Source organism: Ravibacter arvi (assembly GCF_039540405.1).
In the GTDB taxonomy this organism is placed as follows: domain Bacteria; phylum Bacteroidota; class Bacteroidia; order Cytophagales; family Spirosomataceae; genus Ravibacter; species Ravibacter arvi.
Genome location: NZ_BAABEY010000018.1, coordinates 170,896 through 227,867 on the forward strand (window position 1 = coordinate 170,896; position 56,972 = coordinate 227,867).

The window sequence follows — 56,972 nt, forward strand, 5'->3', positions numbered from 1 at the left end:
TGGAAACGATCATCCCCTCGATTAGCAGATGCGGGATTGATTTCATCAGGTAATGGTCCTTGAAAGTCCCCGGCTCCGATTCGTCGGCATTGCAGACCAGGTACCTGGGTACTCCCTCCGGTTTGGCGAGGAAACTCCATTTCATCCCCATCGGGAACCCGGCGCCGCCCCGTCCCCGGACGCCCGATTTTTTGACCTCCTCGACTACTTCATCGGGTGTCATGGTTTTGATAGCCTTTTCAACGGCGGTATAGCCGCCCAGTTTGCGGTAAACATCGAAGGTTTCTATCCCCGGCTCGTTGATATGTTGGGTTAATATTTTCAAGGCTTCCTTGTTAAAAATTCTTGATTCAATTGTACATGGATGTCTCCCGGCGCAGCACGTTGCAAACGTTCCGCAATGCAGGGTTTATTGACCCGACAATTCGTCGATAATCTGATCGACTTTTTCGTTGGTCAGGTTCATGTAATATTTTTCCCGGATCTGGAAAACGGGCCCCCAGCCGCATGCCGCCAGGCACTCTACTTCCTTAAGCGTGAACCGGCCGTCAGCAGTTGTCTGGCCGGTTTCAATGCCGAGCCTCTGCTTCAGGTGATCGTATACTTTTTCACCGCCCATCAGGCAGCAAGGGCCGGTGCGGCAATATTCTATCACATGTTTGCCCACGGGTTCAAGATGGAACATGGTATAGAACGTAGCTACTTCATAGACTTCAATGGGCTGAATGGAAAGCATGGTCGCAATGTAGTCCATCGCTTCCGGGCTCACCCATCCCCATTGCTTCTGTACCACGTGCAAAAGCGGGATCAGCGCCGATTTTTGTTTTCCTTCGGGATACCTGGCGATGATTTCCCGGGCTTTCTCCAGGTTCTCAGGCGAGAATTCAATATCTGTTGCTTGGGTTGCCATATTTGCTTGGCTGTGAATCTTTTTAAAATATTCGCTTATGCGTCCAGTTCACCGGCGATCACATTGAGGCTACTCATGATCATGATTGCATCGGAAATGGTAACACCTTTACACATTTCCGGGAAGGCCTGGTAATAAATAAAACTTGGCCGGCGGAAATGCAGGCGGTAAGGAGCGCGCCCACCGTCACTGATCAGGTAAAAACCCAATTCGCCGTTACCGCCTTCTACCGAGTGATAGACTTCTCCTACGGGGGCGTCTATTTCGCCCATCACGATCTTAAAGTGATAGATAAGGGCTTCCATTTTGGTGTAGACATCCTGCTTGGGCGGCAGGTAGAATTCTGGCGCGTCTGCGTAATAAGGGCCCTCAGGCAGGTTATTGAGGGCTTGCTCAATAATCCTGAGGCTTTGCCACATTTCTTCGCCGCGTACCATAAACCGGTCGTACGTGTCACCGCTTTGACCGACGGGTATATCAAATTCAAAGTCTTCATAAGAAGAGTACGGATTCATCACCCGTACGTCGTAGTCAACACCCGCAGCGCGCAGGTTGGGACCTGTAAACCCGTAAGAAAGTGCTCTTTCGGCGGAGATCGGACCAACGTTGATGGTACGGTCCATAAAGATCCGGTTCCGGTTAAAGAGGTTTTCGAATTCTTTCAGTACAGGCGGAATGGATTTGAGGAGTGCCCTTATTTTTTCGATGGCAGTAGAGGAAAGATCTCTTTCCATTCCACCGAAGCGTCCCATATTGGTGGTAAGCCGGGCGCCGCACATTTCCTCGTATACCTCGTAAATTTCCTCGCGTTTTTCCATCAGGTAGAGGAAGCCGGAGAACGCGCCGCTGTCAACCCCTAAGATACCGTTACAGATGAGGTGGTCCGCAATTCGGGCCAGCTCCATCATAATGACCCTGATGTATTGCGCCCGTTTCGGTACCTCAATTCCCAACAGTTTTTCTACGGTCATGTGCCAGCCAAAATTGTTGATTGGCGACGAACAGTAGTTCATCCGGTCGGTCAGGGTGGTAATCTGGTAAAACGGTCTTCTCTCCGCTATTTTCTCAAATGCGCGGTGAATATAGCCAATGGTTTGTTCGCCGGAAATAATTTTTTCCCCGTCCATCTGCAGGATATTCTGGAAGATTCCGTGCGTGGCGGGGTGGGTAGGACCGAGGTTGAGCGTAGTAAGCTCCTCGACCAGCTCTGGCTGATTGAGTCTGGAAACCTGATTCTGCTCTGAAACAAGATCTATTTCACTCATTTTGCAATTTCTTTATCGGCCAAACAAGGCATCAATTTTGTCACTACGGGTCGCGTCTTCGAGCGGGTATTCTTTCCGCATCGGGTGGTAATCCATCTCTTCGATGTTGAGGATACGCTCCATTTTAGGATGACCGTCGAAGAGAATGCCAAAGAAGTCGAAAGTTTCACGTTCCATCCAGTTGGCGGATTCGAATAAGACGGTGGCTGTCGGAATATGGATGTCGTCTTTGGAGAGGAAAACCTTTACCCTGATCCTGAAGTTGTTTACCAGGCTATGAAGATGATAAACGACTGCGAACTCCCTGCCTGGTGCGTCGGGGTAGTGAATGCCGGTGATGTCCGTCAGAAAGTTCACCTGGTAGTTCGCGTGATCTTTCAGATAGCCAAGCAGCGGGATGATATTTTCGCGGGTAGTAGTAAAGGTGAGCAATCCGAAGGGCTGCTCAAAATCAGAAACCCGGTCTTCAAATTTTTCAGCGATATGCTCCGCTACTTCCTGGTTCGTTAGCATTTGGCGGATTATTGGATGTTATAGGAAGCCATGAGCTCCTGGTACTGTTCATCGTTTCTTCTTCGAAGGGACTCGTTTTGAGCCAGGTGCTGGACTTGCATAAGCCCTTCGAGTATTTGTTCGGGCCGTGGCGGGCATCCGGGGACATACACGTCTACGGGGATGATCCGGTCAATTCCCTGAAGTACGCTGTAAGTGTCGAAAATTCCGCCGCTGGAGGCACAGGCGCCGACTGCCACTACCCAACGGGGTTCGGCCATCTGGATGTACACCTGCTTCAGGACGGGGCCCATTTTTTTTGCGATTGTCCCCATCACGAGGAGCAGGTCGGCCTGCCGGGGTGAAAAGCTCGGGCGTTCGGAACCAAACCTTGAAATGTCGTAGTGCGCTCCCATGGTTGCCATGAATTCAATTCCGCAACATGAGGTAGCGAATGGAAGCGGCCATAGCGAGTAGCTGCGAGCAAGCCCGATAACCTGATCGAAAGAAGTCGCAAAGAACCCGGCTCCACTATGCCCTGCCGGTGCTTCAACCATTTTTACCGGTTTCATGCAATATTTACTGGTTTTAAAATCAACTTTAAATAATGAGGGAGGTCTAGTCCTCCCATTTCAATACGCCCTTTTTGAACTCGTAGTAGAGCCCGAAAAGGAGAATCCCGAGGAAAATAGCCATTGCCGAAAGGCCCGTCGCTCCTATTTCGCGGAAATTTACGGCCCACGGGTACATAAAGATAACCTCTACATCGAAGAGTACAAAAAGAATGGCGACCAGGAAGTACTTGACCGAAATAGGCGTCCTCGCATCCCCCAGACTTTCAACACCGCATTCAAACGGATCGTCCTTAACTTGCCCTTTCCTGCTCGGGCCGATCAGGTGGGTCACCACCAATGTGCCACCCACAAAAGCAACCGCCAATAGAAATTGTACCACGATCGGTAAATAATCCATTGGTAAATAGGTATTGTTCATAATTCCTTACTTTGTACAGGTAATGGGAAACGATATGCAGCGCTGGTTTACAGGCAAAATTACAATAAAGTCAAAATTACTGGCTCCCGCAGAATCTACCAAACGGCATTCTTTATTTAGAACAAGCATAAAATAGCCTTTCGTTTGAAACGAAAGGCTATTTGGGGAACTACTTTTTTATTTCATGACAATCCGCTTGATCAGCTCCTGCTGTTCGGTTGTAACTTTGATAATGTACATCCCGGCAGAGAGCGGAAACCGGACGGGCTCGCGGCGTTTGAGTTCTGCGAAGGTCTTTTGTCCTACATTTTTGCCAAGCATATCGAAAACCGTTATTGTTACATTCTTTACGGGTTCCCTGCTTTCAATATAGATCAACTGGCCGGTAGCCGGGTTGGGGAAGAGAACGATATCTTCCTCGGCCTTCATGACATAGGTGAACGGTTCGGAAACTTCGGAAGGGCAGGTCAGTGTTTTTGAGCCGCCGGTACTGAATTGTGCCAGCGCCTGAACTGTGTAAACCGCGCTTTCACCTGTTTCCTGTGCGGATACTTTGTAAATATTCTGGGTGGCCGATGCCAAAGGCTTTGCGTCTTTCGTCCACTTATAGGTTGCTTTTACAGGGTCACCCTCCATATTCGCAATAATGCTGAAAGGGCCGGCGTAACCGATCACCGGTTTGGCGACTTCAGGCAGAATCGTAAGCTTCCGGGTTTCGGATATGTCTGATACACAGCCTATAGGGTTCTTTGCCTTTACAGTATAAGAACCTGATTTTTCGGCCTTGAACTTGCTTCCTTTTCCCACTTCTTCCGTTCCGAGCATCCAGGTGTAGTCGTTGGTACCGTTGGTGGAAAATTGAAAGCCCGTCGCGGCGCAGGCTGTCGCGTTGTCGGTCGGCAGGATTGACGGGGTCGCCGGCTTCACTGATTCGACACGAACAGGGCTGGTGGTTACCGTCATACCCTGTGCATTTTTCAGCGTGGCAAAATAAGTCCCTCCCGACGTAATCGTGATGTTACGTGAGGTGGCGCCGTTCGACCATTTATAGGACGTATATCCTTCCGGAAGCTCGAGTGTGGCCGACGTATTGTTTGCCGCACATTTGGCAGTGATCGCCGGGATACGGGCAGGGGTGAGCGGTGTTATGTTCTGGAAATAATTTATATCCATTACCGAAAACCACGCGTGGGCGAGGGTGATCATTGACTCGCGACTCGAGAAATGGACGCCGTCGGCCCGTGGGTTTCCCAATTGGTCGGTTTCCGGCCCCCTGGTTACTCCGTTAAAAGCCGTTCCGAGAACATCATTCTGGGCATCTATGACGCTTTGACTGGTGAAACTGCTGCCGGGTGTGTAGTCGGGAGACGTTCGGGAAGTCCGGGCGATCGTCCAGATAATTCTCTTACCCACGTCAGAGGCCAGCTTGTTTAAAAGAAACTGCAGGTGGGTGGCATATTCGGAACGGGAAGTGTGAAGCGGGTAGGTGTCCGTTTCGCCCTGCATCCAAAGGATGCTTCTTACCCCGAGGGTGTTGGCGTAATGCCTGACCGAAATCGAGAGGTTGCCATATGGCATGGAAGGCGGGTACTGAAAGCCGCCGTATGCATTAAAGGTGGGTTCATTCCTGGAGCTTTGTGCCCAGTTTTTTATCGACGTTCCCTCCCAGGAGGCATTGATAAAGAGTACAGGTACATTGAGCTGCTCCACCAGCTTGTCACCCAAAGTGCCCCAGCACCAGGACCCCTGGCCCATAGGAGACAAAAAGGCGTCGGAGGTGTTGAGATGGGCGAATGTTGGCGGATTGGGGTCTGCGAGCGAATTTTGTGTATTCTGATTGTTGTTGATGTAGTTGACGCGTTCATCTTTTGCAGGTGGACCGTAAGGAAGGCTCCGTAGTCCCTGCGCGTTTGATTGTCCTGCAATAATGAATACTTCGCCTACTCCCATGCGGTTCACAGCCGCCTGTTCAACTTCCACTCCTCCCAGCATTCCGCGAACCTGCACAGTATACCAGCCGCCGATCAGCTTGAGTTCGCCGGAGAAAACGCCCCCGCTAGGGACATTCGGCAGGGGAGCCCATTCTGTACCAATTCCCTGGCCGGGGTAGACCGGCACGGCTCTCACTTCAATTTTGTCAACCGGGCTGGAATAGGTACCGGCCACTATAATGGTGCTGTAACCCGTTACATCCCTTTGATAAACAGCCCGTTCGGAAGGATAATCAATCCGGATCGCGGCATTTGCGAATGAGGGTAAAAAGGCAACCAATGCCAGCACAACAAGCTTATTAAAAAGGGAGGAAGAGGTCGTGGGAGATTGAAATTGATCAATCGGATCGTCAGTATATTTTGACATGGTGTTTTTTATAAAACCGATAACTCCGGGACTCGGGAATTTAGCGTGGCAAATTTACAGAATATTCTGTTCAACCGGGTGATAGGACGGAAAAATGGTGGTTCAAAGTGGTTAGTTCGCTACTATTAATTTTTCCGAAGCCTTAAAATCGGGCGCCTGGATACGGATAATATAAATGCCTGATAATCCGGGCGGCAGCGTGAGCTCGATCGGTACCAGTATTTTGTCAAATTGGTAGCGGGCCATCTCGATGCCCTGCATCGAAACAATGGTTACAACCGCCCGGGAAATTTCCTGCGATGTTTCCACTTTTACCGTGCGGCCCCGGTTCGGATTCGGAAAAACATTCACCTGTGGCGCACCCGGAACAAAAACGAATTGAATGGCTTCGGAGTATGCAGACAGGCAGGTCAGCTGATCGGAATATCTGATAAAAGACTGGGCCCGGTACTGGCCGGTTTTGCTGATCCTGATGCTGCCGTCGGTCGTTTCGGGGACAGGTTGACTGTCGATTTGCCAATTGAAGGATGATCCGGGCAGGTTGTTCTGCACAAGAACGGAATAGACGCCGATTTTCTCGATGACGGGCGTCGGCGGCGTCACCTGGGCCGTTACTTTTATCATATTCGAAGGGTTCGAAAAACAGCCGTTTTCAGCTACGGTCCTGGCGGTGTAATTGCCGCTTTGGTTTACTTTTACATTAGCTGTGGTGGCGCTTGTACTCCAGATTACCGGTGCCGTGCCCCCTGCCCGAAGCTCCACGTTTCCATAATCGCAAATCTCGGTAGGACCGCCTGCCGTGATGGTTGGTGGAGAGGGAATGGGCAGGATCCGCGTTTGAACAGCATCGGATTGCGGAGAATAGCAGCCGAATTCATTAATGGTCTGCACATAGAAGCTTCCTGCCGTTGTAATCGTGAGGCTCCTGGCCGAGTTGCCATTGTTCCACAGGTAGCTTTTCGAATCCGGCGCTTCCAGTACTACCTGTGAATTGGCGCAGAAAGTGGCATTTCCTACAGTATTAATCGCAGGTTTTTCTGGCAACGGGTTGACAGTGATGGAAATAATATTCGAGTTTTTTGAAAAACATCCTTTCTCATTCTTGGTCTGCACCCAGTAGTCCCCGTTTTGATTGACATTAATTTGCCTGTTGTTGGAGCCAGTATTCCAGATATAGACGTCCTCGGCGGTAGCGCTTAAGGTCGAATAATCGCCCTGGCAGAACGTGGTGGGGCGAAGCGACGTAATGGTGGGTGTGGCCGGGAGCGCGTTAACGGTGACCCGCAGCGCGTCGGAGGTATTTTTGCAGCCTTTGGCATCGGTAACCGAAACCTTGTACTCACCACTCTTTTTGATTACAACCTGCTGGCCGGTACTGTTGTCAGACCAGGTATTGCCCTGTTCGTAAGAGGATTTTAGCGTTACTTCTTCACCATCACAAAATTCCGGCGTCCGATCGGTCGAAATAGTCGGTTTAGCAGGAAGCGCATTGACCTTTACTGCAATGCTGTTCGAGTTTTCGGAAAAACAGCCCTCACTGTCGCGGGTACGGGCGAAAAACTGCCCATTGCTGCCGACTTTGGTAGCCGACTGGTTGTTGACACCGTTGGACCAGAATGTATTGTTGCCGGTATTTGAACTGAGTGTAATTTCTTCGCCTGCGCAGATTTCCGTAGCCCGGTCAGCAGTTACAACCGGGGGAGCCGGAAGCGTTTTGGCAGATTTTTCCACAGTAAAGTCCGCCGATGTTGTGCGGCATCCGTACATATTTTCAATCGAAACCTGGTAATTCCCGGGGGCCGATATCTGTACCTGTTTGCCGGTCTGTCCGGTGCTCCAAACCGGGTTCCGGTCACTTGAAGAGACAAGGGTCAGTGAGCCGCCCAGGCAAACCTCTGCTTTCCCGACCGACGTTACTGTGGGTTGCTCTATGGATAGTTCCGAGGCGGGCGGGATTCTTACCTTCGGTGAGAACCTGTAATTGCCCTCGGCGTCATACGCGCTGACCTGGTAAACGCCCTCGCCGGCATTAAGCGATGAATTATTACTGCCGGTATTCCATTTGAAATCGCGGTAAGCGCCTTCCGTGTGGATGGTAATCGAATTGTGCTCGCAGGTCGTGAAAACGGAGATCGGCGCTTTGGACAGATAGGGTACCGATCTTGAGAAGAAATCCGCGCTCAGGTAGTTGTTCCATTCCGAGGCTGCAGTGAGCAGCCCGCCGTCGGAAAAGTGATAGCCGTCCGGGCGCGGAACCTGGACTTTGTCCAATTCAGGGCCGGGAAAAATATTGCCCACGTTCTGGATAATCTGGTTCTGCGCATTGACTATCGCCGTACCGATGCCGGCGCCGCCGGTATAGGATTCCCTGGCAATTACCCACGAGATATTCCGGTTAAACTCGTTCCGGGTTTGGTTGATAAGAGCTTCCAGGTCGGCATAATAGCTTCCCTGACTGGTCCGGACGTCATTGTCGGCCTCTCCGTGCACCCATAAAATTGCCCTTATGCCGGTAATAGCAACATAATTCAACATCACCTGCCGGAGGTTGCCGTACGGCATGCCCGCCGGTTCAAACGACAGACTCGGATCGTAGACCGACCAGCCGATCCCGTTGATGCTTTCTTTCCAGGCACGCACCGCACTACCGTCCCAGGCTACGTTATAGAAAAGGATCGGTACATTCAGCCGGCTGCTGAGCGCATCGCCTAGCTTGCCCCAGAACCAGGACGATTTGCCCCGCGGGGAAATCACGTCATCGGCCTGGAGTGTGCTGAAACTGGGGTAGGGAAAAGGCTGGTTAGGCCCGGACGTGCCGTCATAGTCCGCGTGAATAACCCTTTCGTCGCTGGCCGGCTGCGCGCCGTATCCTACGCGGCCCTGCCCGTTGGATTGCCCGGCAATCAGGAAAACTTCGCCGACGCCGACCTTGTTCACAACCGCCGATCCGACTACGTTGCCGCCTGATTTCCCCCGGAGGTCGAGCCGGTACCATCCGCCTGACCAGCCGATATTGCCCGAGAAGTGTCCTTTCTGAAGACCTCCCTGGAGTGGCATCCAATTACTTTCCTGCCCCCAGCCCTGCCGGATGGGGGTGAATTTTACTTCCACCGCGTCAAGCGCCTGCGAAAAGTAACCGGCAACATAGACAGTGGCCTGGTTATTTAAATCTCTTTGAAAAACCGAGTTTTCAATTGGGTACGTGACTGTAAGTTGCCCAAATGCGAGGTGCAGTGTAAAACTGACCAGCAACGCAGTGAGTAAACAGTGGCTGTATTTCATGGCTCATAGAGTGTTTCAATCTAAGCTGAATTCCGGAAGACGGATTCGGCCTGGGGGGCAGAACGATTGCTCAACCGCTGGCAAAGATATACATACGCACAAAAGACCTGTAAAGTTTCAAAGTAATGTTACTTTGCGGTCGAAGGGGCGTTAAGCTTGGCCCAAATTTCGTCTTTTAGCCTTTCTATTCCCTCGTTGGTCATTGAAGAAATAAAAAGGGGTTTCAACGTTTCCGGAAGTTTTGCGGCCAGCTTCTCCCGGTCTTCAGCTGAAATTAAATCTGCTTTGGATACTACAAATAACCTAGGTGTGTCTAGTAATTCAGGATTGTACTCCTTCAGTTCGTTTAAAAGGGTTTGGTAGCTGTCTTCAACCTCTTCGGTATCCGCCGGGACCATGAAAAGGAGTAAAGAATTGCGTTCGATATGGCGGAGGAAGCGTAAGCCGAGGCCTTTGCCTTGCGCTGCTCCCTCAATAATTCCCGGGATATCGGCCATCACAAAGGACTGATATCCCTTGTATCGTACCACACCCAGGTTGGGTACGAGTGTGGTAAACGGGTAATCGGCTACTTCGGGCTTTGCGGCGGAGACCGAGCGCAGCAAAGTCGATTTCCCGGCATTGGGAAAGCCGACCAGCCCGACATCCGCGAGCAGCTTCAATTCAAGCACTACCCATTGTTCAGCTCCCGGTTCGCCGGGTTGGGAATGCTGCGGAGTCTGGTTGGTTGAACTTTTAAAATGGCTGTTGCCCAATCCGCCACGGCCTCCGGAAAGCAAAATAATTTCTTCGCCGGGTTCGGTAATTTCGAGCAATTGCTCACCGGTTTCGGCATCTTTTACTACGGTGCCGAGGGGAACTTCGACATATACGTCCTTCCCCTGGGCGCCGGAGCGTCGTCCACCTTCGCCTTTGTTTCCGCCGTCTGCCTTGATGTGCTTGGTGTACTTCAAATGCAGGAGCGTCCAAAGCTGGGGATTTCCTCTGACAATAATATGACCACCACGTCCTCCGTCGCCGCCATCGGGACCACCTTTGTCGACGAATTTTTCTCTGCGGAAATGTGTGGAACCGGCTCCGCCAGGGCCTGACTTAACGTTGATTTTGACGTAGTCTATAAAGTTTGACGAAGCCATTTTACCTGTTTACTGTTCACTATTGGTTTGCTGTCTTTGACTCCCGGTCCAGGATGTCGCAGATTTTGTCAAATATTTCCTCTATAGCTCCAACGCCGTTGATGCCAAAATATTTGTCCTGATCCTGGTAGAACTTCGCTACAGGAGCTGTTTTTGCATTATACTCTTCGATTCGTTTGGCGATAAGCGCTTCGTTCTGGTCGTCCGGCCTGCCCGAAGATTTTCCTCTTTCCAGCAAACGCTCCAACAAAACGTCGTCGGGAACCTGGAGGGCAATCATCATACTGATTTTCTCCTGGTGTTGCTGAAGCAACGCATCAAGTGCCGATGCCTGGTTAACGGTACGTGGAAAACCATCAAAAATAAATCCGTTTGCACCTTGGTTTGCCGTTAACTTATTTTCAATCATGCCAATTACAACTTCATCCGGTACCAGTATCCCCTGGTCCATCAGGCTTTTAGCCTTTAATCCGAGCGCAGTTCCCGCCGCAATTTCAGATCGGAGAAGATCGCCTGTTGAAAGGTGGACCAACTTGTATTTTTCGATGATGTTGGCGCTTTGGGTACCTTTACCCGCCCCCGGAGGGCCAAAAAGTACTAAATTGATCATTTTTAAACGTTAATGAGCTGGTTTATATTGAATACTGTCTGAATGGTTTAGGAATTTTACCTATGCCAAAATGCAAATGTACTATTTAGAGGTATAAAATTGCCTAATGGTTGGAATGATTGTTTGTCAGGAAGGGTATTCAACCGCAGCGCCGGTGTTTTTTTGTGCTCCTGGTTCAAGTATTCTGCGCCATCCCTCACCAATAAATCCAATTCCGTAGGCAGAAAGCTGTAGCGTGGCCGCCACGACCGAGAGTGCCGCGACATCAAGTTTTTTTGTGGTCCGCCAGGCGTCGGCAAACAACAGGATAAAATACAGCAGGTAAAGTGCCGGAATGATTTTCAGTGCCGGAACCGGTAGCAACAGCGCCAGAGGAATGGAAAGCAGGCCGACCAGGAACAACGCCGGGAAAAAGTGGACGGCCTTTAGCTCTTCGGGATAGAACCGGGCAATATTGATCCTGGCCCGGCCGAAAAATTTAAGCTGCCGGAAAAACTGGCTGAACCGGGTACGGCGTTTGTGGTAAATGAAAGCTTCCGGGATCAGCGCGCTTTTGAAACCCATCCGGATGGCCGAGATACTGAAAATAATGTCTTCTCCCATTCTCGTCACCTTAAAACCGCCGGTCCTTTCCCAAACCTCGCGGGATATCCCCATATTGAAGCTTCTCGGGTGAAACGCTCCACCCAGGTTGTTTTTCCGGCCACGTATTCCGCCGGTAGTGAAAACCGAAGTCATGGAGTAGCTGATGGCTTTTTGTATCGGGGTGAAATTGGGGTGATCGGTGTCCGGCCCGCCGTAGAAGTCGACCCGGTTTTTGTTCAGATATTCATCTACTATGCTCAGGTAGTCAGGCTCCAGCAGTGCATCGGAGTCCAGGATGATAAAAAAATCTCCCTTCGCCCTTTTCATCGCGTAGTTCCGGGTATATCCCTGGCCTTCATTTTCCTTTTCAAAATAGGAAATGTTCAGGCGGCGGCCGAAAGATTCGGCTACCCCTCGGGAAGAAATTGCCGAGCCGTCATCCACGACCACTACCTCAAACGGTGGGAGTGTTTGCGCTGCAAGGCATTCCAGGAGCTCGGCAAGCTCCTCCGGGCGGTTATAGACCGGGATAATGACAGAAAAGCGACGGGACGATGAGAGACTCATACGCTTATTGCCGGCTGATTTTTTTCAGCGCATTTTCATTCGCCTCCAGGATCAGGGCAATGTGCGCATCGGTTAATGCGGTAGAAAAGAACAGGCTTTCGTACTGCGAAGGAGCCAGGTATACACCCTGGTTCAGCATTTCGTGGAAATACCTTCCAAAAAGGGCCGTATCGGAAGTTTTCGCACTTTCGAAATCGAACACGGCCTTGTCCGTAAAGAACAGCGTGAGCATAGATCCGATGTGGTTGAGGGTGTAGGACAGTCCCGTTTTCTGTAAGCTGTTTTTTATGCCGGTCGCCAGTTTTTGTCCTATGTCTTCCAGGGTTTGATAGGTCTCCGGGTGGGTATTGAGGTAGTCGAGCATGGCGTATCCGGCCGCCATCGCGATGGGGTTCCCCGAAAGCGTGCCGGCCTGGTAAACCGGGCCCGCCGGTGATACATAGTCCATAATCTCTTTCCTTCCGCCATATGCGCCTACCGGCATCCCGCCCCCAATGATCTTGCCGAGAGTAGTCAGGTCGGGCATCACGCCGAAGCGCTCCTGTGCGCCGCCCCGCGATAACCTGAACCCGGTCATCACTTCGTCAAAAATGAGCAGAATACCGTTGCGCGTACTTAATTCACGGAGCCCTTTCAGAAACGCGGGATCAGGTACAACACAGCCCATATTGCCGGCAACCGGTTCGAGAATTATTGCGGCAACCTGGTTGGGATTGGCTTCAATTAGTTCTTTTACATGCTCCAGGTCGTTGTATCGGGCGGTAAGGGTATCGTTCGCAACACCTTTTGGCACACCGGGGCTGTCGGGAGTACCGAAGGTTACGGCCCCGCTGCCGGCGGCGATCAGAAAGCTGTCGCCATGCCCGTGGTAACAGCCTTCGAACTTGATCATTTTGTCCCTGCCGGTATATCCGCGGGCCAGGCGAATGGCCGACATCGTTGCTTCCGTACCCGAGTTGACCATCCGTATTTTTTCGACTGAAGGTACCATCAAGACGATCAGTTCGGCGATCTCCACTTCTTTACGGGTTGGCGCCCCGAAAGAAAAAGAGCGTTGGAGTGCATCAGAAACGGCTTTTTCGATAATTTCATGCGCATGTCCCAACACCATCGGCCCCCAGGAATTAATTAATTCGATATAGCGGTTGCCGTCTTCGTCGAAAAGATAGGGGCCCTTTGCCGATTTCATAAAGACCGGCGTTCCACCCACGGCTTTGAAAGCACGGACCGGTGAATTGACGCCGCCCGGAATAAATTGCTGTGCTTTATCGAAAAGTTGCTGGCTGTTTTCTCTCATTTCAATCAATGGAATTGTCTTGCAAAAAATGTACTTCGTTTAGATTAGGGCATTCTTCTTTATATTTGCCCACCTAATTGGTGGGAAATGAATTGGCCGACAATCCGCAAATATAGTTACTGCATACTTCTCCTGGTAGGATTGATCGTTTTCGGAACGCCTTTGGTTGCACAGCGCTTACCCGGCAGAATGCAATTGCCCACAGGCGGTGGCGGCGGGGGAGGAGGCGCTCCTGTCATCGACGACAGCACAAAGAATATTTACGGCCCCAAGACGACGTCCTACTTTTTCGAGGAGGATATTCTTGATAACCGTGATTCTACCCGCTATCACGTAGATACTTCGTTAAACAATTTTCACCGCTGGACGTTCGTCGACCGCGACTGGAACCGTCTGGTAGACCTCGGTAATCTTGGTACCGCCAGCCGGCCTATGTTTTTTACGCCGCGCATGAGCGTAGGCCGCCAATTGGGTTTCCGGGCTTTTGACGCCTATGCCTTTAAACCCGGTGACGTACAATACTATGATACCAAATCGCCCTATACGGACATGTACTATGTTCAGGGCGGGCTTAACCGGGAGATCCTGCGTTTCGGTTTTACGCAAAATGTGAATCCCCAGGTCAACTTCGGCATCCGGATTCAGCGGTTATCCGCTCAGCGGCAGTACGGAAGTTACCAACCCCGTGGAAAGGCGGCGTCACTGGCCAGGGACTGGTCGGTTCTTCTCCATGGCAGCTATTTTTCGAAAAACAAGAAATACGCCTTACTGGCCCATATCCGGACCATGAACCATACACAAATGGAGCAGGGTGGTGTAATATTGGAGGATTCGGTGAATTACGTTATCGGCCGGGATGACTATACCGGGCCGGCGCGGCTGAGCCCGGCGGCTAAATCCTGGTTCCGCCGCAATACGCTCCGGGTTTACCAGCAGTACCGTCTCGTCAGCGGGTTCCAGGTGTTTAATCAGCTGGAACTGGAAAACAGCGCGAACCGCTACACCGACAACCAGCCCGCAGATGGCCTTGCAAATGGTGTTTACAACCTGATTTCCGACCGCGAGATCCCTCCCGATCAGACCATTAACCATACGATTCTCGACAACAAATTCGGGATAAAAGGCGCGCTTTCCGGGTACAATTACCGTGCTTATTTCCAGGTCAGGGCACAAAAGATGCAGGGGGAGCGACACATTCCGGACTCAAACAGCGAGAAATACAGCATGAGCCGCTTTGAGCCGATCCTTGGTCTGTGGATGCAATACCGGATGAAGGACACTACCTGGCGTATTACGTCTCAGATAGAGCACGTTCTGGCCCGTGACCTGCTACTGAAAGGGCAGTTGGATATTCCCTGGGCAAAGCTCGGTTTCCAAACCGCGCTTACATCGCCGGATCTGCTCATGGGCATGTATAAAAACAGCTACCTCTATTGGAATAACCCGGACAACTCTTTCAGGCTGGCAAAGACGGTGAGTTTCACAGGAGCATTGCCGGTCAGGTTGAAACGATTTTCCGTTACCCCCGATTTTCAGTGGCACCAGCTGGTCAATTATTTATATTATGACGAAAATGCGCTCCCCGCCCAGCATGATGGAAGTTTTTCGCTCATGCGGATAGGGGCCGAAACCGAATTGGAACTGAAAAGGTGGCGATTCCGCACTTTTACCTACTATAACGAAGGGTTTGACAACCGGATTTTCCGCGTACCCAGGCTGTTTCTCAGCGGCGAGGTAAGCTTTGCCTTCACCTATGCAAAGGCGCTGGATATTCAGCTTGGTGTCTCGGGCTACTATACCACGAAATACTATGCGGATGCCTACATGCCCATGACGCAGCAGTTCCACGTTCAGAACAAACTTCAGGTAGGTAACTACCCGGTGGCAGATGTTTTTGCCAACCTGAGAATCAAGCGCGTTCTCCTGCTGTTGAAATATTCGCATGTGAACCACCGCTGGGGTTCAAACGGCGAGGGATATTTTGTTACACCCGGCTATATGGGCCTCAAACCCGCTTTTAGCTTCGGGGTGAGATGGCCGCTTTTTGATTAAGGAAATCGGGATTGGGAAATCGGCATTCGGAAATCGGAATTCAGAAATCGGAAATCGGAAGTTGGAATTCAGAAGTTGGTAATTGGAATTCAGAAATCGGAGTTTTGAACATGAGAGAGACAGTGGGACGCGGCTGATTTCTGATCTCTGATTTCCGCCCTCCCTTATCTGATTTCCGACCTCCCTTATAAATAACAGAAATGGAGTCTTTTCTTAAAAAGGTAGTCCGGACCATCCTGGAAAATCATGGCAGTGACCTGTCTGATATACAGGTTGTTGTGCCTACCAGGAGGGCGGTTTTCTTTCTTAAGAGAGAGTTGGGCAAGGCTGTGGAAGCTCCGATGCTCAGCCCCGCGATAGCCGCCGTTGAGGACTTTGTGGAGCAGGTTTCCGGACTGCTCATCACCGACCCTGTCAGCCTTCTGTTTACGCTCTTTGAAGCCTTCAGGGAAGTGGATACCCAGGTTGATTTTAATCGTTTTATGGGTTGGGGTTCCGTTTTGCTGGCTGACTTCGACAGGATCGATATGTCGATGGTCGCATCGGACAAGCTGTTTGAGTACCTGACGGAAGCGAAGGCCCTGGAACGCTGGAATTTTGAATCGGGGGAAAGAAATGTGGTCCTTACGCCCGGCACGAGGCATTTTTTTTCGCTGTTTGAAAATATCCGGAAGGTCTATACCGTTTTTCGCGCCCGGTTGGAGCAATCAGGCGTGGCCTACCCCGGCATGGCTTACCGTTATCTTGCAGAGCATCCATCCATGCTGGACGCCGCCGGGACGAAAAAGTACTATTTTGCCGGTTTCAATGCATTTACGGCGTCCGAATTTAATATAATCGGACATCTGAGCCGTGCCGGGAAAGCCGAGCTGCTGTGGGATTCCGACGCTTATTACATGGAGGCCAATACTTACCTGGAAGCAGGAAGGTACATGCGGCGCATGAAAGAAGGCCGCATATTCGGCCCGGAGTGGAGCTGGATGGGGGATGATTTGCTCCGCGCACCCAAAACAATCAATGTTTACGGAGTAGCGAACGCAACCCTTCAGACGCGGGTGGCCGGGCAGATCTACCGGTCGCTGCGGGAACAGGGAAAGGCGCAGGGCACGACCGCGATTGTACTCGCCGACGAAACGCTTCTTACGCCGATGCTGTATGCACTGGATGCCGAAGTGTCGGAGGTAAATGTGACCATGGGGCTTCCCATGAAAAATTCCATGATGTACACGCTGGTGGATGCACTGTTTGAGTTACAGGAGCATCTGGCAGTTCAGCCGCCAGGCCCGAAACGGATCCACCACCGTTACCTGGTAAAACTGCTTAGCCACCCTTTCCTCAGGCAATACGGCAAGGTTCAGCTGACCGATCCGGATAATGATTTTGTGACCGGGTTGATCTCGCTCATCAGAACAGAAAACAAGGTTTTCCTGTCGGAAGGTGAAATACGCCGCCTGACCGGCAACGATTTTCTGATTGACAGTCTGCTGAAACCCTGGCCACACCGGAACGCTGCAGGCGTTTTGGAGGCTTTGTATGAGGTCATCCGCCTTTTCAGGACGGTGTACCAGGCTCCCGTCAACCCGGTCGAGCTGGAATACCTGTATTCGTTTTATACTTTACTCGGGAAATTTGGCCAGACCATCCGGGCGCAAAATGGAGCGTTCGACCTGCAAACGGTGCGGCAATTGCTTTTTGAACAGATGCGGCAAAGCCGGATTCCCTTTAGCGGAGAACCGGTAAGCAGCCTGCAGATTATAGGGCTGCTGGAAACCAGGGCGCTCGATTTTGAGACGGTCATTATCCTATCGGTCAATGAAGGACTGCTGCCCGCCCGTAAGAAGCAAAACAGTTTGATCCCCTTTGATATCGCCCGCGAGGCCGGGCTGCCGACCCACGAGCATCAGGAAGCACTTTCCGCTTATTATTTCTACCGGTTGCTGCAGCGTTCGGAAGAGGTACACCTGCTGTATGTCAACACGCAGGACGCGATGGGTGGAGGCGAAAAAAGCAGGCTGCTTTTGCAGCTTGAGCACGAGTGGCCGCGCTTCAACCCGGAAGTAACCATTAAAAAGCACGGCGTTGGCTTTAGCGGGACCACACCCGACACGAAGCCGCAAGTCCTGCTGAAGGACGATGTAACCCGGCAGCACCTGCTTGCATATTTGAAAAAGGGGATGTATCCGACCCATATTCATACGCTTTTGAACAGCCCGCTGGATTTTTACCTGAAACACGTACTGCGGTTCGAAGAGGAAAAAGAAACAGAAGAGACCCTGGGCATGGATAAGCTGGGCTCATGGCTGCACGATTCGTTTGAAGCGTTGGATCATGCCTATTTTCTGAAACAAAAGGAGCCGGATTTTATACAGGTACAGCAGGTGCTGGAACAGGCTTACCGCAAGCTGGGCGGTTATGAAACTGCCACCGGCCTGAACAGCCTTTACTTTAAAGTCGGAACCCAGCAGTTCTGGACGTTTATGCAGGAGCAGCACCTGAAAGCCGGACACCGCTGGCCGGTCGCAACCGAACAGAATCTATCCGCAACCTTCGGGTGCCGGGTCGGAGAAACGATTGTTCCCGTAAGGATAGGCGGCAAAATAGACCGGGTGGAACTGGCCGAAGACGGTACGCTTTACGTAATGGATTACAAGACCGGAAGCGTTGATGTGAAAAGCCGGAATGTCTTGAATGCAGACATAGAAAAGTTCCTGACAACCGACACCGACTACAAAATGAACTACGTACGCCAACTTTGGCTTTACCAATACCTCGTTTACCGGGAAATGAGCAAGCCGGAAGGGTGGGAGATCGGCGGGCGAATTTTCCGGACGGAAGATCACCAGGTCAGGTCAGGGTTTTATTCGCTCAGGTCGCCGAAAAAAGTTACTGAAAACCCGCTGGACATTTCGCCTGATCCTGCTACCTATATGGCGGAAACCGAACGGATCCTCGGCCTCATTATAGGCAGAATGCTCGATGAAGAGGTGCCGTTTGGGAGGGGGGAGGTGTGAGGTGTGGGGTTTGAGATGTGAGGGGTGGGGTTTGAGGTGTGAGGGGGAACTTCGGGGAGGGGGCTTCCCGGGAAAATAGTTTTTAGCCAAAATACCTTGGAGGTGAGATGACCATGGGGACGGTCATCCTGAGAAAAAAGTTTTTTGCGAAAACACCTTGTAGCGGAGATGACAAATAAATGTTGTTTTTGGTAGTCAATGGTAGCCGGAGGCTACCATCCGGACGGTCATCCTGTAGCGCAGCGCAGTCGAAGGATCTCCTGTTGTTATAAAAATCCTATTTAAAGGATTGGGTCCGGGGAGCGAGAGATTCCTCGGCTCCGCTCGGAATAACCGTCCGGACGGGGTGCCCATCCATAGTATTGTCAATAATAGCGCATCTGCCGGAGGGTCATCCTGAGCGGAACGCAGTGGAGCCGAAGGATCTCTTCTTGTTAGAAAAATCCTATTTAAAGGATTGAGCCCGGAGAGCGGGAGATTCCTCGGCTCCGCTACCATTGACAATGTTTGTTAATCTGTTAATTACTAACAACTTAACATTTTATTGTCATCTCCACTACAAGGTGTTTTGGTAAAAACTTTTTTCTCAGAATGACCGTCCGGACGGCGTGCCCATCCATAGTATTGTCAATAATAGCGCATCTGCCGGAGGTCATCCTGAAGCGCAGCGGAGTCGAAGGATCTCCTGTTGCTATAAAAAGTCCTCTAAAAGGGATTGGGTACTGGGAGCGGGAGATCCCTCCACTGCGGTCGGGATGACCATCCGGTCAGCGCGGCGCCATACCGTTGTTGGCAAGGGGGGCCGGGCGCAATGGAGACGAAGCATCACCCTCACCCCTCATGCCTCACCCCTCATGCCTCCCTCCAAATGAAACAACCTCCTGATATCATTAATCAGAAATTTCTTCTGCATGGTAAAACTATCCGGGTGTATTTCGGCAAAAAGCGTTGCCCATTCCTGGTATCGGTCGGGTTGTTTTTGCCGGAACTTTTCGGCGTCGATTTTTTTGCCGGACAGGTATTCTTCGAACGTCATGGGGAAATCTGCTTTTTAGCTTTTGTCCAAAAATACAAGATCAAGCGCGAAATGCATACACGCGGCCGCAGGGTCTGGAGAAAAAGTCATATAGCTCTCGGGAGCTCGCGCACATTTGCATTATAGGGGAACAGCCGGTGAAGTGTAAGCAGATAGCCGTTTATTCTGCCCTGGTATTCAAGGAAATAATCTTCATGTACTTTCTCCCTTATGAGAACAATCAGTTTGCCGAGTGTGCGGGCAAGCCCATTTTCATAAACCTGGTAACCTCCCGAAGATTTGGGGATCATTTCAAACTGTATATCCAGCATGCAGAGGGTAAGCTCTGCTTCGAGACGAGGGTCTTTGACCACCTGGCGGAACTGCCTGATCGATTGCGCCGATGCCTTCATCAGCTTTGTCAGTCGTTTGGACGGATGGTTTCCCGTGAAGTTTTTTTCGGCAAGCTTTTCCAGTTCCGCCTTATATACCTCAAATAAGTCCTGGCTGCCGTAGTCGGGATTAAGGAAGTAGACGTTAATGTACTCGTGACTATACCGGTCAGCGCCCGCTAATTTGAGCACTATTTTTTCAAGATCCGCTTTAGATAATGCTTTTACCTGCTTCTTGAAATCTCCCGTTAGTTTAGGCATAATGTGATCTGCTGCAAATGAAAAAGGGGAAAGCCACGAATTCACAAATGGTCTATTCGTGAATTCGTGGCGGCGAATGGGGTTGATCGTACCGCGGGAGATTCTATGGCTCCACTTCGTTCTCTGCTACCATTGACAACAACAGGTTTGGAGCCGCACCAACCGGAGGGTCATCCCGACCGCAGCGGAGGGATCTCCCGCTCCCAGTACCAAGTCCATTTCAGAGGGCTTTTTATAGCAATGGGAGATCCTTCGACTCCGCTGCGCTGCGCTCAGGATGACCGTCCGGGTGGTAGCCTCCGGCTACTATTTACTTCCATTGACAACATCTATTTGTCATCTCCGCTACAAGGTGTTTTCGCAAAAAACTGTTTTCTCGGAATGATGATTTTTGCCATCTTTGTTTACTAATACTGGTCTACTTCAAGGCTCGACAATCCACCCTGGTATTTAATAAATATTTTTCTTTTCGTGTCGCTGTAGTCCGGGGACCGGTAACGGTTACCGGACTGTTTGACAAACCCCGGGAATTCAGTGGAATTGAGCGCACCGTCGGCGACAATTTCCACAGCCGCACTCCTGGGGACCATTATCTTGACGGAGGCAACGCCGGCTTTGATGTCTACCTGTGCGTTTTCTGCTTTTTCTCCCAGTTTTACCTCTACGTCGGCGGCGCCGGTATTCATTTTTAGTTTTTCGACAGTGTTTTGACTCAGGTCAAAACGGCCTTCTCCGGCGCCGAACCTCAGTTCTACGTCCCACTTTACCTGGTCGTTCAACTTGATGTTAACCTGGTTCTCGCCTTTATCCGATTTATCGAGGTCGATATCGCCGTCTTCCATTTTGAAATCAACCGTCGCGAACTGGTCGGCCTTGTTGTGCCGGATATTGGACACATAGTTCACAAAAGTAGAAGAAGTGTTGGCTTCAAACAGCCTTGGCGTGCTGCCTTCTATCCTGAAAACTCCTGCACCCCCTGAAAAATTCAGCTTCGATGTTTTCAGATCGGGCTGCATATCGTATCCAAAGTCGCCGCGCACCACTTCTCCGCTTTTTTTTCTTCGGCTTTCCGGCCTGGAGTTTTCAGAATCATGACGGTCTTTCCATTTCCGGTTACGCCATTCGAAGGGCGTCAAACCCTGAAACTGCCAGTGAGCGCCCTTGGTGACACCGCCAACGACAGCCAGGGTGATGAAAATACCGGCGATACTGCTGGCGACTTTATTGGCGGTCAGGCCTGCTATGACAAGCAGAACACCGGCGGCAATTAAGTACCAATACCAGTACCCCAGCACGTCGGACCAGTAAAATTCAAACATATTGAGGCTTTTGAGCAGCCAGATAACGCCGATGGTCAGCAAAACCCCGCCCAATACAATGTTTCCTGAATTTTTCATAGCTGTTGCCGTTTATTGGTTAATCCGGAAATTGTTTTTTATCAAGAGCAGGCATCCGGCCGAGATAAGGACTGCCGGCCAGAAGTATTGCCCGATTTGGAGGTCGGTAAGGTCCCGGAGCGCAAATAAGGTTCCGGCTACGATCAAAATTACTCCCCAGAAGATATTCTTGAAGTTCATGATAAAAATGACTCGGGTTAGTTGACCTTAAATGATTCATCCGTTTCATCTCCCGGTTGGTCGGGAGCAATGTTTCCGCCGCTTGTTTGGTCCGGTGTTGCAGGTTTCTGGCCCGGCTCGGTATGCCCGGGAGTATCGCCGTTGGCGGCAATTTCCTGGTCACGTTTGCGCAGGAGCAAAAAGGCGCCAAGACCGATCAGTGCCATTGGCCAGAAGAACTTGCCAAGATGGTACCAGGCAATGTATTGGTCCAGGAGCATGTAAGTACCAAAACCTATGAGCGCGATGGCCACAATTTTGATATTCCGGTCGCTGTCATGGTTGGCGTGCGCAGGTTCGGTGTCCTGCCGGGTTGCCGCCTGCTCCCCGAAATGGTAGTGAGGCTCTTCCGGGAGTACTACCCAAAGTATAAGATAGGCAAATAGGGAAATGCCAAAACTGACGAAAAGGGAGACTACCATGAGCAGCCTGACTATTACTACGTCAATACCGAAGTATTTTGCAAAACCTCCTGCCACTCCACCCAGTACGGCGTCTTGTTTTGATCTGCGAAGTTGCTTTTCCATTTCAAATAATAAGGTTGATTGGCACCAAAGGTAGTAGGTATAACAAGCTACTTCAAATCCTTCCTATACAGTCGGTGCTATGTCAGGGTAAAAGGTTGCGGGACTTGATGAAAAATCAGAAACCCGGCACGTCGCGTCTATTCCGTTTCCAGTAATTCAAGTATATCCATCATCCGGCCATAATCTTTGAAGCCGGGCCGGAGTTCTTCGCTGCCCCTGAGCGCGATTCCCGCAACCGGTAGCGTGTCCAGGTACCCGGGAATTTGCTCGTCATCATCCAGCCCGAAACCCAACAGCACGGGGGAGCCGGGCGGAAGCGACTTAAGCGCGCTGATCCAGCTTGCGGTCATTGGTGCATTGCGGGTGCTTTCGAGCAGTAAATAGGAGGTGCTCCCGCCAAACTGCCGGACAAGAGAAGGCAATCCGTCTGCCTCCGTATGATCGACGTCGATCCTAAGGAGCAGAGGAATTTGTATGCTGCTGACCAAAAACGGGATCAGGCCCGGTACGCTTACCTCGAGTGCGTCGACCGGGTATTGTTCAAGCAGGGCCAGGATTTGTTCGGCATCGTCGGATTGAGTTTCCCCGACCAGGGTAACGCCGGAAACCCACGACCTGATTTCTTTAAATTTTTCGGGGGCCACGAACTGTGCATGGTCCTTATCAATTGTAAAGCCCAGCATTTCAACCCCCATACCCGCGCAATAGCGCGCATCCGACAGGTTGGTTACATTGCTTATTTTGACAATAGTAGAAAGCATAATAAATGAATATACGGATAAACTAAAGTAAGAGCCCACCGGGGCATGCTGCCTGCTACTCCTGGCCGCTGGTTTCGCTGATGAGGCGCGTGCCGGGGAGCGATTCCGGGTGATTGTCACGTAACCAGGCGACCAGGTTTTCGCGCACATAGCTTCTCAGCGCAAAAGAATCGGAGGGTGTGGCTACCGACATGGTCGCCCGTACCACAATTTGTTGCATCTGCGTATCGGTAACATGAAGCTCGCAGATTTCTCCGTCCCAGTTGGGATGCCCATGTACGAGTTCGGTAAATTTGGTGCGAAGCGCTTCCATCGGCGTTCTGTAATCGAGGTAAAGCAGCACTACACCAATCAGGCTGCTGTCATTTCTGGTCCAGTTCTGAAAAGGCGTCTCAATAAAATAATTAATGGGAAGAATCAGCCGGCGCCGGTCCCAGAGCTTAACAACCACATAGGTGAGGTTAATTTCTTCTATCTGACCTACCTCATTTTCAACCACTACCGTATCGCCGATCTTGATAGGTTGTGAAAAGGCTACCTGGAGGCTTGCCAGGAGGTTACCCAATGTTTTTTGTGCGGCAAAACCGATAATCACACTGAGAATACCGGCTGAAGTGAGCAGGCCGACACCGAATTCGCGGCCTTTCTCAAAGCTGAGCAACAGCAGCGCTAGGGCAATCAGAGAAATTGCCATGACAAAGAGCCGCTTGATAAACTTGATCCGGGTGTAAAGCTTGCGTTCGGCTACCGACTGGGTGGGATCAATTCGGAGGTGTTGCAGAACAATGCGTTCAATCAGCACCACCGTACGAGACAGCACACCGGCTGACACAACAATGAGAAGTATTTTGGCAATCTGGAAAATCCAGGACAGGTCCGGGTGTGCGTCGGTGTAAACGCCGGTACTGATGGCAAGCGCCAGGATCGGGAAAAACAGGTACAAGGTCTGAGAAGCGCTTTCTTTTATCAGCCTGGCGTAAGATTCTCCCTTAAAAACACCGGCAATAGAAACGAGTGAAAGTACAATTCTGGCAAGTATCAGGCCGCCCACAACGGATGCTGCCAGAACTGCCCACAACGGCGCCTTATTTACGAAATCTAATAACGTCTGCAAATTCATGAAACCCGGGGCAACTATTCCTTATCAACTGGTCTTGCGACGAAAATGCCGCTGTTTTTCTTGTTTAGAGCCACATATTGATGCAGGGGCAACGCGCTTAGCTCCACTGCTTTATTTACTGACGAGGCGTGAAGCAGGTATGCCTGGTTGCCTATTTTGTTAATGATGCCCATGTGGTTACAGTCCAGGCCGTTGACGCTGGACGCGATACCGATAATGTCGCCGTCGTTCAGTTTGGCTTCAATGGTTTTGATTTGCGAAAGGGGGATAAAGAAATACTGCCGGTTGTTAATGGAATCTTCACGGCTGCGAAGTTCTTTCCAGACTTCATCACTATTGGCAGACGGGTAAAAATTGGGGTGCGCCGTCATAAAGTTAATTTCCTTATTCATCCTGGTTCCCCCCAACTCCTGGCCGATATCTTTGAAAATACCACGTTTTTCGTTTTCGTAGAGCCAGTCGGTAAAATAGTGGAGACGGGAAGCATACCCGTCGACTTTACCATTCCGGTAACGAATTTGGGTAAGTTCTTGTTTAAAGCGGTCGAAGTCCCCGCCGGCTTTGTAGGTCAGCGCGAGCGCGAGCACGTTTTCCACTAAAGTGGTGCAGTCGAGGCCATCAAAGCGGCAAACGAGCTGTTCCTGTGAATTCCCCTCCAGGGTATGTGCTACATACGGCGTTTTCAGGAAGGAATGGGTAATCTGTTTAACAATTTCGGGCATGGTCTGACCAAAATCGTTTTTCATCCTGGTTTGAAAATCCTTTTCCGGTTGGTCCGGTTGCGCACCGCACAGCAGGGGATTCACCAGAAGAGCAAGTAATGAACAGAACAAACCAATGTTCCGAAAAAAAGACGTCGTAACTTTCATTTTTCATTTATTTGACCGGCTGCCGCTACCTGTTGTTGCGACGGCCGGATTTACTTACCGGGGCAATTCTATTGGAAAGTTAGAAATATTTTAGTTCAATAAGAAAGAGAGGAGGGCCAGAGGATGCCGCCGCCGCTGATTAAACCCATCTGTTTAGTGACATTCATCGTAAAATAATAGGGTAACCGGTACGATTAACGAAAATCTGGTATAGTATTGCGGACGAGTTTGGCCGTGCTCCTCATCGGTTTGGCCCGCTAGAGACTTTTTATGAAGACCTTTAACAAAAGACAAAATACGATATTGTATTACCTCCTTACCATGGCCATTTTCGGCGGGTTGATGTTCTGGACGATCCGGGAAGGAGGCCGTCTTCCGGCGGGGGGCGGCGTGGCGGTTGCGACCGGTGGGGGAACGGCAGGTTTTTTCGAGACCCTTTATGAAAACAGCCGGCATCCGCTTGCGCTTTTGCTGGGCCAGATCATTACCATTTTGTTAATTGCCCGCCTGACAGGCTGGCTTTTTTCTGCAATGCGACAGCCGAGGGTGATGGGCGAAATGGTGGCTGGTATTCTTTTGGGACCTTCGTTCTTCGGTCTTTTCTTCCCTGATTTTCACCAGGTTCTGTTTCCCCCCGCTTCTTTGGGGAATCTGCAGTTTTTGAGCCAGGTCGGGCTCATCCTTTTTATGTTCGTTATTGGTATGGAGCTGGACCTGGATATCCTGCATTCGCGGGCAAAAGATGCGGTCGTCATCAGTCATGCAAGCATCGTATTCCCTTTCGCGTTAGGAATGATCCTGGCTTTCTACCTGTTTGAGTCATTTGCACCTGCGGGTACCTCATTTGTGTCTTTTGCGCTTTTTATGGGAATAGCCATGAGCATCACTGCCTTTCCCGTGCTCGCGCGGATTGTGCAGGAACGTGGTATTACCAAAACGAAGCTCGGAACTATTGCGCTGACCTGTGCGGCGGCAGACGATATTACCGCCTGGTGCATTCTGGCTGCCGTCATTGCCATTGTGAAAGCCGGTGCACTGGTGAATGCACTTTACACCGTTGCGTTGTCGCTTGGTTATGTGCTGACCATGATCTACCTGGTAAAACCCGGGCTAAGACGTATTGCCGAAGTCAATTTTGTCAGGAAGAAGCCGGGAGGATTGATGGTAGCCGTCGTTTTTATCGTTTTGATAGCGTCGGCTTATGCTACGGAGGTGATCGGCATCCACGCTCTTTTCGGCGCCTTTATGGCCGGCGCCATTATGCCTGAATTACAGGGGGTCAGGGCAAAATTTACTGAAAAAGTAGAAGACCTTTCAGTAGTGCTGCTGTTGCCCTTGTTTTTTGTTTTCACAGGCCTGAGAACGCAGATTACGCTGTTAAATGACGCCGGCCTATGGCTGGTGGCCTTGCTTATTGTGGTAGTGGCGGTTATCGGGAAATTTGCCGGAAGTGCGCTTACGGCCCGTTTTGTAGGCCAAAGCTGGCCGGACAGCCTGTCAATCGGTGCGCTGATGAATACCAGGGGCCTGATGGAATTGATCGTATTGAACATTGGTTACGATCTCGGAGTCTTGTCGCCTGAGGTTTTTGCAATGATGGTAATAATGGCGCTGACGACTACTATGATGACGGGACCTTCACTGGATCTGATAGAAAGGTTTAGAACAAAAAAACTCCCCCGGTAGTGCTGCGCCCGTGGAGACGGGAACACTTCGGGGGAGTTGGTAAGTCGTCCCGGTTATTGCAGGGCAGCTTTCAGGTATTGAACGCATTTGCCTACTTCCTTTACAGCGTCTGAGTCTGTGGGGACAGTATATTCCAGCTCAACATCGCAGAATATCGGCCATTTGTTCTGACTGATCGCTTTGAGAATTTCGGCTACCGGGGTTTCTCCGCTGCCAAATGCCTGGTTTTGGTTGGGGTTTGCAGCTTTCGGCCCGGTTTTATCCTTGATGTGGATACTTACGATGCGATGGTGCAGCCGTTTCAAAACGTTGACGGGGTTGTCGCCGGTCGCGCCGAAATAATGCCCGACATCGAAATTCAGCATGAGCCTGTCGCCGTGAGCCAGGATTTTCTCGAAACTGAAACCGGGCTGACCGGGTTGGCCGTGGTTGTGAAGTATGACATACATCTTGTGCTTGTCGGCAAACGGCGCCATTCTTTTCGCAGTTTCCTCTGAAATTTCCATGGAAATCCCCTTTGCTCCCACTGCTTTTGCCGCGCGGAAAGCGTAGTCAATTTCTTCGTCCGACCATTTCGGGTTACCTAGTTTCAGAATATGGATGTCGACGCCCTTTTTGCTGAACATCCGGGCAGCTTCTTTAAACTTGTCCATACCCGCCTTGATGCGCCACTGCTTCAGTTCGTTCTCGTCTTTTGTCTCCGGGATACCGGCGAACGCTTCAACAGGGCCGCCCATCAGCTCTACGGAGTTGATTCCAGACTTTACGATGTAGTCGAGAATAGCTTCCAGCGATTGGTCCGGCATCGAGCGATAGCTATAGGTGATGGTGCCTACTTGTACCCCTTTGAATTTTGAGTTGGGCTTTTGCTGGGCATAGGCGGAGAAAAAGTTAGCGCCCGCCAGTACCAGGGCCAAAGCCAGCCCGATAAGTGTACGGTGATATGAGGTTCTTATCAATTTGATCTTCGTTTAAAGTGAATATGGTCTTCTGTAATCGTAGTGATTCAGCCGGTGGGCGGCGGCTTCTTTGTCGTCGCCGAAACTGGTCGTTACGGGATCCCATTTAACAGGACGCTGAAGTTCTATGGCGATGTTTACGAGGCAGCAAAGGGTGTTGGTGCTGCATCCGGCTTCAACCGGGGCAATGGTATTTCCCCTTGTCCTGATGGCGTCGATGAAGTTCTGCATGTGCGGAGCCGGCGCTTTGGGGTCAGCCGCGGCAGGTTTGGTAACCAGCGACGGGTCAGAGCACTCAATCGCTCCCCGGGTTACTTTGATCCAGCCTTTGGTTCCGTTGAAGCGTATTCCTTTCCCCCCTTCTTCCCTGAAATCCTGCTCGGTCATCACAATGCCGTTGGCATATTTCATGGTATTATGGGCGGTGCCTTTGTAGCCCTTCGGGATGTACTCAATCGGCCCTATGCCATCCATTCCAATGGCTGCCTGCGCTATGTCGAACATATGAGCTCCCCAATCAGAAGTATAACCGTTCCCGGTTTCGCGGTACCAGCGCCAGGCTCCCCAAATTTTTTCATTTTCCTCCGGCTGAAGCGAAATCGGGGGCGCCAGGTCGGGGTGGTAATGTACTTTCGGATTGCTAAGGGGGCCCAGCCACAGGTTCCAGTTGAGAGAGGCCGGCACGGGTTGCTCCGGTAGATCAAAAGGCTTCGGTGGTTCACCGACTGCCGCGTAAATGGTTTCGATATGTCCGATTGCCCCGCTTCTCACCAGTGCGATTGCCCGTTGGAATTCGGGACTTGAGCGTTGCTGGCTTCCCACCTGCAGCACGCTCTTGTTGTCCCGAATGGTCCGGACCATCTTAATGCCTTCCTGTATGGTGTAGGCCAGGGGCTTCTGCACGTAAACGTCTTTTCCCGCCTGGCTTGCGTGAATGGTGTGTATCGCATGCCAGTGATCGGGGGTAGCGATTGAAACCGCGTCGATGTCTTTCCGGTCGAGGATCTCTTCATACGACTCGTAGACATCGCAGCGTGGGGAGACTTGGGCGGACTTCTGCCAGTTTTCGACCCGCCGCTTAAACCGCTCCCTTTTGAGACTGTCCACATCCGCACCCGCCGCCACCTGAATGCCGGCAGATTTGGTAAAGTTACCGTAGTCGCCGAGCCCCTGGCGGCCGAGCCCGATGAAACCCATTACAACACGGTCGCTGGGCGGAATTCTCACGCCATTCGGCATTCTCCAGCTGGGGAGAATGGTAAAGCTTGTCAATCCAAGCGCCGACAACCCCAGGAAATTGCGGCGGTTGATCGTTTTTGATTTCGATGGATCCATTCAGGTATTATTGGTTTAATAGATTCAGGTGGAGCCGGGTTTTCTCAACTGCCGCTGGTCTCTTCCCCGCACGCCATTCACTTACGGACGCAGGAGCTATTATTCCTCCAGGAAGTCCAGGTCGCGGTCATGCGTTTCGGGAATAGTCAGCGTGCTGTAGAAGCCGATCGCGTAACAAATCAATCCGACAAGCGCGCCGGCCTCGATAACTGAAAAAGACCCTTTAAAAAAACCGTACAGCGTTGTCATTCCTACTACGGTACCGCGCACCATATTGGGGACGGTAGTGGCTGCGGTTGCACGTAGGTTGGTACCGAATTGTTCGGCGCCGATGGTGACAAACATTGCCCAGTAACCAATCCCGACGCCAAGCACCACGCACAACGCATACATGGCCGTCTGGCTTTTAATACCGCCGAAAAGGTAAACCAGGCTAGCGAGGAAGGAGATAAACATTAGCAGGAATACGGCTTTTTTGCGGGAATGCAGCCGATGGCTGATAAAACCGCTGGCCAGATCGCCTACCGACAGTCCCACGTAACACCACATGATGGCGAGGCCGGGTTGAATTCCTCCTTCGACGCCCAGCATCTGACCGAATTCGTTGCCGAATGTTGCCAGGATGCCGATAGCGAACCAGGTAGGCATGCCCATCCCGATACATTTCAGGTATCGGGTAAAACGTTCACGGCTGGTAAAAAACATGAAGAAATTCCCCCTGGAGATATGCTTTTGTTCCTTTATATTTTCGAAAATACCGGATTCAAAAACACCAATCCGAAGGAGCAGGAGGGCAATCCCGAGTCCGCCGCCGATAAAATAGGCCGTGCGCCAGTCGAAAAGCTCTACTGTGAAGTAGGCGACAATAGCGCCAAGAAGGCCGATTCCTGCCACGAGCGAAGTCCCGATAGCCCGAAGGTGTTTGGGCAGGATTTCAGAAACAAGTGTAATTCCGGCGCCCAGCTCTCCGGCAAGACCGACGCCGGCTATAAATCGAAGTATTTTATAGGTGAAAGGGTCCTGGACAAAACCGCAGGCAATGTTGGCGATGGAGTAAGTGAGAATGGAACCGAACAAAACGGAAAGCCTGCCTTTCTTATCGCCCAAAACGCCCCAGAGAATTCCGCCGATCAGCAGTCCGCTCATTTGCCAGTTCAGGATGGACGCGCCGGTTGAAGAAATGTCTTCCGAAGAAAGGCCAAGCGATTCCAGGCTGGGGATCCTGACGATGCCGAAGAGAAGGAGGTCGTAGATATCAACGAAATAGCCAAGGGCTGCCACTATTACCGGAATACTCAAAAGGTGTTCGAGGTCGCTTTTTTGTTTGTGGGTTGTCATTTAGGTTTGAGGTTTTAGGGGTAAGCCGTGAGGTTGGTGGCGTCAGCTTTAAAGCTCACGGCTCATAGCTCACACCTCACCCCTCCGAAGCGGTTTGCAAAAATCTAAAAAAAAGGAATAGAACCAACGTTGTGGCCGGGCGCCTTCGCAAAGAGAAGCCGCTCCCGGGGTATTTTTCTGATCAAAAGGGCCGGGTTTCGTCTATTTTTACAAAAACTTGAACAAAATGAAATAACAAGCCTAATGTATGCTTATTTTTAGCGCATCAATAGTACAAAAGCTAGTAGGAGGAATTTCTTAATGGCTTTCCCGGTACTATTTTTCGGTACATTTAATCACATAAATTTTTATAACCAATGAAAATTACTGTAGTAGGCGCCGGAGCGGTTGGCGCAACCACCGCCGACAACATTATCCGTCGTGAACTTGCAGAAGAAGTGGTGTTGCTTGATATCAAGGAGGGCGTTGCAGAGGGCAAGTCGCTTGACATGTATCAGACAGCGGCGCTTCTGGGTTTTAATACACTACCCGTCGGAAGCACCAACGATTACGAAAAGACAAAAGGGTCTGATGTAGTAGTGATCACTTCCGGGTTGCCGCGTAAACCCGGCATGACCCGCGAAGAGTTGATCGGTGTAAACGCCGACATTGTGAAGTCAGTAACGCAAAACATTCTGAAGTACTCTCCTAAAGCGATACTGGTGATCGTATCCAACCCCATGGATACCATGACCTATCTTGCGTTCCGGGAAGCGGGCGTTCCTAAAAAGCGTATTATCGGTATGGGTGGTGCGTTGGATAGCGCACGTTTCAAGACCTACCTGGCGCTTGAAATGGGCGTAACACCAAATGATATTAACGGGATGGTAATCGGTGGTCATGGTGACACTACAATGATTCCGCTTACACGCCTGGCGACTTACAACGGTATCCCGGTGAGCCGTTTCCTCTCCGAAGACAAGCTCGCTAAAATCGCCGCCGACACTATGGTAGGCGGTGCTACCCTGACTAAACTGATTGGTACTTCCGCATGGTATGCACCGGGCGCTGCTACTGCTTTTATCGTGGAGAGCATCGTACGGAACCAGAAGAGAATCGTGCCTTGCAGCGTTTACCTGAACGGTGAATATGGTCAGAAAGACATCTTTATGGGGGTTCCGGTCGTGATTGGCCGCAACGGCTGGGAGAAAATCATCAACCTTCGCCTGAGCGAAAAAGAGAAAGCTGCATTCGCAAAATCTGCCGAGGCAGTGCGAGCAATGAACGCAGTATTGCCGGCGTAATCCGTCGCGCTCCCGAATGTTTGCCTGTGCGGAACACCCGGTGTACCGCGCAGGCAAATCTTTTTTACGGGTTATTCTTTTCTTCTGCTGCGAACCACCCCGCATATTTGACGTAATTGTGCGCGGTACGAATATTGAATTCCCTTTGCTGCGCTGAAACTTCTTTCAAAAACCGGGCCGGGTTGCCCGCGTAGATAGTCCCGGCCGGCACACGTTTGCCCTGGGTGACAATAGCGCCGGCCGCTACAATGGCGCCTTCTTCGATCACCGCGTCGTCCATTACAATGGCGCCCATGCCGATCAGAACGTTGTCCTCAATCGTGCACCCGTGTACAATCGCATTGTGCCCGATCGATACATAGTTACCGATGGTGGTAGCTGCTTTCAGATAGGTACAATGGATTACCGCGCCGTCCTGGATGTTGGTGTAGTCGCCTATCCTGATGCTGTTCACATCGCCCCTGATGACCGCGTTGAACCACACGGTACAGAATTCTCCCAATTGGACGTCGCCGGTGAGCGTTGCGCTGTCGGCAAACCAGCAGTCATTTTTGTAAACAGGCGTAAAGCCTCTGACGGAGCGAATCAAAGCCATTTCAGGTGGTTTTTGCGTTTCTTGCAAAGGTAGCGCCTAAATCTCTAATAATGCGGGTGGAACCGGTTTACCCCGCCGGGTTGGGTATGTATCGGGCCGGGAAAAGGGAAGATGGTTGTGAAAGTCTTCTACCGGGGCGGCGGTGTAAAAATGATGTCCCGGCTTTCCGGGGTGCTTTCCATCACCTTCCTGGCAAACGGGCAAAGCGGTATGATTTTGATCCCATTCTCCCTGGCGAAATCTACCGCGACCTCCACCAGGCGACTTCCGAGGCCCTGTTCACGGAATTGCGTATATACTTCCGTATGGTCGATAATGATGCGGTCCGGGCCCGACCAGTTATAGTTCAGCCTGCCGGCCTCGGTGTCGCCGTTCAATGCTTTAATAACCCCGCTTACGGTATTGTCTTCTCTGATAAAGTCCATATTGGATGCCTGGGTAATCGGACGGTTGCGCCGCTATTTTTCCGGCAGCGGTACAAAACCGGTTTCGCCCGGTACGCGCGGAAAACCCTGTTCTCGCCAGCGTTGCTTGGCGTCTTCTATCAAACGCTCATCAGAAGCTACGAAGTTCCAGTAAATGTACCTTTCTTCCGGCATAGGGTCGCCTCCGAACAGGTAAACGGTGGAGCCGGCTTCCAATTCGAAAGAACAAAGGGTCGCATCGCGCGCCACGAGCATTTGCCGGGGCGGAAATGAATTACCGTCGGCGTTTACCTGGCCGTCCAGAATATACAGCCCGCTCTCACCATAGAGCTGGCTGCCAATATTTACGGTAGCCTTTTTATCGGCCCTGATTTCGACGAAATACATTGGGCTGAACACCGGAACCGGCGACTCATGGCCTAGCGCGCTACCGGCGATGAGTTTGTAATGAACGTCGCCGACGCTCCAGGCCGGTACATCGGCCGCATCAATATGAGCAAACTCGGGATCACATTGCTCGAATTGTTTGGGGAGCGCCACCCAGATCTGTAGTCCGTGAATAGAGCCGCCCGAACCGATCATCCGCTGCGGTGTTCTTTCGGAGTGTACAATCCCTTTCCCGGCGGTCATCCAATTGATGGCCCCGGGTGAGATTTCAATTGCGGTTCCCAGGCTATCCCGGTGCATGATGCTGCCTTCAAAGAGGAAAGTAAGTGTAGAAAGCCCGATGTGCGGATGCGGCGGTACCTGCAGGCCTTCGTTGTCTTTCAGGGCTGCCGGTCCCATATGATCAATAAAAGCGAACGGCCCTACCATTCTCTTTTCACGGAAGGGGAGAAGGCGGCCAACAAAGAAATCACCGATGGTGGCGGCCCTTTCAGGAATAATAACGCCGATGTTAGACATAATATAAACGTAGTTTAGAGCGTGCTCTTGGCTTTATTCCCAATCCACTACCCTCGCCTCCAACAGCTGGCGATAGGGGTCGACCGGTACAGGCAGCCCTTCTTCTGTGATTTTCAGCTGCATGAAATGGAGATGAGTGGTAGAGCGTGGAGGGTAGGCGTTAAAGCCTGTTCGCCCCATTTTCCCCAAAATTTCGCCAGGCTTTATCCATTGACCCGGCTTCACGTCGATGGTATGGTTATGCGCGTAATAAAACAATGACTCTAGACATGGGTTGTATACCCAAATGCAATTGCCGCCGCGCCATTGGCTGTCCGGGGTCCAGTTTTCGCGGGTGCCCAGTACAAATCCACCGGTGAAGGCCAGCACATCAACGTGTTCACACCTGACGTCATCAATGGCGTCATTGTTCCGGTCCCTGATAAACAGGTCGTGTGCCGGGTGGCTTTTGCGGACCCTTGAGTCGAAAAAGTCGAAGCCGTCAGGGCGGTATCCTTTCCCGCGGCCACCGATTGAACTTTGGGGATAATAGCCGCGAACGGGGAATATAAATCCGCTGTCGACCTCCTGCAGGCAGGCGGGACGGAAGGTGTAAGTTTGCTGGCGCAACTCCCGGAACAGTTCTTTGAACGCGGTAGCGGCTGAATCCGGCGTAATTGTGCTGTCACCTATACTCTGGTAGAGCGTTGCGAATTTCTGACAACTGAGCATCAGCGGATCCGTCTCTTTTTCAGGGGTTGTGAGCAGGCAGGAACTTTTCCAGCCCATTAATAGCAGGACAATAATAAAAAGAGAGATGCCTTTCAGTGAGATCATGTGGTTACGGACGAGCGTGTTGGGCGATGAAGTTATCAGAGTTCTTTGATTTTGTCAAGTGGGAGGGGGATTACACCCTTTTCAGGGCTGTTTTTTTATTATGTGGTCGGCGGCAAAACAAAAGCCCGATCGCAGACCGGGCTTTTGAAACAGATTCGGAATGAATCCTTTATACTGTCTTGGTTTTTCCGGGAACAGCAACGGGATACTCACCGTTAGCGCCGGGCACTACTTTTGGTTGTGCATCCCAAGCGAGCTTCTCGGGGAAAAGATTAATCTCAGACTTCAGGGCATCATCAAATTTAACCACGTTACCGGAGTAGGTAGCCATACGGCCCATGATTCCGACCATCGTGCTGAGCGCTCCGTTTTCACCGTCGTTGAATTTATGTTCCCCTTTGGCTACGGCTTCAAAAAGAACGTCATGCTCAAGCTGGTAGGGATTGCCGTCATTCTTTCCGTCGTGGCGGTAGATGACATTCCCGCCGTAACCTTTCAGAACGGTATTGTTGTTCATGAAGCTGTCGATCCGGCCTTTGGTACCTACGAAGGCTTCGTCAACGCGGTTCCAGCAACCTTCGAACTGGCGGCACTGGCTTGAAATAACCGTTCCGTCTGCATACACCAGATCAAGGATGTGGTGGTCATATATTTCGCCGTGTTTGGCCCCGGTTCTCACCTGGCGCCCGCCGGTTCCCTGGATTTCCACCGGGTAACCTCTTTTCACCCAGTTCGCCACGTCAATATTGTGAACGTGCTGTTCTACGATATGGTCGCCGCACAACCAGTTGAAGTAATACCAGTTACGCATCTGGAACTCCATTTCCGACTGACCGGGTTTTCTTTCACGAACCCAGGGACTGCCGCCTACCCAGTAAACCTGGCCTCCGACGATATCGCCTATGGCGCCGTCGTGGATGCGCTTGATCGCCTCCAGGTAGTTGGGCTGATAGTGCCTTTGCAAACCGACCACTACATTGAGCTTTTTCTTTTTTGCCTCTTCTGCAGCAGCAAGCACTTTCCTGATTCCGGGGGCGTCTGTACCCAGCGGTTTTTCAGCGAAGATATGCTTGTTTTGCTTCACCGCCTCAACGAAATGTTGCGGCCGGAAGCCCGGAGAAGCGGTAAGAATTACCACGTCCGCCAGCGGAATTGCTTTCAGGTACGCGTCGAACCCGACAAAGCGCCGGGATTCAGGAACGTCAATTTTGGCTGAAGCAGGTATGTCCTCACCTTTTGCATTCTTATATTTCTTGCTGGTAAGGCTCTTGTAGGCCTGGTCCAGCCGATCCTGGAATGCATCTGCCATGGCAACGAGCTTTACATTCTGCGTAGTGCTGAGGGCCTGGGCAACCGCACCGGTTCCGCGGCCGCCGCAACCGACCACCGCTATCTTGATGGTATCGTCAACGGAACTATTGTAACCATACCCGGCTAAAGGGCTCAGGGCAATGCCACCGGCAATCAGGCCACTGGTTTTAAGAAAATCTCGGCGAGAGTTCTCCATATTAAAAACTTTTCGGTTGTTTTTATGAATTTGCAAAGCTGATCTTACATCTACTGCTAATCAAAGAAGTAAACCAGGCTGATTATTTACTCTAAACAGACAGGATTATCAATAGTCCTCGATCAACGTAGGAGAATAGTACGCTTTAATCTCTTCGGGAGACGGCGTTTTGGCCGGGCGCACAATCCTGAACCCGATAAAGGAGGCATTGGTCAGCCACCATTCGCTTTTAGGCAATTGCGGATCGAGGATTTTCCATTCAGCAATGGACTGCGTGCGTGCTGCCGAGCGGAGATTCGGCGCTTCGTCTACCCATGAACCTCCGCGAACCGAATTGGGATAAAGTTCGGTAACCGGTGCAAACGCCTCTTTTACCTCGCCTTTTGCCTTTTTTGCATAATAATCCGCATGGTATTGGTCAAGCGTCCACTCCATTACGTTGCCGTGCATGTCATGCAGGCCCCAGGGGTTGGGCTTTTTGGTACCTATTTTTTTGTAAGAACCTTCGCTGTTGTCCGTGTACCAGGCATAGTCCTTGAGCATTTTGGGATCGTTGCCGAAAGAATACGCCGTGGTGGTACCCGCACGCGCTGCATATTCCCACTCCGCTTCGGTAGGTAGCCGGTAGAAGACGCCTGTTTTTTCATATAGCCATTTGCAGAACAGAATGGCAGCGTATTGTGTTACGTTAATTGCAGGATAGCCGGTACGTCCCATCCCGAACGACATATCGACATACGGCGGGCTGGGCCTGGTGCTGCCGTCGGTCTTGGCTATGCTGTTCGATTCATCCGGAAAACGCTGGGCAAATTCTACCTCCATCGTTTTAAAGGAATAGAGGTCGTAGATATCCCAGGTAATTTCATATTTGCCCATCCAGAAAGGCTCAATTTTCTCCTTGTGCTGGGGACCTTCATCATCGCGGCGGCCTTTTTCCGTTTTCGGGCTACCCATCAGATATTCTCCGCCCTTGATCGCCACCATGTCGTACTTTTGGTCGCTACCCGGGATTTTTTGTGTGTAATTGGAAAAATCTGATTGTGAAAAGGCATGCAGGGAACACAAGCTTAAAGAGAACGCAATAGCTGTGATTTTAAACATTTGATCACTTCTTTTAAGTAAGTTAAAATAATATGCAGCAAATTTGGGGAATTTTGCGGTTTCGTTACCAGGCATCAGCAAATAATTTGTGTTAAAAGTGCTATAAAGCGAACTGGCCTGTAGCGGTCCGGACAGTCCAAAGACCGTTTTTTCAGGCGGGGGTTTAATGCTCCGGGGAATTATTCCGGTGCGGAATATATTGAAGTTTCTTTTTTAAGTGGTTTGTACCCGTTGCCCATGAATTTATTATCAGCAGAAAACCTGTCGCACTCTTTTGGTGACAAGTGGCTATTTAAGGATATATCAATTGGTCTGAACGTGGGCGATAAAGTGGCATTGATCGGTACCAATGGAACCGGGAAGACCACGTTGCTTTCATTCCTGGCCGGTAAAGAGCGGCCCGATGCCGGCTCGGTGAGCGTGAGGAAAGGCATCCGGATCGGCTATCTGGAGCAGAGTCCGGTGTTTGAGGGGGGACTGTCGGTGATGGATGTGGTATTTGCCCATGAAAACCCGGTTGCACAAGCGGTAAAAGCCTATGAGCAGGCACTTTTGCATGGCGACGAGGCGCAGCTTACGGCTACGCTTGACGCTATGCACCGGCACAAAGCCTGGGATTTCGAGGCGCGGGTAAAGGAGATACTCGGAAGATTGGGGATCCAGAATACCGAAAAGCAATTCGAGCAGCTTTCGGGTGGTCAGAAAAAAAGAGTAGCGCTGGCTAAAATTTTGTTGGAGGAGCCCGACTTGCTGATTCTGGACGAACCTACCAACCACCTCGACCTGGATACGATCGAATGGCTGGAAGGATATCTCAACGGCAGCAATGTGACTTTTATTACCGTAACCCACGACCGCTATTTCCTGGATAAGGTATGTAACCTGACGGTGGAATTGGATGGCGGAAGCCTTTATACCTATAAGGGGAACTACGGTTATTTCCTGGAGAAAAAAGCAGAACGCGAGGGGATCGAAAGCGCCGAGATAGACAAGGCGCGCAACCTTATGCGGAAAGAGCTGGATTGGATACGGAGGCAACCCAAAGCACGGGGGACCAAGGCCAAGTACCGGGTAGACGCTTTTGAGGACCTGAAGGAGAAAGCCGGCCAGAGAAAATATGATGATAAAATTGATCTGAACGTTCGGTCAAGCCGCCTTGGTTCCAAGATCATTGAATTGCAGAGCGTAGGCAAACGGTTTGGCGAAAAGGAAATCATCCACAATTTTCTTTACACATTTCGGAAGGGGGACAGAATCGGGATTGTAGGTCCGAATGGCACGGGTAAAACCACGCTTCTCCAGATGATTACCGGGCATCTCAGACCCGATAATGGCCAGGTAGTGACTGGCGACACCATCAGGTTTGGTTATTATACCCAATCGGAACTGGCCTATAAGGATGGGCAAAGGGTGTCCGATATCGTCAAGGAGCAGGCAGAGGTGATCCGCCTGGGTACCGGGCAAACCGTTACCGCATCGCAATACCTGCAGGCATTCCTATTTCCGCCCAACAAGCAGCATGACTACATCGAAAAGCTCAGCGGAGGGGAAAAGCGGAGGTTGCAATTGCTGCTTATGCTGATGAGCGAGCCTAATTTTCTCATCCTGGATGAGCCGACCAACGATCTGGATATCAGTAGCCTGAATGTCCTGGAAGAGTTCCTGCTGAATTTTCCCGGTTGTCTGCTGATTGTCTCCCACGACCGTTATTTCCTGGATCGCCTGGTAGACCATCTTTTTGTTTTTGAAGGCAACGGTCAGATCCGTGATTTCCCGGGGAATTACACGGATTATCGCCTCTGGCTGGAGGAAAACGAACGGCCTTCGGAGGAGGCTAAAACGGAGAAAGCGGTCCAGGTTCCGAAGAAGCCGGAGGTGGTGCCCGAGGAACAGAAAAGAAAGGCATCATTCAAAGAAAAGCGTGAGTTTGAAGGCCTGGAGGCTGAAATGGCAGCGCTGGAAACCCGGAAAGCCGAGCTCCTGTCTTTTCTGGAGGCGGGCGGTGACCACAACAGTTTGCTGGAATGGTCGCAAAAGCTGGAGGAAGTTTCAGAAATGCTGTCCGCGAAGGAGCTCAGGTGGTTGGAACTTTCAGAAATTATGTAATTTTGGGCATGTTTACGCGGGCTTCCGGACCGTGGCCGGGCAGGTAACCGTTTTGATGCTACCATAAACAGGAGGGCATTTTCGTTAAGTATCAGACAAATTCATGAATTCAATAGCCGAATTTTTTCAGTTTTTGCTCAATTCGGAGGAGATTATTGTTACTGGCGGCTTAATCGTGATTTCCCTTATTGTGTTTGCCGAAAATGGTCTTTTCTTCGCTTTTTTCCTCCCCGGCGATTACCTGGTTTTTCTTGCGGGCGTATTTTGCGCCACCAAAATCCTGGATGTGTCCATCCTGGTGCTGATGTCTTGTCTTTTAGCAGCCGCCATATTGGGTTCGCTTACCGGTTTTTTCTTCGGCCGCTACTTCGGCGACTGGCTGCAAAGTAAGCCCGACTCCTTCTTTTTTAAGAAAGAATACCTCCTGAAAACCCGGAAATATTTCGATAAGTATGGAAGCAGGACATTGGTTATCAGTCGTTTCCTGCCGATAGTTCGTACTTTTGCACCTATTCTCGCCGGCTTGACCAAAATGAATTGGGGCAATTACCTGCTATTTAATGTAGTGGGAGCGGTTTGTTGGATCGGCAGTCTTACCGGCGGCGGTTTCCTGTTCGGAGAGCGATTCCCCGGAATCATTAACTACGTAGAATATATTATTGCCTTTTTCCTGATGATTACTACCATTACAGTGGTCAGGGGATATTTCAAAGCCAAGGAAGATCTTGGTGACTGAACGGGCCATTAGCATCAAAAAACGCATGAAGTTAAGTGTTGTAATACCAGCCTATAACGAGGAGGAGTCTATTGCCGAGACCTTGAGGTCGCTGCATGGTACCCTCGCCAAATATGGCATAGCGCATGAAATATGCGTAACCAACGATAATTCGAAAGACGGTACCCTACGTGTGCTGGACGAGCTCTCGCTCGAGATCCCGGAGCTGGTGTATTATACCAACCCGGGGCCGAACGGTTTCGGCTATGCAGTTCGATACGGTCTTGAACGCTTCACGGGCGACTGTGCCGCCGTTTTTATGGCGGATTTGTCGGATGATCCCGAAGACCTGGTAAAGTTTTATAACAAAATGGTCGAAGGTGATTACGACTGCGTATTCGGAACGAGATGGTCCAATGGCGGGAGAGTAATTGATTATCCGAAGGTGAAGAAAATCGTAAACCGGGTCGCCAATTTTATCGTGAAAATGGTGATGGGAATCAAGTATAACGATACTACCAACGCCTTCAAATTATACAAAAGAGAAACGATAGAAGGGATTAAGCCTTTCCTGGCGCCGCATTTCAACCTGACCATCGAGCTGCCGTTGAAAGCAATGGTGCGCGGATACAACTACGCGGTCGTTCCCAATAGCTGGACAAACCGAAAATTCGGCGAATCCAAGTTGAAAATCAAGGAAATGGGCGGCCGGTACTTTTTTATACTGATGTACTGCCTGATCGAAAAGTATTTCTCCCAGGGAGACTTCAAGAAGAAAGTGGCCAATTCATCGGCCAAGGCAGTGAGCCGATAGCCGTAAAAAGGTGTAGAAACAAAAGGGCCAGTGCGCATCATGCGGATTGGCCCTTTTGTTTACTTGTCGGACCGTACCAGCGGCAGAAGCTGTTGCTGAATTACCGGGAAACGTAGCAGGATCGTGATCCATACCAGTGCTTCAATTACGACTACGAGTACCACAGAATCACCGTTTATCAGGTGGCTGGCGATAGCGCCGCCCATGTAGGCAACCAGCAGCAGTGATCCGGCGAAGGCTGTGCGCGGAATGAGGAAAACCAGGACACAAATTATTTCAATGATCCCGATAAGCCGGAAGGTGGCCGCATCTATGCCGGAAGCAGCTGCCTGGGCAACGGCTTCCGGCGCCTGGCTGATTTTTAAGAAAGCGCTGAAGGCCAGCAGCAGGGCTATCACCCCTGTGAGGATCCAACCGGCCGTGTTTCGTGTTTTACTTGTCATTTTATGCAGTGATTTATTTAAACATGGTGACAAAGGTCACACCGAAATGGTGTATATTTGTTATCTGTTACAAAAAGAATAGCGGTTACAAAATGGATACCATTCATACCAAAGCGTCTTGCCGGCAGGCCAGCCTGGCCATCAGGGATACGCTTGACATTGTAGGCGGGAAATGGAAGCTCGTATTGCTGATGACCCTTCGGAACGGCAAGCGGCGTTTCCGTGAATTGTCACGGGAGGCTGAAATTTCGCCCCGGATTTTGTCAAAGGAACTACAGGAGCTGGAACAAAACGGCCTGGTAAGCAGAACTGTTTGTGACACCCGGCCGGTTACAGTTGAGTATGCGCTTACCGATTACAGCGAAACGCTTGATGAAGTACTCGATGCGCTGGCCAAATGGGGCGCGCAGCACCGCAGGAAGATTATCCTGTAAATCTGCCCGGTTGAGGCGTTAATCGGCTAGAGGTAGCGCAGCCACACCTTTTCCGGGTGTGCGGCCTTATATTGCCCGTAGCGTTTGCACACCGGGTATAAAGCAACTACAACACCTACCCAAACGAGGTAAACAACCGGCAGCGGATAACCGCCTGCCCCCCGGGGGCGCCCAAAATTTTCGCCGAATTCGAATTCGCTGAAGGAATAGCCCTGGGCGAACAGCAACCCGAACAGGACCAGGTGAATGAGGTACCAGTGAACCAGGTAAAAAAACAGCGGGACCTTCCCGTACACTTGTATTATGCCGGCAACGCGCCCGCGAAGTTTTTCCGCACAAGCGAGCAGTGCGAACATAATGCCCAGCATGAGGAGGGCATACATCAGGGATGGCGGGTACTTCGATACGTTCATAAACGAAAACACGCTAAAAAGATCGGATTTTTGAGGAGCCCACGGATTGGGGTCACCATACAGGTTTAAAAACCGGAGAACCACAAAGCCTGTGAGCAAGGCAAGGCTTAGGGTAATGCACAAACGAATTCTTGATTTCTGATCCCGCAGCATGTTCCGGCCGAAGCCGTAGCCTGTAAAAAGAATTCCGATCCAGGGAACGGGCGGATATACCAGTAAAATGAGCCTGTGCTCGCCAACTGGGAAAAACCCGGGCTGGAAGAGTGACCGCAATAACGCCTGGATGGTAGACGGGCTTTCGGGAAAGGCGCCCCCTGCCAGTTGGTTGAACAGGATGACTACCAGGCCCGTTATCCCGACTGCGGCCGGGTTTAACCGGAGAACAAGGCCGAGCGCGATGAAACCAATCCCGATAGCGGCAATCACCTGTAGCAACAGCATTTCAAAATGAATGTCGAACCAGATGCCGAAGTTAACCACCGTTACTTCGAGCAGGATCAGCCATAAGCCCCGGGTGACGAGGAATTTCCTGGCTTCCGGAAGATCCTTTTTTTTATACAGTGAGAGGAAGGCCGAAGCTCCGGAAAGAAAAACAAAGGTAGGTGCACACAGGTGGGTTACCCATCTGGTCAGAAAAAGCGCCGGGGTGGTGGTAGCGAGGTCGGTGGGGTCGCTTCCGATCGAGGCGTTATGAATGAGGTCACGGGTATGGTCGAGCGCCATAACAACCATTACCAGGCCGCGGACTATGTCCAGCGAGGGAATCCTGTTGAGTCCGGAAAGATTGCTTTTCATAGTTCTGAAGATGCCTAGTCAGGAGTAATAGAAGGGTACTGAGTTCTTTTACAGTTGGTTAATGGGGAGTTTTCTGCCGGTATAAAACTATGAAATTAGCATTTTTGAAAAAATAAGGGCGAACGATTTCTCCTGTGAAATGCGGCTCGGCTATTTCATTTCACGCGGTAAAATTTTCCTTTCTTGAGGTAGATCAATGCATTCAGGCCTTTGCAGGGTGCAATTTTGAAGAAAAAAGAAACCACTATGGAAAACAAAATATCAGGTCTGCACCATATCACGGCGATAGCGGACAATGCGAAAAGAAACCACGGGTTTTATACCAGGGTCCTCGGATTACGCCTGGTTAAGAAAACTGTTAACTTTGACGACCCCGGCACCTACCATTTTTATTACGGTGACGAGATAGGTACACCGGGTACCATTCTGACCTTTTTTCCCTGGGAAGGAATCGGGAAAGGAATTAACGGAGCCGGCATGGCGACAAGCATCGGTTATAGTGTTCCCAGGGGGAGCCTGGCGTTTTGGAAAAACCGGCTGACGCAAAACGGCGTGAATGTAGTAACAGGAGAGAGGTTCGGCGAAGAGCTGATCGGTTTTTCCGACCCGGACGGCCTGCCGCTCGTTTTTGTGGAAAGTGCGGCTCCCGATAATCGGAAAGGCTGGCTGACCGACGAAATAGGAGCGGATTATGCCTTGAAAGGTTTTCATAACGTAACCCTGACGCTGCACAAGGCTGCGCCTACGATGAAGGTGATGACCGAAGTGCTCGGGTATAAGGAGATCGGGCAGGAAGGCAGCCATATCAGGCTTGCCACTGACGCCGCTGATACAGCCAATATCCTCGATATTTATGAGGATGCGAAAGCGCCTCGCGGGCGCGGTGCCGGCGGAACCAACCACCATATAGCCTTCCGGGTGGCTAATGACGAAATCCTGATGCATTTCCGGGAAAAAGTGCTTTCGGCAGGGCTGGATATCACACCAAAGATTGACCGCGACTATTTCTTTTCGCTCTATTTCAGGGAACCCGGCGGTGTTCTTTTTGAAATCGCGACGGATAATCCCGGTTTTACAAGGGATGAAACGATTAAGGAACTAGGTACCGGCCTGAAATTGCCCAAACGGTATGAGTCGGTCCGGTCTGAAATTGAAAAAGTGTTGCCCAAACTTTAACGCAAAATCGACATGGAAAAATTGGAAGTAGTTCTGAATAACGGTACCGGCGAGATACAGTTATTTTCAGATGATCAGAAAGCCGGGAAAATGGATATAGAAGTGGCTGATGACCGCCTGATCGTGTACCATACCGAAGTGAACCCCGAGCACGAAGGAAAGGGCTTTGCGCGGCTGTTGCTGGACCGGCTGGTGTCCTATGCCCGTGAAAACCACCTTAGGGTGGTCCCGCTTTGTCCTTATGTGCATACCCAGTTTAAGAGAAAACCTGAAGTTTACCAGGACGTTTGGCACCCTAGCAGGCAATAATAATGAGAGAATTGATTACAGGGCTGCATCACGTTACGGCGATAAGTGGTGACGCCCAGGAGAACCTTAATTTTTACAACGGCATTCTGGGGTTGAGACGGGTCAAAACCACGGTCAATTTCGAGAATCCCGAAGTTTATCACCTCTATTTCGGTGATACAGCGGGCAGTCCCGGTACCATTATGACCACCTTTCCTTATGGTAGTGACCTGGCGAAAGGCAGGCACGGGAAGGGTATGATGAATACTACTGCGTTTTCTGTGGATATAAATGGCCTGGATTTCTGGTTGGAACGCCTCGACCGCTTTGATATAGCTTACAAGCACCCGCAGGAGCGGTTCAGCGGCGAGGTTGTGGTGTACCTGGAGGACGCGGATGGCCTCGGACTTGAGCTGGTATTTACCGGCAACGACAGGCGTATTGGCTATTCCAACGGTTCGATCCCGGTGGAATGGGCGATCAAGGGTTTTCACAACGTGGAAATCTGGTTGGATGACGTAGAACGCTCCGCCGCTTTTCTGACCTCGCAGATGGCGCACACCGTGATCCGGGAAGGCGCCGGCAGGCTTCGTCTCGGGGTATCGGACGAGCCCGGTAAATACGTGGACCTGATTAGCATGCCCGGTGTTCTGAAAGGTCTTGGCGGTCGCGGCTCCGTGCACCACGTGGCTTTTGCGACACCGGACCGGGATACGCAGCTTGAGATGAGGGAGCGGATTGTGGCTTTCGGCCTGCAGCCTACCCCGGTAAAGGAAAGAAAGTATTTCTCGTCGATATACTTTCGTGAACCGGGCGGCGTATTGTTTGAAATAGCGACTTCCGGCCCGGGCTTCGAAGTAGACGAAACCAGGGAATCATTGGGCACTTCACTGATGTTGCCTATGGTCTTTGAACTGGACCGCGAGCGATTGGAGCGGCTATTACCTGTTATACACACCCCAACGGATTTTTCCTGATATGAGTCATCAACTGATAATAAAGACGGCCGGTGCACCCCTGGCGGAAGGCGTGAAGGTGCTGATTATGCTGCACGGCCGCGGCGGAACTGCCGAAGATATTCTTACACTATCCTCACACCTGGCAGTGTCCGGCTATGCGCTTTTGGCTCCTCAAGCGACCAATAATACCTGGTATCCGTTGTCTTTCATGGCGCCGTCGGCCGAAAATGAGCCGTGGTTGTCATCCGCGATTGATATCGTCGGACAGACAGTGAACCATGCCCTTTCGAAGGGCGTCAGCGAAGCGGATATTTATTTTTTCGGGTTTTCGCAGGGAGCCTGCCTGGCCCTCGAGTTCCTTGCCCGTAACGCGCGGCGTTATGGGGGCGCCGTTGCGCTGATAGGCGGTGTAATTGGTCAAAAGATAGACAGAAGTAAATATGCCGGGAATTTTGAAGGGATGCCTTTATTGATATCCACCAGCAATCCGGATTTTCATGTGCCGGTGGAACGCGTATATGCCACGGGCAACATTTTCAGAGAGATGAAGGCCGACGTGACCGAAACCGTTTACCCGAACGCCGGCCACAACATCAACCCGGATCAGGTCGAGTGGGCCAACCGCATTGTATTCAAGTGAAGAGACCGGAGGTATTTTGCGCGAATGGAATAGGGGATAACAAGAATAATGCTTATTTTTTCAAGGTTAAATTTTATTCCGCCCCCACTAAAAAGCATTTATGACCAATTCCAGTGCTGAGACAAACCGTTTCAGAAGCGCGAATCAAACCGCCTCGCGGCATCCCAGGCAGCTTTACCTGCTTTTTTTTACAGAAATGTGGGAGCGTTTTTCTTTCTACGGGATGAAGGCGCTCCTTCTGGCTTATATGGTAATGGAGCTGCGTCTCGGGGAGGAGACGGGCTACGCCATACTGGGGGCCTACGCAGCGCTTGTGTACACCATGCCGGTATTAGGGGGCATGCTTGCAGATCGGCTCCTCGGCGGGCAAAAGGCGGTATTGTTCGGCGGGATATTGATGAGCCTCGGGCACCTGGTTCTGGCGTTGCCGGTCGCGTGGAGCTTCTTTACCGGGCTGGCCCTTATCATCTGCGGAAACGGCTTCTTTAAGCCGAATATTTCTACCATGGTGGGCGGGTTATACGCTGACAACGATCCGCGCAAGGACAGTGCCTTTTCCATTTTTTATATGGGGATCAATGTAGGTGCTGCGTTGGGAGGGGCGGTTTGCGGCTGGGTAGCCCATGCCTGGAGCTGGCATGCCGGGTTCGGGATTGCCGGTGTTTTTATGATCGTCGGCACGCTGATTTTCAACTTTGGCCGGAAAAGCCTGGGAGCGGTTGGCTTGCCTCCCGCTCCGGCGGAGCTCAAAGAAAAGCTGGGCGGATTCCTGCGCAGAGATTGGGCGGTTTACCTGCTTACTCTGCTTACCGTTCCGGTGATTATCGCTCTTTTTCACCGGCATGAGCTGATGGACAAAGCGATGCCGGTACTTGGTGTAGCGTCCATCCTGTATTTGCTTTACGAGGCTTTCCGTTTGGACCCCGAAGGGCGCAGGAAGCTCCTGGCAGCTACGGTACTCATCAGTTTTTCGGTGGTGTTCTGGGCTTTTTATGAGCAAAATGCGGGGTCACTGAATTTGTTCGCGATCCGGAACGTAGACATGGTGGTCGGAAGTGTTTCGCTGCCGGCCTTGTCGGTCAATAATTTTATTCCGCCGGCCTGGGTGATCGTACTCAGCAGCGTTTTCGCATGGTTGTGGCTATGGCTCAGCAAGCGGGGACTTGAACCGGGTACTTCCGTCAAATTTGCGCTTTCCTTTGTCCTGGTGGGTATTGGGTTCCTGACGTTTTTTATGGGGACGGGAATGGCCGTTGGCGGTAAAATCCCGCTATGGGTGCTGGTGGCAGGGTACTTCTTCATTATCTGTGGCGAGCTGTGTATTTCGCCTATCGGTCTTTCGATGGTGACCAAATTGTCGCCGCATCGCATGGTAGGCCTGATCATGGGGATCTGGTTCCTGGCATCGGCGCTGGGTGAGTTTGTAGCGGCCAAAATAGGCGCCCTTATGGCTGTCCCGGAAGCGGTTGTCAACGACCCGGAGGCCTCTCTGCCTTATTATAGTGATATATTGCAGCAGATCGGCTATTATTCCATTGGGGTAGGGGTTTTATTATTACTGTTTACACCCGTTTTAAAACGTTGGATGGGGGCTGTCCGGTAAGTTTAGGATGATGACGAAATACCTTCTTTTCTGGAATTTGATTTTTTTTGCTTCTGCTGCGCACGCACAATCAGAAGAACGTGAGGTAATGGACGCGGTAGTCTACTTGTTCAATAGCATGCGGGAGGCCGATACGACGGCGGTAAGGGCTGCCTTTGTACCCGGCGCCTTGCTTCATACCGTTGTCGAAATTGACGGGAGGTCCGCCCGGACAAATGGTGTCTCGCTGGATGCTTTCGTGGCATCTGTGGGCAGGCAGCATGCCGGAGCCCTCGACGAACGGATTATGTTCGATATGGTGCGGGTAGATGGTAAGCTCGCATCGGTATGGGCGCCCTACCTCTTTAATTTAAACGGGCAGCTCAGCCATTGCGGTGTAAATGCCATCCAGCTCGTGAAAACAGCCCCGGGATGGAAAATTCATTCGATCATTGATACGAGGCATAAGGAGGGGTGTAAACCGTCACACTGGTTCAAGTAGTTTCGATGCCGAGGCATGCCCGAGGTTGTCATCCGGATGGTCATCCTGAAGCGGAGCGCAGCGGAGTCGAAGGATCTCCTGTTGCAAGAAAAAAGTCCTCTGAAAGGGATTTGGTACTGGGAGAGGGAGATCCCTCCACTTCGGTCGGGATGACCCTCCGGTTGGAGCGGCTTTAAACTTGTTGTTGTCAATGGTAGCGCATCTGCCGGATGGTCATCCTGAGCGCAGCGCAGCGGAGTCGAAGGATCTCCTGTTGGTACTAAGAAGTCTGGCGGAATAGACTGAGTGCAGGGATCGGGAGATCCCTCCACTTCGGTCGGGATGACCCTCCGGTTGGAGCGGCTTTAAACTTGTTGTTGTCAATGCTAGCGCATCTGCCGGATGGTCATCCTGAACGGAACGCAGTGGAGCTGAAGGATCTCCTGTTGGTACTAAGAAGTCTGGCGGAATAGACTGAGTGCAGGGAGAGGGAGATCCCTCCACTGCGGTCGGGATGACCCTCCGGTTGGAGCGGCTTTAAACTTGTTGTTGTCAATGCTAGCGCATCTGCCGGATGGTCATCCTGAACGGAACGCAGTGGAGCTGAAGGATCTCCCTGCTGGTAAAAAAAGCCCTCTGAAAGGGATTGGGTACTGGGAGCGGGAGATCCCTCCACTGCGGTCGGGATGACTGCCCGGCTTGAACAAAAAAAGTGGCCAAGGCCACTTTTTTTGTATTTGAACGCTGATTCCGAAATATCAGAGATCGAACAGTAACCGTGTCGGATCCTCAAGAATCTGCTTGATTCTCACGAGGAAGCTTACCGAATCCTTTCCATCGATGATGCGGTGGTCGTAGGAAAGTGCAACATACATAATAGGACGTATCACAATCTCACCATTAACTACCACTGCGCGCTCAACAATATTGTGCATGCCGAGAATGGCAGATTGAGGCGCATTGATGATAGGCGTTGACAGCATAGAGCCGAACACACCACCATTTGTGATTGTGAAAGTACCCCCGGTCATTTCGTCCATACCGAGTTTGCCGTCGCGCGCTTTCCCGGCGAGGCGGATAATTTCCTTCTCGATTTCTGCAAACGAAAGCTTCTCAGCGTTGCGGATTACCGGAACGACCAGGCCGCGGGGCGTTGAAACTGCAATTGAAACGTCACAGAAGTCGTTAAACAAAATATCGTCACCGTCGATGTAGGCGTTTACTGCCGGGAAGTCCCTCAGCGCTATCGTGGCGGCCTTGGTGAAGAATGACATAAACCCGAGCCCTACTTCGTATTTCTCTTTGAACTTGTCTTTGAATTTGTTCCGAAGGTCCATGATCGGTTTCATGTCGACCTCGTTGAAGGTTGTCAGCATCGCGGTTTCGTTTTTCACGCTTACCAGCCTTCTGGCAATTGTGCGACGCAGTGATGACATCTTCTCACGACGCTGTCCACCGCGGTCTCCGGCTGCGGTGGAAGCCGCAGCGGGCGCCGATGGGACCGCAGGAGCAGCCGCTGCAGGAGCAGGGCGCGTAGCGTTCAGGGCATCTTCTTTGGTTACCCGGCCACCGCTGCCGGTCCCTTTTATGTCCGAAGGATTTATACCTTTTTCTGCGAGTATATTAGCAGCCACCGGCGTAACACCGCCAGAAGCGGGAGCAGGTACCGGAGTCGCTGCCGTTGCCGAGGAGTCGGCAGCTTTCTGAGCCGCCGGCTGGGCAGCTACTCCACCTGTTTCAATACGGGCAATCACCTCACCGATCGCCAAAGTGTCACCCTGGGCAGCACCATGGCGTAAAATTCCGGCGGCTTCGGCAGGTAGCTCGAAAGTAGCTTTATCTGATTCCAGCTCACAGATAATTTCGTCGAGCTGTACGGGATCGCCGTCTTTTTTGGTCCAGTTGGCAATGGTTACCTCACTGATGGATTCTCCCACCACGGGAACTTTCATTTCTATTACGCCGCCTCCTTGCGCAGGTGCCGCCGCTACCGGTGCGGGAGCTGCTTCAGCCTTCGCAGGTTCGGAAGGTTGGGCTTGAGGAGCTGCTGCTGCCGGTTGGCTTTCCGCTTTAGGAGCTGCGGCCTGACCATTGGCTTCAATGGTAGCGATTACCTCACCGATGGGAATAGTATCTCCTTCCTGAGCTTTGATGTGAAGAATTCCCTCTGACTCGGCGGCGAGTTCGAAGGTAGCCTTGTCGGAATCCAGCCCGCAAATAACCTCATCCAATTTAACAAAATCCCCCTCTTTCTTAAACCAGCTACCAATGGTTACTTCTGTTATGGATTCGCCGACCGGCGGTACTTTGATTTCTATTTCAGCCATGATTCAAGTGTCGATTGACCGTAAGTTGATCGGATAATTATTGGTTATATGGAATGACTATGAGTCAACTGTTATTCGAATGCTTCGTTGATAATCGCGGACTGCTCTTCATTATGGATTTTGAAAAAGCCTGTCGAAGGCGAGGCACTGGTTTTGCGGGCAATTACCGAGAACGAACGAGCCGGCTCGTACGACCTGAGCAGGTAAGTCCAGGCACCCATGTTGTTGGGCTCTTCCTGTACCCAGTACACTTTTGCTTTCTTGTATTGCGCCAGGTAGGCATCCACCTGCTTTTTCGGGAAAGGATGCAATTGCTCGATACGGATAATGGCCACATCGTCGCGTTTGTCTTCCTGTTGTTTTTGCAGCAGCTCGTAATAGAGTTTCCCGGTGACCAGCAATACCTTCCGTACCTTCTTCGGATCGGCATAGGTATCCGGGATAGTTTCCTGGAAACGACCGTCGGTCAGATCGGTAATAGGCGACATACACAACGGATGTCGCAGCAGGGATTTGGGCGACATCACAATCAAAGGCTTGCGGAAAGGCGCGACAAGCTGCCTGCGGAGGGCGTGGAAGAAGTTGGCCGGAGTGGTTATATTCACTACGTACATGTTGTTCCCGGCCGACAATTGCAGGTACCGCTCCGGGCGCGCATTGGAGTGCTCCGGTCCCTGGCCTTCATAGCCGTGCGGGAGCAGCATAACAAGGCCCGTCCAGCGGTTCCATTTGGTTTCCGAGGTAGAGATAAACTGGTCAATCATTACCTGAGCACCGTTGGCAAAGTCACCGAACTGTGCTTCCCAGATAACGAGCGCGTTGGGGTTGGACATTGAATAACCGAATTCAAAACCAAGCACGCCATATTCGGACAACAGCGAGTTGTAGATCATGAACTTGCCCTGATCGTCCTGGATATGGTTCAGGCTGTTGTATGAAGCGTTGTTGTCAGCGTCTTTAAGCACGGCATGGCGGTGCGAGAAGGTTCCCCGCTCCACGTCCTGCCCGGTAAGCCGAACGGTATTGCCCTGGGCCAGAATGGAGCCGTAAGCCAGCAATTCTGCGGTAGCCCAGTTGACGACTTTCTTGTCAAAAATCATTTCTTTTCTGTCACTTAGCAGCTTAGTGGTCTGCTTGATGACAGAAAAACCTTCCGGCAGCGTGGTAATCGCTCTTCCGATCGCGTTCAGCGTGGCCTTGTTAACACCGGTTTCTACCGATTGGTCGAAGTCGGCCTCAACCGGTTTGCGGAGGTTTTTCCATTCCTGATCGAGTTTGGGAACTACGTACGGAATTTCCTTTTGCTTCACCTTGTCAAGACGGGCCTGCAGCAGCGCTTTGAACTCGCTGTCCATCTTCACCGCCACGTCATGCGAAATATCGCCTCTTTGTTCCAGGTAGTTCTTGTAAACTTCTCTGGGATTGGCGTGCTTGTCGATAAGCTTGTAAAGTACCGGTTGGGTGAACTTCGGCTCGTCCGACTCATTGTGGCCGTGCTTGCGGTAGCAGACCATGTCAATGAAAATATCTTTGTTGAACTTCTGGCGATAGTCAACCGCCAGCTGCATACAGTATACCACCGCTTCCGGGTCATCTCCGTTTACGTGGAGTACGGGCGCATCAATGATTTTGGCGATATCGGTACAGTAAACGCTGGAACGTGCGTCGGTGAAGTCGGTTGTAAAACCAACCTGGTTGTTGATCACGAAATGAATGGTCCCGCCGGTGAAATACCCTTTCAGGTTTGCCATTTGGGTGACTTCGTACACGATACCCTGTCCGGCGATTGCGGCGTCGCCGTGGATCAGCACCGGCATCACTTTGTCGTAATCGCTGTTGTACATGCTGTCGGCCCGGGCACGGACTACCCCTTCCACAACCGGGTTCACTGCCTCCAGGTGCGACGGGTTGGGTGCCAGGCGGAGATGCAGGGTATGACCGTTCCGGGTGGTTACCGTACTGGCGTAGCCCATGTGGTATTTTACGTCGCCGTCACCCCAAACCTGATCCGGCATGTTGCCCTCAAATTCGTTGAAGATCTGGTCGTAGGTTTTCTGCATGATATTGGCCAGCACGTTGAGTCGTCCGCGGTGCGCCATCCCGATCATCACTTCGGCAACGCCCAGGTCAGCCGCTTTGTTGATCAGTGCGTCCAGGGCCGGGATGGTAGTTTCACCCCCTTCCAGAGAAAAGCGTTTCTGCCCCAGGAATTTGGTATGCAGAAAGTTTTCAAATACGACCGCCTCGTTGAGTTTCGACAGGATGTGCTTTTTTTCCTCGATCGAGTACGACCGGTTCAGGTTATCCTGCTCAATCTTTTGGCGCAGCCACTTCTTTTCCTCACGGTTGCGGATATAGTAATAATCAAAACCGATGGTATTGGTATAAACCCGCTGCAGGCCGGCAACGATGTCACGCAGTGTAGCGGCTTTACCGAAAAGTTCTATACCGGCTTCAAAAACGGTGTCAAGATCACTCTCTGAAAGTTTGAAGTCAGCCAGGGAAAGCTGAGGCGCCCGGTCCTTCCGTTGGCGGATCGGGTTGGTATTGGCAAGAAGGTGCCCCCGGGACCGGTAACCCCGGATCAGGTGGACCACTTCCATTTCTTTGTTGATCCTTTCCGGATCGGCGGTCGGTGTATGGGCATCAGCGCCTTTCACGGCGCTGCCATTTTGTCCCGGCGCGAATTTCAGAGAAAAGTCGAAACCTTCGAAAAATTTTTGCCAATCCTCACTAACCGACTTTGGATCAGCTTTGTAAGATTGGTACAAACCCTCAATGTAATTTATTTCAGAATTGGCTATAAATGAATAGTTGTCCATTGCCGCAGCATGTAATTGGTCAAATGTTTGCGTGGTTACAAAGGTACGCTATGTTACCTTAAAAAAACACAAAAAACCTGTCTTAATAAGAATATTTAAAAAAACGTATTTTAGTAATAATTAAACCTGACGGGGTTGGGTACAAACCTGAAAATTAGCTCATGCATACCCGGTACGCCTACCCCTACAACGTTGTATCGGCTCTCTACCGTGCGGGAGTCATAAGCATAGCCCACGCGTATGTTTTTCCCGATCTGAACCTCGGCTACGAAGTGAAAACGGTTCACCTCCCCCGAACGGAAATAGGCGCCGGCACTGATCATTTTATTGTACCACAGTTTGGTGCCTATATGAACTTCATTCCGGAAATTACCGGAGAAAATTACCGTTCCATTGGGTACCAGGACAAAATCTTCGTTCAGGTCAATTTTTCCGCCCGTTGTGCCGTACAGAGGCAGGTTATAATTCCAGCTGTTTTGCTGGGTACCGAAGTTCAGGGAAAGTAATTCCGGTTTAGATAGGCCCACGTAAAACCGGTCGTTCTGAGCCCAGGCGCCAACGCCGAAGCTGCCCATTACTTTCCGGCCGGAAAACCCGTTCCCATACACCGGCAAAACATTTATGCCTCCCTGTACGCCAAGTGAAAATTTCCAGCCGGAATGGGTGGTATGGATATAGGAAGTACTTCCGTAAAACCCGGTCGTGGAAAACGGGCTCATCTGGTCATTAATGGCGCTGAATCCCAGGCCGACTCTGCCGTTGGCAATAGTGCCGTCCGCGTAAAGAGTGGGGGTGACGGGTGCAGATGGGATCGAAAACCATCTTCTGCGGAGGAGGATGTTAAGATTGAAGTGCTCCTGCATCCCGGTATAGGCCGGGTTGATCGCAATGGGGGCTTCGATATATTGATCGAACATGACCTCTTTCTGCCCCATAGCAGTGTTGCAGAACAGCACCGAAGCGGAGGACAAAAGAAATGCGGTCAATGTTTTAAACAAGCGAGTCATAGCAGCGGCTTAACTGGCACCGGAATCCCTTAAATAAAGATGGCGGGCGTCTAATAAACGCCCGCCATCCGTACCGGATACTATGAATTTCCGGAATCTTTTTCTGAAGCTTGTCCTACCAGAGGCTCGTGCTGCTCATTCTCAGCCTGTTCGTGCGCATGCTTGACCACTTCTTCTTCCTCTTTGGCCTTGCGGTTGATATAGGCCTGGTAGCTGGTTTCCTTTTCAAAAGGCCGTTTGCCGATCAGGTGCTCCAGGTCGCTCTGGAAAAGAATCTCTTTTTTGAGCAATTCCTGAGCGATCATTTCAAGCTCCGACTTTTTGTCTGAGAGCAGCTTTTTTACGTGCTGGTAAGCCTGGTCAACCAGTGTTCTCACTTCCTGGTCTATCGCTTCGGCCGTTGCTTCTGAATATGGCTTCGTAAACGCATATTCCGATTGCTTGGAGTCATAGAACGAAATGTTCCCGATTTTGTCGTTCATGCCGTACATGGTAACCATGCTGTAAGCTACTTTGGTCACACGTTCCAGGTCACTTAGCGCGCCGGTAGAAATCTTGCCGAAAATCACATCTTCGGCCGCCCTGCCACCCAGGGTCATGCACATTTCATCAAACAGCTGCTCCGAGCGGTAAAGATACTGTTCGCGCGGCAGGTATTGGGCGTAGCCGAGTGCGGCCACGCCACGTGGTACGATCGTCACCTTTACCAATGGGTCGGCATGCTCCAGGAACCATCCTGCTACGGCATGCCCGGCCTCGTGATAGGCAACAATCTGTTTTTCTTCGGGTGAAATCAGCTTGTTCTTTTTCTCAAGCCCGCCGATGACACGATCCATCGCATCCTGGAAGTCCTGCATGGTTACCGAGTCACGGTTGCGACGCGCGGCGATCAGGGCCGCCTCGTTACATACGTTTGCTATTTCGGCGCCCGCAAAACCGGGTGTCTGAACGGCCAGCTTCTGTACGTCAACATCTTCGTTGAGGCTAAGCGGCTTCAGGTGAACTCTGAATATGGCTTCGCGCCCGATCACGTCGGGTTTGTCCACCGAAATCTGCCGGTCAAAACGGCCGGGGCGCAGCAAGGCTGAGTCGAGCACGTCCGGACGGTTGGTCGCTGCCAGGATAATAATGCCTGAATCGGTCGCAAAGCCGTCCATTTCCACCAGGAGTGAGTTGAGTGTATTCTCGCGTTCGTCGTTGGCGCCGGGCATGGCACCTCTTCCCCTCGACCGGCCAATGGCGTCAATTTCATCGATAAAGATGATACAAGGCGCCTTTTCCTTGGCTTGTTTGAAGAGGTCACGCACCCTTGCGGCCCCTACGCCTACGAACATCTCCACGAAATCCGAACCGGAAAGCGAAAAGAAGGGCACACCGGCTTCTCCTGCCACGGCTTTCGCCAGAAGCGTTTTCCCCGTACCCGGAGGACCTATGAGAAGGGCGCCCTTCGGTATTTTTGCACCCAGCTTTTTAAACTTGTCCGCGCTTTTCAGGTAGTCGACGATTTCCTTGATTTCCTCTTTGGCTTCATCCAGGCCCGCCACATCGCTGAAAGTGATTTTTACCTTGTTTTCCGCATCGAAAAGAGTGGCACGGGATCGGCCGATGTTAAAAATCTGGCCGCCGGGACCGACGCCGCCGGTCATTCTGCTCAACAGGAAGTACATCACCACAATCATAATGATGAAAATCCCCCAGTTGGCCAGCCAGGTCATCAGGTCGCTTCTCGTGTCAATTTTGTATTCGATTTTCTCGGTATCCGGCGTCTCCTTTTGCATTTCGGCGAGGTCCTTTTTGAAAGTTTCCGCAGAAGTGATCTGGAACTGATAATGCGGTCCCGACCGGGGGCCCAGGTAGTTGTTATCCTTACCCACCGATTGGTATTTTTCTTTCTTCAACGCCTCTTCGGTAAGGGTTACCTCGACGAGGTTGTCATTGACAATGGTGACCTTGGAGACTTCCTTGTCCGCCACCATTTTCTCGAACTTTTTCTGGCTGATATCGGTGGAAGTGCTTTTGTTGAGAAAAGTAATAATTAAGATGGCTGCAATCAGCGAAATGATGATCCAGCTCTGATATCCCCGGGGAGTCCCCTTCGGATTCATCGGGTTTCTTTTGTTTTCGTTATCTGACATTATAATCCCAGCGTAATAGATTCAAAATTGATTTGAAAGGCCCGCCGACAGGAATACGGCATGCGGGTGACAGGCTAAGCTATTGTTTCGGGCGCCTCGATCCTGATAGCGTCTCCCCAAAGGCTTTCAAGGTCATAGTATCCGCGTTTTTCTCTGTTAAAAACGTGTACGACAACGTCCAGATAGTCGATGAGAATCCATTCACGATTGGTCATTCCTTCCGAATGTACCCCTTCTGTGTAGCCTGTTTTATTCACTTCATCGATGACCGAGTCAGCGATGGCATGAATATGGGTATCTGAAGTTCCTGTGCCTATTACAAAATAGTCTGCGACGGCATTTTTGACATGTTTCATGTCCAGTACAACCACGTCCAGGGCCTTTTTTTCGTGCATTCCCTTGACGACAGTCTGGCTGAGGTCGTGTGAGGAAACTTCTTTCTTTTTATGTTGTTTCATTCAGTAATTTTGTGCCCCTGATTCGATTCACTTCTCAGGTAGTTTGTTAAAATGTAAAAGTATTAAAATAAACCCCAAAAAGTGTACAAACCCATTCCGAAAACAAGATTTATGGGTAAAAATATAATTTACCTGACATCTTGTCATTCAACTAACGACATAGCGACACATAAAGTTCGGTCAGGTCTGGCCGAAAACGGGGAAATCATTATTGCCGACGAACAGACGGCGGGGAGGGGGTTGCAGGGGAACCGGTGGATCAGCCGTAAAGGCGCGAACCTGATGTTTTCTCTTATCCTGAAACCGG

54 protein-coding genes (2 of these 54 only partly in view) are annotated in these 56,972 nt (G+C 51.1%); 18 read left to right on the top strand and 36 right to left on the bottom strand.

From position 1 onward, the window contains the following. The 12 genes from nuoF to hemL form a co-directional block, all read right to left on the bottom strand. A protein-coding gene (gene nuoF / locus ABD852_RS09185; protein ID WP_345028063.1) for an NADH-quinone oxidoreductase subunit NuoF crosses the window boundary here: on the bottom strand, positions 1-325 show its start. The gene continues 1,010 nt to the left of window position 1, outside the view; only the first 325 of its 1,335 coding nucleotides appear in the window; its start codon is at positions 323-325; its stop codon lies off the left edge, out of view. Between the two features lie 84 nt (positions 326-409). Continuing rightward, positions 410-910 (bottom strand): NADH-quinone oxidoreductase subunit NuoE, encoded by a 501-nt coding sequence (gene nuoE / locus ABD852_RS09190; protein WP_345028064.1) that lies wholly within the window; start codon positions 908-910, stop codon positions 410-412. Between the two features lie 35 nt (positions 911-945). Beyond that, entirely contained in the window at positions 946-2,175 is a 1,230-nt protein-coding gene (nuoD, locus tag ABD852_RS09195) for an NADH dehydrogenase (quinone) subunit D (protein WP_345028068.1), read from the bottom strand. 12 nt (positions 2,176-2,187) lie between these two features. Beyond that, a complete protein-coding gene (locus ABD852_RS09200; RefSeq protein ID WP_345028070.1) occupies positions 2,188-2,688 on the bottom strand; it encodes an NADH-quinone oxidoreductase subunit C in 501 nt (166 codons plus the stop codon). A gap of 8 nt (positions 2,689-2,696) precedes the next feature. Then, positions 2,697-3,239, bottom strand: a complete 543-nt coding sequence (locus tag ABD852_RS09205; RefSeq protein ID WP_345028071.1) for an NADH-quinone oxidoreductase subunit B — start codon at positions 3,237-3,239, stop codon at positions 2,697-2,699. A 46-nt stretch (positions 3,240-3,285) separates the two neighbouring features. Next, positions 3,286-3,660, bottom strand: a complete 375-nt coding sequence (locus ABD852_RS09210) for an NADH-quinone oxidoreductase subunit A (RefSeq protein ID WP_345028072.1) — start codon at positions 3,658-3,660, stop codon at positions 3,286-3,288. A gap of 177 nt (positions 3,661-3,837) precedes the next feature. Further along, positions 3,838-6,018, bottom strand: coding sequence for a T9SS type A sorting domain-containing protein (locus ABD852_RS09215; protein ID WP_345028073.1), 2,181 nt, complete (start codon positions 6,016-6,018; stop codon positions 3,838-3,840). A 111-nt stretch (positions 6,019-6,129) separates the two neighbouring features. Next, positions 6,130-9,300: a sialate O-acetylesterase gene (locus tag ABD852_RS09220; RefSeq protein WP_345028074.1), complete on the bottom strand. Its 3,171-nt coding sequence runs from the start codon at positions 9,298-9,300 to the stop codon at positions 6,130-6,132. A gap of 128 nt (positions 9,301-9,428) precedes the next feature. Further along, positions 9,429-10,436: a GTPase ObgE gene (gene obgE / locus ABD852_RS09225; protein ID WP_345028075.1), complete on the bottom strand. Its 1,008-nt coding sequence runs from the start codon at positions 10,434-10,436 to the stop codon at positions 9,429-9,431. A 19-nt stretch (positions 10,437-10,455) separates the two neighbouring features. Next, positions 10,456-11,046 (bottom strand): adenylate kinase, encoded by a 591-nt coding sequence (locus tag ABD852_RS09230; RefSeq protein WP_345028077.1) that lies wholly within the window; start codon positions 11,044-11,046, stop codon positions 10,456-10,458. Between the two features lie 126 nt (positions 11,047-11,172). Further along, entirely contained in the window at positions 11,173-12,198 is a 1,026-nt protein-coding gene (locus ABD852_RS09235) for a glycosyltransferase family 2 protein (RefSeq protein ID WP_345028080.1), read from the bottom strand. A gap of 4 nt (positions 12,199-12,202) precedes the next feature. Then, on the bottom strand, positions 12,203-13,495 hold the full coding sequence (gene hemL / locus ABD852_RS09240; protein ID WP_345028084.1) for a glutamate-1-semialdehyde 2,1-aminomutase: 1,293 nt from the start codon (positions 13,493-13,495) through the stop codon (positions 12,203-12,205). Between the two features lie 87 nt (positions 13,496-13,582). On the opposite strand from hemL, the gene ABD852_RS09245 reads away from it, so the two are divergent. The 3 genes from ABD852_RS09245 to ABD852_RS09255 all read left to right on the top strand — a co-directional run bounded on the left by ABD852_RS09245 (position 13,583) and on the right by ABD852_RS09255 (position 19,317). After that, on the top strand, positions 13,583-15,547 hold the full coding sequence (locus ABD852_RS09245) for a putative porin (protein ID WP_345028086.1): 1,965 nt from the start codon (positions 13,583-13,585) through the stop codon (positions 15,545-15,547). A 200-nt stretch (positions 15,548-15,747) separates the two neighbouring features. After that, positions 15,748-18,558, top strand: a complete 2,811-nt coding sequence (locus tag ABD852_RS09250) for a PD-(D/E)XK nuclease family protein (protein WP_345028087.1) — start codon at positions 15,748-15,750, stop codon at positions 18,556-18,558. Between the two features lie 591 nt (positions 18,559-19,149). Next, the gene (locus tag ABD852_RS09255) at positions 19,150-19,317 is read left to right on the top strand and encodes a hypothetical protein (protein ID WP_345028088.1); all 168 of its coding nucleotides are present in this window, start codon (positions 19,150-19,152) and stop codon (positions 19,315-19,317) included. A gap of 79 nt (positions 19,318-19,396) precedes the next feature. Here the strand turns inward: ABD852_RS09255 and ABD852_RS09260 are convergent, their stop codons facing one another. The 8 genes from ABD852_RS09260 to ABD852_RS09295 form a co-directional block, all read right to left on the bottom strand. Continuing rightward, positions 19,397-19,594 carry a hypothetical protein gene (locus ABD852_RS09260; RefSeq protein WP_345028089.1) on the bottom strand — a complete coding sequence of 66 codons (198 nt, stop codon included), beginning with the start codon at positions 19,592-19,594 and terminating at the stop codon, positions 19,397-19,399. Positions 19,595-19,680: 86 nt separating this feature from the next. Then, entirely contained in the window at positions 19,681-20,226 is a 546-nt protein-coding gene (locus tag ABD852_RS09265; RefSeq protein WP_345028091.1) for a hypothetical protein, read from the bottom strand. A 407-nt stretch (positions 20,227-20,633) separates the two neighbouring features. Next, positions 20,634-21,623 (bottom strand): hypothetical protein, encoded by a 990-nt coding sequence (locus ABD852_RS09270; RefSeq protein WP_345028092.1) that lies wholly within the window; start codon positions 21,621-21,623, stop codon positions 20,634-20,636. Between the two features lie 12 nt (positions 21,624-21,635). Next, positions 21,636-21,803, bottom strand: a complete 168-nt coding sequence (locus tag ABD852_RS09275) for a LiaI-LiaF-like domain-containing protein (protein WP_345028093.1) — start codon at positions 21,801-21,803, stop codon at positions 21,636-21,638. 17 nt (positions 21,804-21,820) lie between these two features. Beyond that, positions 21,821-22,369 (bottom strand): PspC domain-containing protein, encoded by a 549-nt coding sequence (locus tag ABD852_RS09280; protein ID WP_345028094.1) that lies wholly within the window; start codon positions 22,367-22,369, stop codon positions 21,821-21,823. 137 nt (positions 22,370-22,506) lie between these two features. Beyond that, positions 22,507-23,130 (bottom strand): beta/alpha barrel domain-containing protein, encoded by a 624-nt coding sequence (locus ABD852_RS09285; RefSeq protein WP_345028095.1) that lies wholly within the window; start codon positions 23,128-23,130, stop codon positions 22,507-22,509. A gap of 55 nt (positions 23,131-23,185) precedes the next feature. Next, positions 23,186-24,250, bottom strand: coding sequence for a mechanosensitive ion channel family protein (locus ABD852_RS09290; RefSeq protein ID WP_345028097.1), 1,065 nt, complete (start codon positions 24,248-24,250; stop codon positions 23,186-23,188). A 14-nt stretch (positions 24,251-24,264) separates the two neighbouring features. Next, entirely contained in the window at positions 24,265-24,996 is a 732-nt protein-coding gene (locus tag ABD852_RS09295; protein ID WP_345028098.1) for an N-acetylmuramoyl-L-alanine amidase-like domain-containing protein, read from the bottom strand. Between the two features lie 393 nt (positions 24,997-25,389). Between ABD852_RS09295 and ABD852_RS09300 the strand changes: the two genes are divergently transcribed. Beyond that, the gene (locus tag ABD852_RS09300; protein WP_345028099.1) at positions 25,390-26,805 is read left to right on the top strand and encodes a cation:proton antiporter domain-containing protein; all 1,416 of its coding nucleotides are present in this window, start codon (positions 25,390-25,392) and stop codon (positions 26,803-26,805) included. 53 nt (positions 26,806-26,858) lie between these two features. On the opposite strand, the gene ABD852_RS09305 is transcribed toward ABD852_RS09300, so the two are convergent. The 3 genes from ABD852_RS09305 to ABD852_RS09315 form a co-directional block, all read right to left on the bottom strand. Beyond that, complete coding sequence (locus tag ABD852_RS09305) at positions 26,859-27,764, bottom strand: sugar phosphate isomerase/epimerase family protein (protein WP_345028100.1); 906 nt, start codon at positions 27,762-27,764, stop codon at positions 26,859-26,861. 12 nt (positions 27,765-27,776) lie between these two features. After that, entirely contained in the window at positions 27,777-29,099 is a 1,323-nt protein-coding gene (locus ABD852_RS09310) for a Gfo/Idh/MocA family protein (protein WP_345028101.1), read from the bottom strand. 99 nt (positions 29,100-29,198) lie between these two features. Beyond that, complete coding sequence (locus ABD852_RS09315; protein WP_345028102.1) at positions 29,199-30,437, bottom strand: MFS transporter; 1,239 nt, start codon at positions 30,435-30,437, stop codon at positions 29,199-29,201. 356 nt (positions 30,438-30,793) lie between these two features. Here ABD852_RS09315 and mdh point away from each other — a divergent pair, with 356 nt between their 5' ends. After that, positions 30,794-31,720, top strand: a complete 927-nt coding sequence (gene mdh / locus ABD852_RS09320; protein ID WP_345028103.1) for a malate dehydrogenase — start codon at positions 30,794-30,796, stop codon at positions 31,718-31,720. Between the two features lie 64 nt (positions 31,721-31,784). Here the strand turns inward: mdh and ABD852_RS09325 are convergent, their stop codons facing one another. The 6 genes from ABD852_RS09325 to ABD852_RS09350 all read right to left on the bottom strand — a co-directional run bounded on the left by ABD852_RS09325 (position 31,785) and on the right by ABD852_RS09350 (position 37,070). Next, positions 31,785-32,315 carry a gamma carbonic anhydrase family protein gene (locus ABD852_RS09325; RefSeq protein WP_345028104.1) on the bottom strand — a complete coding sequence of 177 codons (531 nt, stop codon included), beginning with the start codon at positions 32,313-32,315 and terminating at the stop codon, positions 31,785-31,787. 128 nt (positions 32,316-32,443) lie between these two features. Then, complete coding sequence (locus ABD852_RS09330) at positions 32,444-32,740, bottom strand: GNAT family N-acetyltransferase (protein WP_345028105.1); 297 nt, start codon at positions 32,738-32,740, stop codon at positions 32,444-32,446. Positions 32,741-32,773: 33 nt separating this feature from the next. After that, positions 32,774-33,646, bottom strand: coding sequence for a pirin family protein (locus ABD852_RS09335; protein WP_345028106.1), 873 nt, complete (start codon positions 33,644-33,646; stop codon positions 32,774-32,776). A 33-nt stretch (positions 33,647-33,679) separates the two neighbouring features. Further along, positions 33,680-34,462, bottom strand: a complete 783-nt coding sequence (locus ABD852_RS09340; RefSeq protein ID WP_345028107.1) for a peptidoglycan DD-metalloendopeptidase family protein — start codon at positions 34,460-34,462, stop codon at positions 33,680-33,682. Positions 34,463-34,631: 169 nt separating this feature from the next. Beyond that, entirely contained in the window at positions 34,632-35,969 is a 1,338-nt protein-coding gene (locus ABD852_RS09345; RefSeq protein ID WP_345028108.1) for a Gfo/Idh/MocA family oxidoreductase, read from the bottom strand. Between the two features lie 108 nt (positions 35,970-36,077). Next, a complete protein-coding gene (locus ABD852_RS09350) occupies positions 36,078-37,070 on the bottom strand; it encodes a formylglycine-generating enzyme family protein (RefSeq protein WP_345028110.1) in 993 nt (330 codons plus the stop codon). 237 nt (positions 37,071-37,307) lie between these two features. On the opposite strand from ABD852_RS09350, the gene ABD852_RS09355 reads away from it, so the two are divergent. The 3 genes from ABD852_RS09355 to ABD852_RS09365 all read left to right on the top strand — a co-directional run bounded on the left by ABD852_RS09355 (position 37,308) and on the right by ABD852_RS09365 (position 40,705). Next, complete coding sequence (locus ABD852_RS09355) at positions 37,308-39,176, top strand: ABC-F family ATP-binding cassette domain-containing protein (protein WP_345028111.1); 1,869 nt, start codon at positions 37,308-37,310, stop codon at positions 39,174-39,176. A 103-nt stretch (positions 39,177-39,279) separates the two neighbouring features. Beyond that, positions 39,280-39,912, top strand: a complete 633-nt coding sequence (locus ABD852_RS09360; protein WP_345028112.1) for a DedA family protein — start codon at positions 39,280-39,282, stop codon at positions 39,910-39,912. A 25-nt stretch (positions 39,913-39,937) separates the two neighbouring features. Beyond that, a complete protein-coding gene (locus tag ABD852_RS09365; RefSeq protein WP_345028113.1) occupies positions 39,938-40,705 on the top strand; it encodes a glycosyltransferase family 2 protein in 768 nt (255 codons plus the stop codon). Positions 40,706-40,764: 59 nt separating this feature from the next. Here the strand turns inward: ABD852_RS09365 and ABD852_RS09370 are convergent, their stop codons facing one another. Continuing rightward, positions 40,765-41,148, bottom strand: a complete 384-nt coding sequence (locus ABD852_RS09370; protein WP_345028114.1) for a DoxX family protein — start codon at positions 41,146-41,148, stop codon at positions 40,765-40,767. A gap of 92 nt (positions 41,149-41,240) precedes the next feature. On the opposite strand from ABD852_RS09370, the gene ABD852_RS09375 reads away from it, so the two are divergent. Beyond that, positions 41,241-41,582, top strand: coding sequence for a winged helix-turn-helix transcriptional regulator (locus tag ABD852_RS09375; protein WP_345028115.1), 342 nt, complete (start codon positions 41,241-41,243; stop codon positions 41,580-41,582). A 26-nt stretch (positions 41,583-41,608) separates the two neighbouring features. Here the strand turns inward: ABD852_RS09375 and ABD852_RS09380 are convergent, their stop codons facing one another. After that, positions 41,609-42,790: an acetyltransferase domain-containing protein gene (locus ABD852_RS09380; RefSeq protein WP_345028116.1), complete on the bottom strand. Its 1,182-nt coding sequence runs from the start codon at positions 42,788-42,790 to the stop codon at positions 41,609-41,611. 246 nt (positions 42,791-43,036) lie between these two features. Between ABD852_RS09380 and ABD852_RS09385 the strand changes: the two genes are divergently transcribed. From ABD852_RS09385 to ABD852_RS09420, 8 genes are all read left to right on the top strand, one after another. Continuing rightward, a complete protein-coding gene (locus ABD852_RS09385; protein WP_345028117.1) occupies positions 43,037-43,966 on the top strand; it encodes a ring-cleaving dioxygenase in 930 nt (309 codons plus the stop codon). 12 nt (positions 43,967-43,978) lie between these two features. Beyond that, the gene (locus ABD852_RS09390) at positions 43,979-44,275 is read left to right on the top strand and encodes a GNAT family N-acetyltransferase (RefSeq protein ID WP_345028118.1); all 297 of its coding nucleotides are present in this window, start codon (positions 43,979-43,981) and stop codon (positions 44,273-44,275) included. Positions 44,276-44,277: 2 nt separating this feature from the next. Further along, positions 44,278-45,231 (top strand): VOC family protein, encoded by a 954-nt coding sequence (locus ABD852_RS09395; protein ID WP_345028119.1) that lies wholly within the window; start codon positions 44,278-44,280, stop codon positions 45,229-45,231. A 1-nt stretch (position 45,232) separates the two neighbouring features. After that, positions 45,233-45,853 carry an alpha/beta hydrolase gene (locus ABD852_RS09400; RefSeq protein WP_345028121.1) on the top strand — a complete coding sequence of 207 codons (621 nt, stop codon included), beginning with the start codon at positions 45,233-45,235 and terminating at the stop codon, positions 45,851-45,853. 100 nt (positions 45,854-45,953) lie between these two features. After that, positions 45,954-47,456, top strand: coding sequence for a peptide MFS transporter (locus tag ABD852_RS09405; RefSeq protein WP_345028122.1), 1,503 nt, complete (start codon positions 45,954-45,956; stop codon positions 47,454-47,456). Between the two features lie 7 nt (positions 47,457-47,463). Next, a complete protein-coding gene (locus ABD852_RS09410) occupies positions 47,464-47,937 on the top strand; it encodes a hypothetical protein (protein WP_345028125.1) in 474 nt (157 codons plus the stop codon). A gap of 5 nt (positions 47,938-47,942) precedes the next feature. Further along, the gene (locus ABD852_RS09415; RefSeq protein ID WP_345028128.1) at positions 47,943-48,113 is read left to right on the top strand and encodes a hypothetical protein; all 171 of its coding nucleotides are present in this window, start codon (positions 47,943-47,945) and stop codon (positions 48,111-48,113) included. A 358-nt stretch (positions 48,114-48,471) separates the two neighbouring features. Then, a complete protein-coding gene (locus ABD852_RS09420; protein ID WP_345028130.1) occupies positions 48,472-48,606 on the top strand; it encodes a hypothetical protein in 135 nt (44 codons plus the stop codon). 68 nt (positions 48,607-48,674) lie between these two features. Here the strand turns inward: ABD852_RS09420 and odhB are convergent, their stop codons facing one another. The 5 genes from odhB to rsfS form a co-directional block, all read right to left on the bottom strand. Then, the gene (odhB, locus tag ABD852_RS09425; protein WP_345028132.1) at positions 48,675-50,243 is read right to left on the bottom strand and encodes a 2-oxoglutarate dehydrogenase complex dihydrolipoyllysine-residue succinyltransferase; all 1,569 of its coding nucleotides are present in this window, start codon (positions 50,241-50,243) and stop codon (positions 48,675-48,677) included. 71 nt (positions 50,244-50,314) lie between these two features. Beyond that, a complete protein-coding gene (locus tag ABD852_RS09430; protein ID WP_345028134.1) occupies positions 50,315-53,065 on the bottom strand; it encodes a 2-oxoglutarate dehydrogenase E1 component in 2,751 nt (916 codons plus the stop codon). Positions 53,066-53,175: 110 nt separating this feature from the next. Then, positions 53,176-54,072: a PorP/SprF family type IX secretion system membrane protein gene (locus ABD852_RS09435; RefSeq protein WP_345028136.1), complete on the bottom strand. Its 897-nt coding sequence runs from the start codon at positions 54,070-54,072 to the stop codon at positions 53,176-53,178. An 80-nt stretch (positions 54,073-54,152) separates the two neighbouring features. Further along, complete coding sequence (gene ftsH / locus ABD852_RS09440) at positions 54,153-56,207, bottom strand: ATP-dependent zinc metalloprotease FtsH (protein WP_345028137.1); 2,055 nt, start codon at positions 56,205-56,207, stop codon at positions 54,153-54,155. A 74-nt stretch (positions 56,208-56,281) separates the two neighbouring features. Further along, positions 56,282-56,665 carry a ribosome silencing factor gene (gene rsfS / locus ABD852_RS09445; RefSeq protein ID WP_345028138.1) on the bottom strand — a complete coding sequence of 128 codons (384 nt, stop codon included), beginning with the start codon at positions 56,663-56,665 and terminating at the stop codon, positions 56,282-56,284. Between the two features lie 111 nt (positions 56,666-56,776). Between rsfS and ABD852_RS09450 the strand changes: the two genes are divergently transcribed. Then, a protein-coding gene (locus ABD852_RS09450; protein ID WP_345028141.1) for a biotin--[acetyl-CoA-carboxylase] ligase crosses the window boundary here: on the top strand, positions 56,777-56,972 show its start. 533 nt of this gene lie beyond the right edge of the window; only the first 196 of its 729 coding nucleotides appear in the window; the start codon lies at positions 56,777-56,779; the stop codon falls past the right edge of the window.

What these genes read in the sequence shown, in the direction of transcription:
- ABD852_RS09345 (WP_345028108.1), bottom strand. Translation starts at nt 35,969, where the DNA reads ATGGAGAACTCTCGCCGAGATTTTCTTAAAACCAGTGGCCTGATTGCC.
- ABD852_RS09435 (WP_345028136.1), bottom strand. Translation starts at nt 54,072, where the DNA reads ATGACTCGCTTGTTTAAAACATTGACCGCATTTCTTTTGTCCTCCGCT.
- ABD852_RS09230 (WP_345028077.1), bottom strand. Translation starts at nt 11,046, where the DNA reads ATGATCAATTTAGTACTTTTTGGCCCTCCGGGGGCGGGTAAAGGTACC.
- ABD852_RS09260 (WP_345028089.1), bottom strand. Translation starts at nt 19,594, where the DNA reads ATGACGTTCGAAGAATACCTGTCCGGCAAAAAAATCGACGCCGAAAAG.
- ABD852_RS09200 (WP_345028070.1), bottom strand. Translation starts at nt 2,688, where the DNA reads ATGCTAACGAACCAGGAAGTAGCGGAGCATATCGCTGAAAAATTTGAA.
- obgE (WP_345028075.1), bottom strand. Translation starts at nt 10,436, where the DNA reads ATGGCTTCGTCAAACTTTATAGACTACGTCAAAATCAACGTTAAGTCA.
- ABD852_RS09385 (WP_345028117.1), top strand. Translation starts at nt 43,037, where the DNA reads ATGGAAAACAAAATATCAGGTCTGCACCATATCACGGCGATAGCGGAC.
- ABD852_RS09250 (WP_345028087.1), top strand. Translation starts at nt 15,748, where the DNA reads ATGGAGTCTTTTCTTAAAAAGGTAGTCCGGACCATCCTGGAAAATCAT.
- ABD852_RS09400 (WP_345028121.1), top strand. Translation starts at nt 45,233, where the DNA reads ATGAGTCATCAACTGATAATAAAGACGGCCGGTGCACCCCTGGCGGAA.
- ABD852_RS09205 (WP_345028071.1), bottom strand. Translation starts at nt 3,239, where the DNA reads ATGAAACCGGTAAAAATGGTTGAAGCACCGGCAGGGCATAGTGGAGCC.
- ABD852_RS09270 (WP_345028092.1), bottom strand. Translation starts at nt 21,623, where the DNA reads ATGAAAAATTCAGGAAACATTGTATTGGGCGGGGTTTTGCTGACCATC.
- nuoE (WP_345028064.1), bottom strand. Translation starts at nt 910, where the DNA reads ATGGCAACCCAAGCAACAGATATTGAATTCTCGCCTGAGAACCTGGAG.
- ABD852_RS09220 (WP_345028074.1), bottom strand. Translation starts at nt 9,300, where the DNA reads ATGAAATACAGCCACTGTTTACTCACTGCGTTGCTGGTCAGTTTTACA.
- ftsH (WP_345028137.1), bottom strand. Translation starts at nt 56,207, where the DNA reads ATGTCAGATAACGAAAACAAAAGAAACCCGATGAATCCGAAGGGGACT.
- ABD852_RS09410 (WP_345028125.1), top strand. Translation starts at nt 47,464, where the DNA reads ATGATGACGAAATACCTTCTTTTCTGGAATTTGATTTTTTTTGCTTCT.
- ABD852_RS09335 (WP_345028106.1), bottom strand. Translation starts at nt 33,646, where the DNA reads ATGTCTAACATCGGCGTTATTATTCCTGAAAGGGCCGCCACCATCGGT.
- mdh (WP_345028103.1), top strand. Translation starts at nt 30,794, where the DNA reads ATGAAAATTACTGTAGTAGGCGCCGGAGCGGTTGGCGCAACCACCGCC.
- ABD852_RS09215 (WP_345028073.1), bottom strand. Translation starts at nt 6,018, where the DNA reads ATGTCAAAATATACTGACGATCCGATTGATCAATTTCAATCTCCCACG.
- ABD852_RS09275 (WP_345028093.1), bottom strand. Translation starts at nt 21,803, where the DNA reads ATGAACTTCAAGAATATCTTCTGGGGAGTAATTTTGATCGTAGCCGGA.
- ABD852_RS09285 (WP_345028095.1), bottom strand. Translation starts at nt 23,130, where the DNA reads ATGCTTTCTACTATTGTCAAAATAAGCAATGTAACCAACCTGTCGGAT.
- ABD852_RS09280 (WP_345028094.1), bottom strand. Translation starts at nt 22,369, where the DNA reads ATGGAAAAGCAACTTCGCAGATCAAAACAAGACGCCGTACTGGGTGGA.
- ABD852_RS09340 (WP_345028107.1), bottom strand. Translation starts at nt 34,462, where the DNA reads ATGATCTCACTGAAAGGCATCTCTCTTTTTATTATTGTCCTGCTATTA.
- ABD852_RS09330 (WP_345028105.1), bottom strand. Translation starts at nt 32,740, where the DNA reads ATGGACTTTATCAGAGAAGACAATACCGTAAGCGGGGTTATTAAAGCA.
- ABD852_RS09355 (WP_345028111.1), top strand. Translation starts at nt 37,308, where the DNA reads ATGAATTTATTATCAGCAGAAAACCTGTCGCACTCTTTTGGTGACAAG.
- ABD852_RS09350 (WP_345028110.1), bottom strand. Translation starts at nt 37,070, where the DNA reads ATGTTTAAAATCACAGCTATTGCGTTCTCTTTAAGCTTGTGTTCCCTG.
- ABD852_RS09420 (WP_345028130.1), top strand. Translation starts at nt 48,472, where the DNA reads ATGCTAGCGCATCTGCCGGATGGTCATCCTGAACGGAACGCAGTGGAG.
- ABD852_RS09325 (WP_345028104.1), bottom strand. Translation starts at nt 32,315, where the DNA reads ATGGCTTTGATTCGCTCCGTCAGAGGCTTTACGCCTGTTTACAAAAAT.
- hemL (WP_345028084.1), bottom strand. Translation starts at nt 13,495, where the DNA reads ATGAGAGAAAACAGCCAGCAACTTTTCGATAAAGCACAGCAATTTATT.
- ABD852_RS09430 (WP_345028134.1), bottom strand. Translation starts at nt 53,065, where the DNA reads ATGGACAACTATTCATTTATAGCCAATTCTGAAATAAATTACATTGAG.
- ABD852_RS09365 (WP_345028113.1), top strand. Translation starts at nt 39,938, where the DNA reads ATGAAGTTAAGTGTTGTAATACCAGCCTATAACGAGGAGGAGTCTATT.
- ABD852_RS09380 (WP_345028116.1), bottom strand. Translation starts at nt 42,790, where the DNA reads ATGAAAAGCAATCTTTCCGGACTCAACAGGATTCCCTCGCTGGACATA.
- ABD852_RS09370 (WP_345028114.1), bottom strand. Translation starts at nt 41,148, where the DNA reads ATGACAAGTAAAACACGAAACACGGCCGGTTGGATCCTCACAGGGGTG.
- ABD852_RS09360 (WP_345028112.1), top strand. Translation starts at nt 39,280, where the DNA reads ATGAATTCAATAGCCGAATTTTTTCAGTTTTTGCTCAATTCGGAGGAG.
- ABD852_RS09210 (WP_345028072.1), bottom strand. Translation starts at nt 3,660, where the DNA reads ATGAACAATACCTATTTACCAATGGATTATTTACCGATCGTGGTACAA.
- ABD852_RS09375 (WP_345028115.1), top strand. Translation starts at nt 41,241, where the DNA reads ATGGATACCATTCATACCAAAGCGTCTTGCCGGCAGGCCAGCCTGGCC.
- nuoD (WP_345028068.1), bottom strand. Translation starts at nt 2,175, where the DNA reads ATGAGTGAAATAGATCTTGTTTCAGAGCAGAATCAGGTTTCCAGACTC.
- ABD852_RS09265 (WP_345028091.1), bottom strand. Translation starts at nt 20,226, where the DNA reads ATGCCTAAACTAACGGGAGATTTCAAGAAGCAGGTAAAAGCATTATCT.
- rsfS (WP_345028138.1), bottom strand. Translation starts at nt 56,665, where the DNA reads ATGAAACAACATAAAAAGAAAGAAGTTTCCTCACACGACCTCAGCCAG.
- ABD852_RS09390 (WP_345028118.1), top strand. Translation starts at nt 43,979, where the DNA reads ATGGAAAAATTGGAAGTAGTTCTGAATAACGGTACCGGCGAGATACAG.
- ABD852_RS09235 (WP_345028080.1), bottom strand. Translation starts at nt 12,198, where the DNA reads ATGAGTCTCTCATCGTCCCGTCGCTTTTCTGTCATTATCCCGGTCTAT.
- odhB (WP_345028132.1), bottom strand. Translation starts at nt 50,243, where the DNA reads ATGGCTGAAATAGAAATCAAAGTACCGCCGGTCGGCGAATCCATAACA.
- ABD852_RS09245 (WP_345028086.1), top strand. Translation starts at nt 13,583, where the DNA reads ATGAATTGGCCGACAATCCGCAAATATAGTTACTGCATACTTCTCCTG.
- ABD852_RS09315 (WP_345028102.1), bottom strand. Translation starts at nt 30,437, where the DNA reads ATGACAACCCACAAACAAAAAAGCGACCTCGAACACCTTTTGAGTATT.
- ABD852_RS09310 (WP_345028101.1), bottom strand. Translation starts at nt 29,099, where the DNA reads ATGGATCCATCGAAATCAAAAACGATCAACCGCCGCAATTTCCTGGGG.
- ABD852_RS09295 (WP_345028098.1), bottom strand. Translation starts at nt 24,996, where the DNA reads ATGAAAAACGATTTTGGTCAGACCATGCCCGAAATTGTTAAACAGATT.
- ABD852_RS09395 (WP_345028119.1), top strand. Translation starts at nt 44,278, where the DNA reads ATGAGAGAATTGATTACAGGGCTGCATCACGTTACGGCGATAAGTGGT.
- ABD852_RS09405 (WP_345028122.1), top strand. Translation starts at nt 45,954, where the DNA reads ATGACCAATTCCAGTGCTGAGACAAACCGTTTCAGAAGCGCGAATCAA.
- ABD852_RS09255 (WP_345028088.1), top strand. Translation starts at nt 19,150, where the DNA reads ATGACCGTCCGGACGGCGTGCCCATCCATAGTATTGTCAATAATAGCG.
- ABD852_RS09415 (WP_345028128.1), top strand. Translation starts at nt 47,943, where the DNA reads ATGCCGAGGCATGCCCGAGGTTGTCATCCGGATGGTCATCCTGAAGCG.
- ABD852_RS09300 (WP_345028099.1), top strand. Translation starts at nt 25,390, where the DNA reads ATGAAGACCTTTAACAAAAGACAAAATACGATATTGTATTACCTCCTT.
- ABD852_RS09290 (WP_345028097.1), bottom strand. Translation starts at nt 24,250, where the DNA reads ATGAATTTGCAGACGTTATTAGATTTCGTAAATAAGGCGCCGTTGTGG.